Raw genomic sequence first — 57,671 nt, forward strand, 5'->3', positions numbered from 1 at the left:
ACCTTTTGTTGACGGATTGCGAGCGGCTGAAGCGCAGCTACGTTTGCTCAAGGAACACCAGGCCGCGGCACGCGACTTTGCCATCATCCATATGGATGGTCAGATCATTGCACCGGAGCGTTCAAAATCACCGCAACCATGGCTCATTCTGCTGCTAGGCAGTGTACTGGGGGGACTCCTAGGTGGGTTGCTAGCACTGTGGCGAGAAGGTGCTCTACAACGACTGCTGGACAACGATGACGGGGAGTGAATCGACCAGAGTTTTGTAGATAGTTCAAAGCCTCCTATTTCCGTTCCAATAGGAGTCCTTATGAGCAGTCAACGTTACCCCGAAGAATTCAGGATTGAAGCAGCCAAGCAAATCCTGGAACACGGCCACAGCGTGGCCGATGTCTCACGCCGCCTAGGCGTGAGTGCACATAGCCTGTACAAATGGGTTCGCCAGCAACAAATCCCAGCAGCGCAACGAGCCCAGCAAGTGAGCCAAAGCGAAGAGCTGCGTCGCCTGAAGTCCGAGCTCAAGCGGGTCACAGAGGAGCGTGACATCCTAAAAAAAGCGGCGGCGTACTTCGCTCGCCAGTCCGACTGAAGTACGCCTTTATCGCCAGGCATCAGAAGGTCTACAGCGTCTTGCGGATGTGTCGCATGCTGCGGCTGCACCCCAGCGGCTACTACACCTGGAAGGCCAAACCAGAAAGCAAACGTGCGGTTGATGACCGCAGGTTGCTGGGCTTGCTCAAACAGGCTTGGCTGGAGAGCGGCGGCGTTTATGGCTATCGCAAACTGACCCTGGATATGCGTGACTTGGGTGAAGGTTGCAGTAGGCATCGCGTTGCCAAGCTATTGCGTCATGAAGGATTGAAGGCACAAAGAGGCTATGGCAAGCGGCCACGTCCACGGGGCGGTGCTGCAGCCATAGTTGCGCCTAACCTGTTGGAGCAACAGTTCAAAGTCAGTGAACCCAATACCGCCTGGGTCACCGACATCACGTATATCGCTACGCACGAGGGCTGGCTGTACTTGGCTGCGGTGATCGACCTGTATTCCCGGCAAGTAGTTGGCTGGTCCACGGGCAGCCGCATTGACACCCAGTTGGCTCTTGATGCCTTGCACATGGCTGTCTGGCGGAGAAGGCCCCGCAATACGGTCGTTGTGCATTCCGATCAAGGCTGCCAATTCACCAGCCATGAATGGCAGCGCTTCCTCGCAGGCCACAACCTGCAGCCCAGCATGAGCAGGCGAGGCAATTGCCACGACAACGCCGTGGCGGAGAGTTTCTTCCAGTTGCTCAAGTGTGAGCGCATTCGCAAACACACCTATGCGACAAGGCAAGAAGCGCGCAGCGCAATCTTTGGCTACATCGAGATGTTCTATAACCCCATCCGCAGACATTCGTCTGCGGATGGCATGTCTCCCGTAGAGTTCGAGAGACGCAATTCCGTGAGGCCGGTAGCTATCTAGGAAAAGCTGGTCGATTCACTCACGTAAAATAGTGACACAGCCTTTGTCCCTGAACCTCATGCACCGAGACTGGGATACCGTAGAGCTGGCTCAACACCTCATCGCGCACCACGGCCTCGGGCGGGCCGGCATGGGCCATGCGGCCGGCCTGCATGGCCAGGATATGGTCGGCATAGCAGCTGGCAAAGTTGATGTCGTGCAGCACCACCACCACGGTCTTGCCACGCTCGTCCACCATGCGGCGCAGCAGCTTCATCATGGTCACAGCATGGGCCATGTCCAGGTTGTTCAGAGGCTCGTCCAGCAAGATGTAAGGCGTGTCCTGGCATAGCACCATGGCGATGTAGGCGCGCTGACGCTGGCCGCCGGAGAGCTCGTCCAGAAAGCGCCCTGCCAGCTCCTGCAGGTGCAGATATTCCAGCGCCTCGTCCACATGGCGCAGGTCTTCTTCCGTCATGCGGCCCTTGCTGTGCGGAAAGCGGCCAAAGCCCACCAGATCGCGCACCGTCAGGCGCAGCGTGCTCTGGTTTTCCTGGCGCAAAATGGCCATCACCCTGGCCAGCGCATCGCTGGCTGTGGTGGTCACATCCAGCCCGGCCACGCTGGCACTGCCGCTGGAAATCGGCATCAACCGGCTCACCAGCGACAGCAGCGTGCTCTTACCCGCGCCATTGGGGCCGATGATGGCCGTGAACTTTTGCTCCGGAATCTGCACCGTCACGCCATGCAACACCGTGGTGCTGCCGTGGCGCTTGACGATGTCACGCGTCTCAATCATTGCTTTCCCTTGCGCATCAGCAGCCAGATAAAGACCAGGCCACCCACAAACTCCACCACCACCGACAGCGCCGAGTTGAAGCCCAGCACCCGCTCCAGCGCCACCTGACCGCCCAGCAGCAAGATGGCACCCCACAGCACCACGGCGGGCAGCACCCAGGCATGGCGGCGCGTGCCCATCCACTGGTAGGCCATATTCGCCACCAGCAGGCCAAAGAAGGTCACCGGCCCCACCAGCGCGGTCGATATGGCCACCATGGTGCAGACCACCACCAGCAGCTGCAGCACCTGGCGGCGGTAGTTCAAACCCAGGTTGATGGCCGCCTCACGCCCCAGGGCCAGCACATCCAGCACATGGCGCTGTCGCCAGAAAAAAAGGCCGCCCAACAGCAGCAGAGCACCTGCTGGCAGCAGCAACGGTGTCTGTATGGTGTTGAAGTTGGCGAACATGCGGTCCTGCAGCGTGGCGAACTCATTGGGGTCGATCATGCGCATGGCAAAGCTGGTCAGGCTGCGAAACAAAATGCCCGCCACCATGCCCACCAACAGCATCAGATGCAGGCTGCTGGCATGGCCGGCAAACAGCCAGCGCACCAGCAGCACGCTCAGGCCTGCCATGCAGACAATCTCCAGCCCGAACTTGGGCACCATGCCCAGGGCCACCACGCCCACCGCTCCCAGCGTCAACACCAGCACGGCCTGCAGCAGCTGGTAAAGCGCATCCAGACCCATCACCGCTGGCGTGAGGATGGTGTTGTGTGTCACGGTCTGGAACACCACGGTGGACATGCCCAGGGCCGCAGCCACCACCACCATGGCCACCAGCTTGGTGCCCCGATGCTGCAGCACAAAGGCCCAGTCGGCCTCCACGCCCACGGTCATAAAGGCGGTAATCGCCAGCAGGGCCAGTAGCGCCAAAGCGCCCAGCCGCACACCCATGCGCTGCCAGCGGCCGGGCTGCATGCCCACGCGCTCGACGGCCACTGCAGCCCTCGCATTCACTGTCTGCATGGCTCAGCCCTCACGCTTTCTTTGGCGCAGCAAAATGACCAGGAACAACGCGCTGCCCACCACGCCCATCACCGTGCCCACGGGGATCTCATAGGGCGCAATCACCAGGCGCCCCACCAGATCGCAGGCCAGCGTCAGGCCGGCACCGGCCGCCGCCACCCACAGCACGCTGCGGCGCACGTTGTCGCCCACCAGCAGGCGCACCACATTCGGCACGATCAGGCCCACAAAGGGAATGCTGCCCACGGTGACCACAATGCAGGCCGTCACCACGGCCACCACGATCAGGCCCTGCCAGACCAAGGCCTTGTAGTTCAGACCCAGGTTGGTGGCAAAGGATTCGCCCAGGCCGGCCACGGTAAAGCGGTCCGCCGCCAGGCAGGCCACCACGGTGACGGCCAGCGACAAATACAGCATTTCATAGCGGCCATCGACAATGGCGGAAAAGTCACCATTCGACCAGGCACGCAGCGACTGGATCATGTCGTGCTGGTAGGCCAGGAACATGGTGCCGGCCTCGATCACCCCGGCCAGAATCAGGCCCACCAGGGGCACGATCCAGGCCGAACGCAGGCGTATGCGCGACAGCGCGCCAATGAACAACCCCGTGCCCGCCAGCGCAAACAGCGCCGCCACACCCATCTTGGCCATCACCGGCCAATCCGGCGCCCACAGCATGCACACCAGCATGCCCAGCGTGGCCGACTCCACCGTGCCCACGGTGGAGGGCTCCACAAAATGGTTGCGCGCCAGCATCTGCATCAGCAGCCCGGCCACGGCCATGGCCGAGCCCGCCAGCACCAGGGCCAGGGTGCGCGGCACGCGCGAATACATCAGCACCTGGGCCATCACATCATCTTCGCTGTGGCTCCACAGCGTGTCCCAGCGCACATCGCTGACACCCACGGCCAAGCTGCCCACGGCCAAAGCGGTCAACACGACCGCAGTGAGCATGAGCTGGACGCTGCCCTGCAGCCAGCGCTGCGGTGAACGCGCGCGGCTGCAGTGGACCGGGGAGACGGAAGGGTTACTGGCCGAAGGCATCGGACAGCTGCTTCAGGTTCTCCCTGAGCGCGCCCGGGCCAGCGTTGGACAGCAAATACCAGTTGGCCGCGTTCAGATAGACGATGTGCTGGTTGCGCCAGGCCTTGGTGGCGTGCACCAGCTTGTTGTCCAGCAGCTTGCGTGCCGAAGCGCCTTCGCGGCCGATGGCGGCATCACGGTCCAGCACCAGCAACCAATCGGGATTGGTCTTGAGCAGGTACTCAAAAGACACGGCCTGGCCATGCTTGGAGACCTCGATCTTGTCCTTGACCGGCTGCACACCAAACACCGCATACAGCATGTCAAAGCGCGATCCCGGGCCGTAGACGCTCATCTTGCCGCCATTGGTCATCAGCATCAGGGCGCTGCCCTGCTTTTGTGCCTTGGTCTTCAGTGCGGCGATTTCCGACGCGATGGTCTGGATCTGCTCCTCGCCCTTTTGCGGCATGCCGTAGATGGCGGAAATCGAGCGGATGTTGCGGTAGATCTGCGTCAGCTGGTCCCCGTCACCCACCGTCACATCCAGCACGGGCGCGAACTTGGAAAGCTCGGCAATCTTGGGCAGCGTGCGGTTGCCGGCAATGATGAGGTCGGGCTTGAGCGCCTTGAGTTTTTCGTAGTCAGGCTCGAACAGGCTGCCCACTTGCGGGTACTTGGCCTGGTCCTTGTACGCGGCCAGCAACGGCGGCAGTGCCTGGTTGGGCACGCCATGCACGGCGCCGCCCAGGCTCTGGATGATGTCCAGCGCGCCCAGGTCATACACCACCACGGTCTTGGGCTGCAGCGGCAGCGACACCTCACCCCGGTTGTCCTTCACCGTCACATTTGCGGCCTGCGCCGCCGACCACGACAGGCTCAACGCCAATCCCAAGCCCGCCAGCGTCTGGCGGCGTGTCCACAAACCTTGCATAGCTTCCATCCTTTGCATTGCACCGGGCCATGTAGCCCATTGAAACAATTTTATGAGAATCATTCTCAGTAAAAGTTCAATACCAATGCAGGATGTGCGATATCCACGCCGCCCGCTGCCAAGCGTGCGTGTTAGCTCCCCAAGCCCAGGGCCGGCTTCTCAGTAGCCGTGCTGTTCGCGGAAATGCTTGGCCGCGCTGAAATGGCCGTTGCCAATAAAAGGCACGGGTGGGCGCAGTGCAGACAGGGGCGAGGGGTGGTTGCTGGTCAGCACCAGATGGCCACGGTCCTGGGGAATCAGCACGCGCTTGGACTGGGCATGGTTGCCCCAGAGCATGAAGACCGTGGGCCGGCCCTGCTCGGCCACCTGGCGAATGATGGCATCGGTCAGCAGCTCCCAGCCACGCTTGCTGTGGCTGGCGGCCTGGCCCTCTTCCACCGTCAAACAGGTGTTGAGCAGCAGCACACCGTTTTGCGCCCACTTCACCAGGCTGCCACCCGGTTGCGGAAACGGCGGAAATGGCTGACCCAGATCGCGCTGGATTTCCTTGAATATGTTCTGCAGCGAGGGCGGCAGGCGCACGCCCGAGGCCACGGAAAACGCCAGCCCCTCGGCCTGGCCACGGCCGTGGTAGGGATCCTGGCCCAGGATGACCAGGCGCACATCTTCCGGCGCCGTCAGCTCCAACGCACGCAGCGGCTGGGGCGGAAAAATGGCAGCGCCCTCATCCAGGCGCTGCTGCAGATAGTCCAGCAATTGCTGGCCGGTGGGCGAGAAAAAAAACGCATCCACCGCAGCCTGCCAGCCCGGTGCCACCGCCCAATCGCTGGGGTTGGCACTCATCAATTGCGTAGCAGCTGGTGCGCTTGTATCGGTCATTTCAGGCCACATTCATACTCAAGAACAAGAAAGGCAAGCACAGACCGCTCACTTTTTTGGGAGCACTGTGCTTGCCTGCATCCTAGCGCGATCGCCGTGAACTGGCGAAGCAAGGCCGGGCTTTGGAATACCTGCCGGAGTGGGCCTGTGCAGCGTCACTGCAATCCAACCAGCCCCCACAACGGCCAGACGGCGCTTCAGGCGCGGCGCGGGCCCGCAGACAGTACGCCGGTACGGCAAGGGCGCGCAACAAAGCATGAAGCGCCGTATGGACGCCTTGCCACAGGGCAGCCACAAAGCCGCAAGGCTTTAACTTACTTCTTGGGGTGAGCGAACAGGGCGGCCAGAGCTTCACCCGGTTCATCCGCACGCATGAATGCCTCGCCCACCAAGAAGGCGTTGATGCCCGCGTCGCGCATGGTCTTCACATCGTCCTTGGTCTGGATGCCAGACTCGGTCACCAGCAGGCGATCGGCCGGCACATTCTTTTGCAGCGCCAGTGTGGTCTGGATGTCGACCTCAAAGCTGCGCAGATTGCGGTTGTTGATGCCCACCAGCGGCGTCTTGAGCTTGAGCGCCCGCTCCAGCTCGGCGCCGTCATGCACCTCCACCAGCACGGCCATATCCAGGCTGCGGGCGATCTGCTCCATCTCGGCCATCAGACCGTCTTCCAGGCAGGCGGCGATCAGTAGCACGCAGTCGGCCCCCATGGCGCGCGACTCATAGATTTGGTAGGGGTCGACCATGAAGTCCTTGCGCAGCACGGGCAGCAAGGTGCTGGCGCGGGCCTGCTTCAGAAAGTCGGGCTCGCCCTGAAAAAACTGGCGGTCGGTCAGCACCGACAGGCAGGCCGCCGTGGCATTGCCGTGGATCTTGGCCTTGGTGTTGCTATTGCCCACCATATAGCTTTGGGCGATGTCGGCCGGATCAAAATCCGCACGGATCACGCCTTTGCTGGGGCTGGCTTTTTTGATTTCGGCAATCACCGCGGCCTGGCCGTGGGCGATCTTGGCGCGCATGGCGCCCACAAAGTCGCGCGTGCTGACGCGGCTTTCGGCGTCGCGGCGCATGGCTTCCAGCGGCATGCGCTGCTTGGCAGCGGCCACTTCCTCGACCTTGACGTCGCAGATTTTTTTCAGAATGTCAGACATGGAAAATTCTTTCTCGGTAGCCCAGCTGGCGCCCAGCCGGGGAAATCAGGGGGGCACGGATGCCGCAGCAAGGGCCGCGCCCGAGCGACGTATGCCCAGGCGTGCAGCCATATGGTTCACCAGCGTATCGAGCGCATCCAGCTGCTGCACCGCGTGACCTTCATGCAGCACTGTACACAGGCGCAGCACCGGCCCACGGCGGACATGGCGTAATTCCACACGCCAGCCATAGCGCCTGCGGGGCCGGTCGGTGAAAGCCACACAGCCCACGCTCCAATCCTGAGCGTGCTCCAGCGTGCATTGCAGCGCCGGCTCCACACCCTGTGTAGACACCACCCGCTGCAACACCTCCACGCAGCAACCACGCCCCTGGTCGGCACGCAAGCTGCCTTCTCCCAGCAGCAGGCTGCGACGTCGGCCCAGTCGGACATGCGCCACACAACCCACTCCGAGCACGGCCGTCAGTACTGCCAACTCCATGGTGCCGGCCGACCCGGCAAAGGCCAGCCACAACAACACGGCCAAGGCCGGCACCAGCAGGCGCGGCAACGCCATCCAGGCGGGCGGCGTCAGCTGCACATATTCCGGCAACTGCCAACGGGTGTCGCACTCCACCATCTGCTGCAACGATGCCAGTGCTTCGCGCAACGAAGGTGTACCCATACGCTCAGGCAGTCAGCGCGCTGGTGTAAGCCGCCAGCTGCTGCAGCTTTTGCAGGGCGGCGCCGCTGTCCAGCGCCTGCTGGGCGCGCAGGAGGCCATCTTCAATGCTGCTGGCCACATTGGCCGCATAGAGCGCGGCGCCCGCATTCAGGCAGACGATGTCGCGCGCCGGGCCTTGCTCGCCCTGCAGCACGCCCAGCAGCATGGCCTTGGATTCCTCGGGATTCTCCACCTTCAGCGCCCGGGTGCCAGCCATGCGCAGGCCAAAGTCCTCGGGGTGGACCTCGTATTCGCGCACCACGCCGTCTTTGAGCTCGCCCACCAGGGTGCCCGCGCCCAGGCTGATTTCGTCCAGACCGTCGCGGCCATAGACCACCAGCGCATGCTCGGCGCCCAGGCGCTGCAGGGCACGCACCTGGATGCCGACCAGGTCTTCGTGGAACACGCCCATGAGGATGTTGGGCGCCCCGGCCGGGTTGGTCAGCGGACCCAGGATGTTGAAGATGGTGCGCACGCCCAGCTCCTTGCGCACCGGGGCCACATTCTTCATGGCCGGGTGGTGGTTGGGCGCGAACATGAATCCTATGCCCACATCGCGTATACAGTCGGCAATCTGGGCCGGCTGCAGCATGATGTTGATGCCCAGGGCTTCCATGGCGTCGGCGCTGCCGCTTTTGCTGCTGACGCTGCGCCCACCATGTTTGCTGACCTTGCCGCCGGCGGCCGCGATCACAAAGGTGGAGCAGGTGGAGATATTGAAGGTGTTGGCGCCGTCGCCGCCGGTGCCCACGATGTCCACCAGGCCGCTCTTGTCGTGTACGACCACCTTGTTGGAGAACTCGCGCATCACCTCGGCGGCGGCGGCGATTTCGCCAATGGTTTCCTTCTTCACACGCAGACCGGTGACGATGGCCGCCGTCATCACGGGCGAGAGCTCGCCGCGCATGATCATGCGCATCAGGTGCAGCATCTCGTCGTGAAAGATTTCGCGGTGCTCGATGGTGCGCTGCAGCGCTTCCTGGGGGGTGATGGTGTTGATGGTCGCCATGGCCCAATTCCTTTGCTATTGCTTGTGAAGCTGCAGATGCGCTCTGCGCCTGGTGTTGCGTTTGTTTTTGCTTGAAAACCCAGGCAGCACGCGCACCAGCAGCTCTCTCAAAATGAAAAGGCCGGCTGTGGTGCAGCGCGGCCCGGGGTCTTAGTTTTGTTCGAGGAAGTTTTTCAGCATGGCGTGGCCATGCTCGGTGAGTATGCTTTCCGGGTGGAACTGCACGCCCTCCACGGCCAGCGTTTTGTGGCGCACGCCCTGAATCTCGCCGTCCTCGCTGGTGGCGGTGATGGCCAGGCAGTCCGGAATCGTCTGGCGGTCAATCACCAGCGAGTGGTAGCGGTTCACAGTGAACTGCGCAGGCAGGCCGGCAAACACGCCTTGCTGGTCGGTGGTGATGACGCTGGTCTTGCCATGCATTTGCTGCTGTGCGCGGATGATGTCGCCGCCAAAGGCCGCGCCAATGGCCTGGTGGCCCAGGCACACGCCCAGCAGCGGCAGCTTGCCGGCAAAGTGCTGGATGGCGGCCACCGAGATGCCGGCCTCGGCCGGCGAGCAAGGGCCGGGCGAGACCACGATGCGCTCAATGCCTTTTTCAGCCACCAGCGTAATCACGGCGTCCAGCGTGGTTTCGTCGTTGCGCACCACGGTCACGTCAGCGCCCAGCTCGCCCAGGTACTGGACGATGTTGTAGGTAAAGCTGTCGTAGTTGTCGATCATCAAGAGCTTCATGCAGGCTCTCCTCTGGGCTTGAGGCCTTGGGCACGCAGACGCGCCAGCTCGTCATGCTCGTAGGCGATGTAGCACTCCATCATGGCGCGGTAGAGGCGCTCGATCAGGTCGGCATTGCCGCCCTGGGCTTCGGCCATGGGGCGCACGCGGTCGATGATGGTCTGGATGCGGGCTTCATCGCGCACCAGGCCTTCGTCGTTCTTCACCGTGGCGGCCTGGGTCATATAGCCGCTGCGCTCCACCAGCAGGGGCACCAGAATGTCGTCCAGCGCATTCACGCCGGCACGCACTTCGGTCATGGTGCTGCAGGTTTTCACTTTATCGATTGCGCGGGTCATTACTCGAGTCCTTCTTCCACCAGTTCTGCGGCGCGCAACACGGCGCGCGCCTTGTGTTCGGTTTCTTTCCACTCCATCTCGGGGACGGAGTCGGCCACCACGCCGGCAGCGGCCTGCACATACAGCACACCGTCCTTGATGACGCCGGTGCGGATGGCGATGGCCATGTCCATATGGCCGGCAAAGCTCAGATAGCCCACGGCGCCGCCGTAGATGCCACGCTTGGTGGGTTCGAGCTGGTCGATGATTTCCATGGCATGCACCTTGGGTGCGCCCGACAGCGTGCCGGCCGGGAAGGTGGCCTTGAGCACATCCATGCTGGTCATGCCGTCCTGCAAAATGCCTTCGACATTGCTGACGATGTGCATCACATGGCTGTAGCGCTCCACCGCAAAGGCTTCCGTCACCTTGACAGAGCCGGTCTTGGCGATGCGACCGATGTCGTTGCGCGCCAGGTCGATCAGCATCACATGCTCGGCGCGTTCCTTGGGGTCGTTCACCAGCTCCAGCTCGGCCGCCTTGTCTTTTTCGGGCGTGGCGCCGCGCGGGCGTGTGCCGGCCAGGGGGCGTATGGTGATCTTCTCGCCGCCGCCTTCCGAGTCCGCCACCTTCTCCTGGCGCACCAGAATCTCGGGGCTGGCGCCCACCACCTGGAAGTCTCCAAAGTGGTAGTAATACATATAGGGCGAGGGGTTGAGCGAGCGCAGCGCGCGGTACAGCGCCAGGGGCGACTCGGTATAGCGCTTGTGGATGCGCTGGCCCACCTGGACCTGCATGAAGTCGCCCGCGGCAATCAGCTCCTTGGCCTGGTCCACGGCCTTCAGGTAGTCCTGCTTGGCAAAGCTGCGCTGGGCCGGGTGGCTGTCGCCGCCCTTGATCTGCGGCGCGCTCACCGAGTAGCGCAGCTGGTCCTTGAGCTGGCGCATGCGGCGTTTGGCCTTGGCGTAAGCCTCGGCCTCGGCCGGGTTGGCATAGACGATGAAGTACAGCCGCCCCGACAGGTTGTCGATGACGGCCACTTCCTCACACTGCAGCAGCATGATGTCGGGCGTGCCCAGCGAGTCGGGAGGGCAACTGGCTTCGAGTTTTTTCTCGATATAGCGCACGGCGTCATAGCCGAAGTAGCCGGCCAGGCCACCACAAAAACGCGGCAGACCGGGCACCAGGGCCACCTTGAAGCGCTTTTGGTAGTCAGCAATAAAGTCCAGCGGGTTGCCGGCATGCGTCTCCACCACCACGCCGTCGCTCACCACCTCAGTTTTGGCTTCAGCACCAAAACCGCTGGCGCGCAAAAAGCTGCGTGCCGGCAGGCCGATAAAGCTGTAGCGCCCAAAGCGCTCGCCACCCACCACGGACTCCAGCAAAAAGCTGTATTTGCCGTCACCGCTGGCATGGGCCAGCTTGAGGTAGAGGGAGAGCGGGGTTTCGAGGTCGGCAAAGGCCTCGGTCACCAGGGGGATGCGGTTATAGCCTTCGCTGGCCAGGCTTTTGAATTCGAGTTCCGTGATCACAGGAGCAAGTTCCCATCGCGGGGCGGCGCTGTGTGCGTGGGCGGGTTCCGCCGGCGCAGCGCCGCAGGTTCATTCATGGCCCCTGTGGAGGTGCAGGGGCTGAGGGTGCACGCGCGGCATGGCACCCGCGGCGATTCAGGCGGTCATGAATGGCTTGCGCCAGGGCCAGGCTCCCCGGTCTGCGCAACCTGTGATGAACACGTAGTGAATGAACATAGCGCCAAAGTGTAGCAAACCTGGGCGCTGTGCGGCGGCAAGCCCCTGCCTGTCAGGCATGGGGGCTTGCCTTCACCATGCCGCAGAGCTTATGCCGTGGCCACTTCCGTAGCGTCTTCGACCTCCACCACGCCGTAGGCCGCAGGCCCCACCAGGGCGCGGTAGTAGTTGGGCAGGGCAAACAGGGCACCATGCACCTCGGGGTTGTAGTACTGCAGATCGCCCACACCCCGGGCCTGCAGGCGCTGGGCCGCAGCGGCAGGCGTCAGGCGCGAGGCATCCAGGCTGTCCGACACCACGGCCATGCCCCAGTACGCGCCATACAGCGGCACATACAGGCCGTAGCAGCGCACCTTGAGGAATTGCTGCTGCAGCTCGGCCACCAGGTCTTGCACCTGCTCGGGGTGAAATACCGGGCTGCCCAGGTGCAGCACCAGGGCCCCACCCGGCGCCATGGCCCGGCGTATGCGTTGCCAGGCGCTGCCGGTGTACAGGCATTCGGCCGGTGTGTCGGGGTCGGTCAGGTCCATGAACACCAGGTCAAAGCGCTCTTCCGTCTGGTCCAGGTAGAGCATGCCGTCGCCCTCCAGTACCTGCAGGCGCGGGTCGTCCCACACGCCGCGGTGCACAGCCTGCAACTCGGCCTTGGCCGTGGCAATCACCTCGCTGTCCAGCTCGGCCAGCACCACCTGCTCCAGCGTGTTGTGCTTGAGCAGCTCTTCGGCCGCGCCCCCGTCACCACCGCCAATGATCAAGGCCTTGCGCGGTTGTGGATGGGCCAGCGTGGCCGGGTGTATCAGGGCCTCGTGGTAGAAAAACTCCTCGCGCTCCGAGGTCATGAAGCGGCCATCCAGGCGCAGCACCTTGCCAAAGCGCGGCGTGTCCAGCAGCTCCAACTGCTGGTAGGCAGTCTGGCGTCGCTGCAGCAGCTCGGCCTGCAGGCCAAAGCTGGCATCCGGGGTCAGGGCTTCCATCACCTGGCTGCCCTCGCCTTCGCCCGCACCGCTGATGTCTCCGCGCCACAGTTGCTGGCGCACCACCCGGCGCGGCGCATAGGCCGCCACCACGCCCTCCATCAAGGCCTGGGCCTTGCCCGTGTTGTCGCCCGAGAAGTTGCACACATAAACGTCGACAGTGACGTTGCCGGTTTCCGGCCAAGTGTGAATCGCCAGGTGCGACTCGGCCAGCAAGACCGTTCCTGTCACCCCGCCGGGCTGGCCCTGGTAGGGCGGAAACTTCACCCACTGTGCCCCCACCTCGGTCAGCCCCGCACTCAGGGTCTGTGCGGTGCACAAGGCGGCGATCTGGGCGTCATCCAGCATCAAGTCATCGGAACAGCGGCAGTCGTAGAGGTCAGCGGTCAGGTGCAAGCCTTGCATGTCGGTGGGTTCTCCTTGTCTTGCGTCAAACGCAAAAAAAATTACAGAAAAGCGCAAGATCCTAACAACTTAGGAAAATATAGCCACCGATACACGCACACTGCCTGCCAGTACTCCGTCCCCAAAAGTACTGCCATTCCAGCCCGGCTCTCCAAGAACGTGTTCAAAGTCTCCTCGCGGCGCGCCAGTCCACATATCTGGCGCTATCCATGGCGGGGCACCGCGCCAGTGCCGCCGCGCCGGTGTCGTCCCCCTCCGGCGAAGCCAGAGAGAGGGAAGGCGCGCAGCGACTCAGGGGGTGATCACCGTCAACTCCATCAGGCTGTCCACATACCCGTCCGCATCCACGCCTTTAATGGGCTGGCCATGGTTGTAGCCATAGGACACCAGCACCACCGGACAACCTGCAGCGCGCGCGGCCTGGGCATCGTTGCTGGAGTCGCCCAGCATCAGCGTGCGCGCGGGTGCGCTGCCCAGGGCTTCACAGGTTTTGAGCAGCGGCAGCGGGTCGGGCTTCTTCACCGGGAAGGAGTCACCACCAAACACCTGCTCGAACAAGCCATCCAACCCCTTGGCCGCCAGCAGCGGCACGGTGAAGGCCATGGGCTTGTTGGTGACGCAAGCCAGGCGCAGGCCTGCGTCTTTCAAGGCCTGCAAGCCCTCTTTCACCCCGGCATACACGGCAGAGTGGTCGCCGTTGATGGCGATGTAGTGGTACTCGTAGCGCGCCAGCGCGGTGGGGAACAGAGCCTGTACCGCATCCGCCATATCGGCATCTGACTGCCCGCAGCGCGGCAGCACATAGGCCAGCACGCTGCGCAGCAAATGCTCGGTACCCTTGCCCACCATATGCTCCACCGCCGTGGCCGGCAGGCCGGGCAGCTTGAGGTCATCCAGCATGCGGCGTATGGCCTCGGCAAAGTCGCCGATGGTGTCGACCATGGTGCCATCCAGGTCGACGATGGCGGCGTCTACGTCAACGTGGGAAACATGAGAATGGGGAAAACGGATCAGGGTCACGGTACAGACAGAGCAGATGCAAAGCGGTCTATCGTAAGCCCCAGGCTGAACCGGCCCCAGAAATCGGGGCCATGGAGTTGCAAGGCAAGTCCCCAAACGGGGGCTTTTACTCTCTGCTGGAGCGGGCCTGGGAGACCCACCAAAGCCCCCCTTTCGGGGGAGGGTTGAGATGGGGCCTGCGTCCTCTGCGAATCCCTCGGCAAGGGTGCACGCTGCTGCCCCCATCCCTGCCTTCCCCCAACGTGGGAAGGATTCACACCCACCTCGCCTGCATCAAACGCTCTGGCGCAGCGTCTTGGCGGCGGCCACCATATGGGTCAGCGCAGCCACCACCTCGGGCCATTGGCGGGTCTTCAAACCGCAGTCGGGGTTGACCCAGAGACGCTGTGCCGGGATGCGCTCGGCGGCCTTTCGCATCAGGTTGACGATATGCGCCTCGGAAGGGATGTTGGGCGAGTGGATGTCGTACACACCGGGGCCGATTTCGTTGGGGTACTGGAAATGCTCGAAGGCAGCCAGCAGTTCCATGTCCGAGCGCGAGGTTTCGATGGTGATGACATCGGCGTCCATGTCGGCGATCGAGGCGATGATGTCGTTGAACTCCGAATAGCACATATGGGTGTGGATTTGCGTTGCATCCTGCACGCCGTTGGCGGTGATCCGGAAGGCCTCCACGGCCCAGTCCAGATAGGTCTTCCACTGCGACTTGCGCAGCGGCAGGCCTTCGCGCAGCGCGGCCTCGTCGATCTGGATCACCTGCACGCCGGCTTTTTCCAGGTCCAGCACCTCCTGCCGCATCGCCAGCGCCAGCTGGTAGCAGGACAGCGAACGCGGCTGGTCGTCACGCACAAACGACCAGTTCAGGATGGTGACCGGGCCGGTCAGCATGCCCTTCATGGGCTTGTCCGTCAGCGACTGGGCGTACGTGGTCCACTCCACCGTCATGGCCTTGGTGCCATGGTTCTGGCGGCTGATATCGCCAAACAGAATCGGCGGCTTCACGCAGCGCGAGCCATAGGACTGCACCCAGCCGAACTGGCTGAAGACATAGCCATCGAGCTGTTCGCCAAAGTACTCCACCATGTCGTTGCGCTCGGCCTCGCCATGCACCAATACATCCAGACCCAGGGCCTCCTGCTCACGCACGCTGCGTGCGATCTCGGCACGCATCGCGGCCTGGTAGCCGGCAGCGTCCAGGCGGCCGGCCTTGAAGGCACTGCGGGCCTGGCGGATTTCTGCGGTCTGCGGAAAGGAGCCGATGGTGGTGGTGGGAAAAGCGGGCAGCTTGAGTAGCGCGGCCTGCTTGGCGGCACGCACGCTATAGGGCTGCTGGCGCTGCCCCAGCTTGGCCGTGATCTGGGCCACCGCAGCGCGCACGGCGGGGTTGTGCACGCGCGGCGAGGCGCGGCGGGCCGCCAGGGCAGCGGCGTTGGCGGCCAGCTCATTGCGGACGGCATCGCGACCTTGCGTGAGCGCCTTGCCCAGCACGCGCAGCTCCTCCAGCTTTTGCAGCGCAAAGGCCAGCCAGGACTTCACTTCCGCATCCAGTTTTTGCTCGCTGTTCAGGTCCACCGGCACATGCAGCAGCGAGCACGACGGCGCAATCCACAAACGCTCGCCCAGGCGATCGGCCAGCGGCTCGATCCAGTCCAGCACGGCGACCAGATCGCTCTTCCAGATGTTGCGGCCGCTGATCACGCCCACCGACAGCACCTTGTGCCCGGGCAGCAGGCCGATGAGTTGCTGCACATCGTCGCGGCTGCCGTTAACGGCATCCACATGCAGACCGGCCACGGGCAGGTTGGCCGCCAGATGCTTGTTGTCCAGTAGCTGGCCGAAATAAGTGGCCACCAGAATCTTGATTTTGGCGCTCTTGAGCTGGTGATAGGCCAGGTTGAAGGCATGCTGCCAATCGGCATCCAGCTCGGTCACCAGAATGGGCTCGTCCATCTGCACCCACTCCACACCCTGGGCGGCCAGTTGCTCCAGCAGCTCGGCGTACACGGGCAATATGCGCTCCAGCAGCGCCAGCTTGTTGGAGTCGTCCTTGGCCTTGCCGATGGCCAGATAGGTCACGGGGCCGATGAGCACGGGCTTGGACTGCACGCCCTGGGCCTTGGCTTCGGCCAGTTGCGCCAGCAGGCGCGAGGCGTCCAGCTTGAACTGGGTGGCGGCGGTGAACTCGGGGACGATGTAGTGGTAGTTGGTGTCAAACCACTTGGTCATCTCACCTGCGGCCACGCCGCCACAGCAGCCGCTGTGCTCCTCCCCACCCTTGGCCGAACGACCACGGGCCACGCGGAAATAGTTGTCCAGCGCATCGCCGTGGAAGCCCTGCACACGCTCGGGCAGATGGCCCAGGGTGAAGCTGGTGTCCAGCACCTGGTCGTAAAAAGAAAAATCGCCCACGGGCACCAGGTCCAGGCCTTGCTGGTCGGCCCAGTGGCGGGCACGCAGTTCGGCACCCAACTGCTGCAGTGCGTCGCGGGAGGACTCGCCCTTCCAGTAGGACTCCAGCGCGAACTTCAGTTCACGCTGGGCGCCGATGCGGGGAAAGCCGAGGTTGTGGATGGTCGTCATGGCAATGCGGGCTCGAAAAAATACGGTTGCAGGGAAGGAATGCCCGGATGCTAAGAAAAGTACTCCATGAAGTAAAATGGTCTTATCTCACGAGTCCATGAGCATGATTCATAAGAAAAAACGCTCATATTCATATCCACATCGGATTCCCCATGCTCGAACGCATCCACCTGGCCATCGTCCAGGAAGTCGAAAAACAGGGCTCGCTGACCGCCGCCGCCGATGTGCTGTGCGTGACCCAATCGGCGCTGAGCCACAGCATGAAAAAGCTGGAAAACCAGCTGGGCACCGACATCTGGCTGCGCGAAGGCCGCAGCCTGCGCCTGACCCAGGCCGGCCAGTATTTGCTGGCCGTGGCGGGCCGCGTGCTGCCCCAACTGGACCTGGCCGAAACCCGGCTGCAGCAATACGCCCAGGGTGAGCGCGGCGCTTTGCGCATCGGCATGGAATGCCACCCCTGCTACCAGTGGCTGCTGAAAATCGTCTCGCCCTATCTGGCCGCCTGGCCCGATGTGGATGTGGACGTGAAGCAGAAATTTCAGTTCGGCGGCATCGGCGCGCTGTTTGGCTATGAGATCGATTTGCTGGTGACGCCCGACCCGCTGGACAAGCCCGGCATCGTGTTTCAGCCGGTGTTCGACTACGAACAGGTGCTGGCCGTGGCGCGCAATCACCCGCTGGCCCAGCGCGCCCAGGTGCGGCCCAAGGATTTGGCGGGCGAGGTACTGATCACCTACCCCGTGGCCACGGAGCGGCTGGACATCTTCAACCAGTTTCTGCTGCCCCAGAACATCACACCACGCCGCCACAAAACCATCGAAACCACGGACATCATGATGCAGATGGTGGCCAGTGGCCGCGGCGTCACGGCACTGCCGCGCTGGCTAGTGGAGGAATACGCCAGCAAGATGGATGTGGTGCCGGTGCGCCTGGGCGCCAAAGGCATACCCAAGCAGATCTACCTGGGCGCACGCGAGGCCGATTTGCAGACCGACTATGTGCAGGCTTTTATCGCGCTGGCCAAAAGCGCCACGCCTGCCGTCTCAGCAGACCGGTGAGCTGTCACGCCCGCTATGGAAGCGCTTTCGAATCCGTAGCACGCATAGCCCTACCGGCCTACACCAGGTGGCAAAAATACCTGCGTCGATGCCGGTTTGAAATTCAGTTGTGAAGTGATGTTCCGAGGCCGGGACTCGCCCCCCCATCCCAACCTTCCCCCGGCAGGGGAAGGAGACAAAAAGAAAAGCCTTCCAGCACCAGGCCTGGAAGGCTTTCCTCCGCCATCACAGCGGATCGCAAATCAACCGCGAGGGTTCAAGACAAGAGCGCAGCGCATAAAACTGGCGCGCCCCACGCCAGAGACACCGCGCAAGGGCCGCCCCGCCGCGCTGGTGTCGTCCCCCTGCCCGCGAGCGCAGCGACGCGAGAGCGGGGGGAAGGCACGCTAGTGCCTCAGGGGGGTGTTCATCAGAACGTGCTCAGCACGTTGATAAACCAACCTCGGCTGCGGTAGGACAGATCGGTCAAATCGTCCGAGTAGTTGGTGAAGTTATAGCCCACGCCTGCCTTCACATGCTTGCCCACATGCTTGTAGACAGCCACCAGCGCGCCGGCGCGGGAGTCCTGCGCTTCCTTGACGCGCAGATTGCGCAGCTCGGTCACGATGTCCCATTCGCGCACCCAGTGCCAGTCTGCACGCAGCACCACCAGGTCGGCACGGCTGGAGAACCATTCACCCTCGGTCTTGTTCATGCGCAGCTTGCCTGTGCGCAGGCCGTACTTGAAGCCCAGCGACACCCAGGGCTTGACGTCCCAGATGGTGTCGATGGAGAAGATCTGGCTTTTCTGCGCGTAGTCGGCGATCTGGCCATTGCTGTCCAGCTGACCTGCCGTGGGCACGTTGTGGTAGCTGGTCAGCTTGACCAGGGTGTTCCAGCGATCGTTGTCCACGGGGCGGTAGGCCGCACCCAGCACGGCTTCGTGGAAGTTGCCGTCATAGAAAGCACCTTCCGAATTGCTGCTGCGCGAGATGTTGAACTTGCCCAGCAAACGCCAGGCCTGGCTCAGCTGCTGGCCATAGCTGTTGCGCATCAACCAGGTGTTGCGGGTCTGGCCGTTGGTGTTTTTGTCACGGCGCAGTTCCACGGCACCAGCGTACTTCAGACCGTCGAACTTGTAGCTGGTCGAGAAGCCCACGGCCTTGCGGTCGTAGTCGCCACCCAGCTCATCGCTGATGGTGCCGAACTCCATCTTGGAGCCGAAGTTCCAGCGGTCGTTCGGCGCCAGGTCCACACCAAAGGCCTGTACCAGGCTTTGCGAGCCCGCACCATCGGTGGCGCGCACCTCGCCAAAGAGGCGTGTGCTGTCGTTGAGGCGGTAGTTGGAGCCCGTCACCCAGCTGCCGTAGCGGCCACGGTAGTTGCTGTCCGGGTTCTCGCTTTCCAGGCGGTAGTTCAAATAGGCATTGCTGCGGTCGCTGATGCGGTAGTCCGCGCCCAACATGCCGCCCGCGCCCAGGTTGCCACCCGAGGCTTCGGCATTCAGCGCCCAGCGATCGTTCAGGCGCAGCTGGCCGCCCACGCCGGCGCGGTTGTTGGCATCGCGCTCTTCGGTGCGCTCCACCGTGCCTTGCACAAAACCGTAGATGGACCAGTCTTCCTTCTCGCCAGGCTTGCCGCCTTCCTTCAGCGGCACGTAGTCGGCGCGCAGCTGCAGGTCGGTACGGGCACCGTTTTGCGACAGCGTAGGGCTGGCGTTGGCCATCTTCAGCTGGCGCTTGTCGTGGCGCATGCCGGCCGTGACGGCCCATTCCTCACCCAGCTGATGGCGCAGGCCCAGTTCAGCGTTATTGGAAGTTTGGTAGTCGCCCTCGCGGTCATCGGCCTTGGCCTGCAGCGTGGTGCGCTCGGTCAGCGGCAGCTGGGCCTTCAGGCCCATTTGCCGAATGGCCTCGCCGTTGTAGGCGATTTGGCCGGGGGCCGAATAGCCTTTTTCCCGGTCCTGCACATAGGCGCTGAGCTGGCCCTTGTGGTTGTCGGTGACTTCGGCCAGGTCCAGCGTGGCTTCCACGCGGTAGGCCTGGGCATTGGCCGAGCTGGCGCCGTTGATGGCGTTGAAGTCGTAGCCACCATCCACCGATGAGGTGCTGGTGATGTCGCTGACACCGCTGGAACGGGCCACCTCGGCCTTGACCTGCGTGCCGGCTGCCACACGCACTGTGGCATCCACGCCTTGCAGCGTCTGGCGGTATTCATGCTCGCCCTGGCGGTAGCCTGTTAGGCCCACACGCAAATGGTCATTCACCCAGTGGCTGACACGGCCACCATAGGCCATGGAGTCCACCGCGCTCACGCCCGGCACGTATTCGTAGGTCACCACCAGGTGCAGCGGATTGCCCGACAGCGCGCTGGTGTAGATGATGCCGCCCGCCGACGCAGTCGATGGCAGGGGTGCGCTCAGCATGATGCGGCCCTGCAGGTAGTTAACCTCGTAGTCCTGGCCGGGCGCCAGTTGGCGGCGCTCTATCACCATGCCCGAGTCACGGTCACGCACTTCCACCCACACGCGTTCCGAACCCACGGTCACATCCTGGTGGCGCATGTAGTAAAGCGAGCCACCCGTGCCACGGAATTCCTCGCGCGCACCCATGGTGCCGGGGTCGGCCGCAAAGGCGTCCAGGCCTGTGCGGCGCTCGCCGAAGCCGGTGGCATCTTCCGAGCGCAGCTTGAGACGCGCACCGTACAGACCACGCGAATACTGGATCAGCTCCGAGCCGCTCCACGAGGTCTGAAAGTTACCCCACATGACCTGGGATTCACCCTTTTCCAGGCGCACAAAAAACTTGCCCTGGGTGGGCGCATCGTCCACCGTGGTGCTGTCGTCGCCATAGACCGGGTAATACGCATCGGGATCAATGCGGCGCAGCAGATAGCGCGGGTCCTTGGCGGTGAAGTTGCTGAACAGGTCTTTCAAGGGCTGCTCGCGCGTGTCGGCAGCGGCCGTCAGCAGCCATTCGCCCTTGATCTTGCCCTTGAGATAAAAAGCTCCGCGCCCGTCCACATAGGTGTTGTCGCGGTAGTGCTGCAGGTCGTTGGTGACCAACTCGGCCGGACCGGTGGTCTTGTTCTGGCCTATGGTCAGATCGCCCACGGCCACATAGAACCAGTCGTTGTCAGGGATGGAGACGTTGCGGCGGAAGGTGGCTGTGCGGCCGTCCGTGCCCTTGACGCTCACATCCACACCATGCGGACCGGTGGCCAGAATCTGGCGCGCCACAAAGCGGCCGTTGTCGTCCACGGGAATCTGCTGGCCCAGCACGGTGACGGTTTCACCGGGCTTGATCTTGGTGCCACTGACGGTGATGGTGCCGCCGCGCACGGGGATGTTGCTGACATGCAGCGCGTTCTCGCCCCAGCCCACCAGTGCCTCGCGGCTGGGCTTGTCCAGATCGTTCAAAGGCCGTGCACGGGTGGCGATGTTCAGCGACTTGGTCGCCGTTTCATCGAAGCGGCCCTTGCGGTCGTAAACACGCAGCACATAGATGTATTCGTCCTGGCCTTCCACCGGCACGGTCCAGGCCGTGGTGGTTTCCCAGTGCAGCGGCAGCACGGCCAGCGCCTTGCCATCGGTGGGCTCGCCCTTGCGGAAGACGCGCACCTCGGCCTTGTCAATCCAGCTGGCGTAGTTGCTCCAACCGCGGAACTGCACGGCCTCGCCACGCAGCGTCACATCGGTGGCGGCCCACACGTTCAGCGCCGGCTTGGCAGCCAGGTCGTCGTACTTGATCTGGATGTCGGCACGCTCCAGGGCCACGTCCACGCAGCGCTGGCGGTCGGCCTCGTTCACGGCAGCGCCGGACATGTCCTCGCCATCCACGGTGATGCGGAAAGGCAGATCGGCCGTCTCCCGCGCCGGGGCGCAGGCATCGGCCGGGGCGGCCACGACAGGCGCAGGGGCCGCCACGGGCGCGGCGACCTCGTCCCACCACAGAGTGATGATGACGCGGCGGTTCTGCGCCATGCCCTGGGGGTTGGCATTGCTGGCCACGGGCTGGGCCTCGCCCTTGCCGCTCATGGCCACGGCCTCGGCCGGCAGGCCCAGACCACGGCGCAAATAGCTGGCCACGGCCAGGGCACGCGCTTCGGACAGGCCTTGGTTGTCACGGAACAAGCGCTTGGTCTGCGGTGCCAGACGCTGGCTGTCGGTGTGGCCCTCCACGGCAATGCGCACACCCTGCTTGCCTTGCAACTGCGCCACGACGGCGTCCAGCGCGGACAGCGATGCAGCCGTCAGATCGGCCTTGCCGGAGGCAAACAAGGCCCCCGAAGTATCGGACTCCGCCAAGGCCACGGCCTGCTGGGCCGGGGCCTGGGGCAACGTGGCATTGGCGGCGCGCATGGCCTCGGCATCGGCCCGCGTCACCCCGGAGGGCAGTGCGTAGCCAAAGCCTTGCGGCACCTGCTCGGACGGCGGCGGCATGGCCACCGTCATCTGGCGCGCGTTATCCACGCGCTTGCCTTGCTGGGTGTCAGCCTCTGGCTGGCTGGCCCAGGCGGCGCTGCTGCCCAGCAGCACCAGGGCAGCTGCGCAAGCGACAGACGAACGACTCCACTCGGGGCACACCGCAGCGTGCCCGCTTTGCTTCAACGGGTTCATTAACGGACTCCCTCTGCCTTGTTCTGTTCAAAGGATTCCGTCTCGATCACCAGCGGTGGTGTGTCGTCCTCCTGTTGCTTTTTCTGCTGTGCCTGTTGGGCATAGCCATCCTGGATGCGCTGGGTCAGTGCCTTCAGGCGCTGCTCGGCCACATCCTTGCTCTCACCCGTCATGCGATAGGCGATACGCAGCACCGTGGGGCGCTCGGCCAGCTGCGTGAGCAGCTGTGCAATCTGCTCGTTCCACTGCGTGGACAGCTGCTTGCCGTCTTCTGCAAAGGCACGACCATCGACTTCCAGACGCAGCACCTTGTGCACCGTGGCGCCAAAGTTCAGCTTCACCATCTTGCCGCGGGTCACGCGCACATCACGGGGGTTTTCCGTGGTCATGCGGTAGCCCGAAGGCAGGGTGCGCTCGTCCAGCTTCATCACAAAGTTGCTGCCGCGGTCCGCCTGCGGAATCGCTGCACAAGCCACGTGAAAGCGCCCATCGGCATCGGTGGTGACCAGCAGGCCACGCGCCGTCACCACGCGCACATTGGGAACACCGGGCTCGCCCTGGTCCTGGTAGCCGTTGGCGTTCTTGTCGTCAAACACCTTGCCAATCAGGTCGGAGCAGTCAAAGGTCGGATCTGGCACCACACGCACCAGCGCACTGGCCACGTTGGAGATGCGCTCGTTCACCTGGCTGTTCAGCGCCCAGGCCTGGTTCACGTATTCGCCTTCGCCCACACCGGCACCCACCACCAGCAGCAGCTTGAAGGTCTTTTTCTCGCCTGCCGCGAAAGTCTGACTCTTCCAGTCCAGCAAACGGCCTGCAACCACAGGCTCCATGGGCATGCCGTTGTAGGTGGCAGACCCCACGCGGTAGCGAAAGCCCGGCGGAATATGGTCTTGCACATTCACATTGCCCAGCGCTGCCTGCAACGTATTGGTCGCCGTGATGGTGTAGGGCACCAGATCACCCTTGGCCACATTCACCTTGGGCGTGGTCTTGCTCACCACGATGGCACCGCCCAGGATGGGGTCGATGGGGATGTGGTTGTTCAGCACGTTGTGCGACCTTTGCGCATCGATCACAAAGCTGAAGTAGTACTGCGTTGTCGCCGGTCCCACGCCGCCCACGCAAGCCGCAGACCCAGCGGGGGCATGCAGCGGCACGCCGGCCGCAGGAGCATTCGAACTCGCTTGGATCAGCTCGGGATTGTTGGTTCCTGCACTCACATCCAGCGTACTGGAAGTACATGCCGGAATCATGGCAGACGGTGCAGGCAAATATCCTGCAGGAACCGCCACGGTCAAGGTGTACGTGCCCACAGGGGCCGTACCGTTCAGCCAGAACTGGTAGAGGCCGTCCGCACCCGTAGTCTGGCTGGCAGAGTTCGCTCCAAAAAGATGCTGCACGGGATCAAATCCGCCAGGCCCGCTGATGGTCACCACCGCGCCCTTGACCGGCTGGCGCGTCACCGCGTCATAGACCACGCCACTGGGATCCAGCGGCAGACTTTGCTGTGTGATGTTGTCACCGGGCAGCAATGTTAGCCCCATCAGCACACCATTTTTGACGGAGGCACCGCCGGGGTTGCCGTTGTTGGTGCCCTGCTCGTTGGCCTCCTCTGTGTCACGTTGGCCATCTATGGTGTTGCGCCCGTCCTCGTTGGTCACGCCGCCCGCATAAATCACACCACCGTTGGCGGGATCGCGGAAGCGCAGCTCATAGCCAGAGCCTGGTGGCAAATCCTGGATCTGGTAAGCGCCATTGGCATCCGTCAGCGCAGTGGCAACCACCACGCCATTGCGCAGCAACTCCACCAACACACCCGCCACACGCGGCTTGCTGCCATCAAGCTTGCGGCTGTGGTCTGTATCGCGCCACACGGTTCCACTGATGCGAGCGCCCTTGGCCACAGGCACCGGGTCTTTCACGATGTTGTTGCCATCCAGCCCCGGAGGCTCGCCACCACCCTCCACTGTTGCTGTGTTGACGGCAATCGTGCCGTCCAGCGCATCGTCCGAGCGCACCTTGAGCGTGATGGGGTTGCCATCGCTGCCCGCCGCAATCGGCGTGGTGCTGGTACAGGTCACCACCGCTGCACCCACTGCGCTGGAACAGGTCCAGCCCATGCCATAGGCAGGTGCCGCCAGCGTCATGCCATGGGGCAAGGTGTCAACCACCGTGATCATGCCAACAGTGGGCTGTCCACCCACGTTATGGGCCGTGAGGGTGAAGACTCCGAAGATGTCCGAACCCGCAGCAAACGACTCACCTTGGTGCGTCTTTTTAATGGAGAGGTCTACGGCGTTGCCAGGCAACTCTGCGAAGTTGTTGTCCGCAGAGGCTTTGTTGTTTCCCTTCAGGTCGATATCGGCAATCGTGCTGCCTTGGCCTGTAGATGGATTTGCCGGAGTCACACTGCCAGTTGTGGTGCCTACTTTGATCTGACCTTCGGTTGTCCCTGCCGGCTGCACGGGTTGGGTCACGGTGTAGGTACCCTCTGGCAGATTCTCGAAGCGGTAATTGCCGCTGGCATCCGTATACACCTCACGGTTGACCGGGTTGTTCAACACATCCGTGCCAGTCAAGACGATTTTTTGCTTAGGCAGGCCATAGTCCTTGCCATTGAACAGACCGTCGTTTTCGAAGTCCAGGAACACCTTGCCGGAAATACTGCGCGAAGAAGGGATCTCCGCAAAATTATTGCTCTTCGACACGGTATTGGGCGGCAGGTCAATGCCCTCAATCCGGCTGGTGTTGCCCTCTACATTCGGGTTCGATGGTGTGCCTCCCGTGCTGCCCTTGGTAGTCTGACCATTGCTGGCGCCTGCGGGCTGCTCAGGCTGCACCACAGTGTATTTGCCTGGGGGCAAATCGTCGAAACGGTAGTCCCCATTCGCATCCGTGGTGGTCGTGCAGGGGTTCTTGCTGACTCCGCCCACCGAACACACCGCAGGCAGGCCCTGCTCGTTCAACAGCTTGATGGGGACGCCGGCAATGCCCTTGTCAGAGCCATTGAATTCGCCATCGTTGTTCTGGTCCAGAAATACCTTGCCGGTGATGCTGGAGTAGCCAATCTCAGGAAAGTCGTTGCCCGTGCTGCTCGCCACCTGGCCCGAGGTCTCCTCCAGCTTGATGCCTGCGATCTGGCTGCTGGTGGACGAGCCATTTGAAGGCGTGCCCTTGGTGCCTGTACCACCAGTAATAACACCCGCTTGCGGCGTTCCATTGCCCGTGCCAGCAGGTTGATTCGGCTGGCATACGGTGTATTCGCCTGCAGCCAAATCGGCAAACAGGTAATTGCCCAGGGGGTCGGTCTTCACCGTTTTCAACAGCGCGCCGGAGCAGCTTGTGCCTTGGTGCAGCTCAATGGTTTCCCCTGCAATCGGACTGTCCTTGACGGGATCAAAGAGACCTCCATCCACCAGGTTGTCCTTGAACACCTTCCCTGAAATCGCACCCTTGGCGCTGACACTCAAGATGGCATTGGCCGGCTCGGGGTTCTTGCCCACATTGGTGTCCAGCGCACCTGCGGGGATGGTGTTGTTGTAGTCACCGGCTACATTCCCGGCCTGCACCTGCACCGTGATGTAGCAGCCACCTGCGGGCACCGAAGCGCCACTCTTGTAGGTGATGGCGGTTTCGCCACCAGCGGCCTTCACCTGGGCCACCGCACAGGTTCCGCCAATGGCGGGAGTCGCTGCCACCTTCATCTGTGCGGGCATGACAGGCAATGTATCCACCATGTCCTTGCTCAGCGTGATCGCAGTCGCATTGTCATTGGCAATGCGAATGGTCAAGGTGGACTCGCCATTGGCGGCCACCACGGCCGGAGAGAACTGCTTGCTCACCGAAGGTGGCATGCTCACCACCAGCTCGGCGCTGGTGCGCTCCTCGTTGTGCACACCTTCCTTGGTCGTCACCGCGCCGCTGGGAATGGTGTTCACATAGTTGCCAGGTTGGTTGCTCAACACGTCAACCTTCACCGTGCAACTGGCTTTGGCGGCCAGGGTTGCACCGCTCAGACGAACCTCGCGCGCCGAGGCAGTCGCTGTCACCACACCCGCAGGGCAGGTGGTACTGGCATTCGGGGTTTGCGCCACCACCAGGCCATCCGGCAGCGCGTCAGTAAACGCCAGCTCCGTCAACACCAGATCGGGGTTTTTGTTTTCCAGAACAATGGTCAGCACCGCTGACTCACCCGCCTTGCGGGCGGCCGAGCCTTTGCTCCAGCCATTGGGCAACGCGCCGGAATCCAGCGTCTTGGTACCAATGGCTTTGTGCACCACCAGCGGCTGCACCGCATGCATGGTGTTTTCAGCAGGCGGATGCTTGACCGGCTTGTCCTGCACGGTCAGGCTATTTTCCAGAATTTTGTTGGCGTAAGAGCCGTCCTTGTCGGCCACCACATCCAGCTCCACATAGCACACCACCACGGACACGCCCGCACCGGCGCCTGCTAGGCTGGCATTGCTGATGACCACCTTTTTCGGATCACTCACATCCACCTTGGTGACATCACCACAGGTCTGAACAATGTTGGGGCCAGGTGCCACCGTCATCTGGCCTCCGCCCGATGCAGCAGCTGGTAGAGAGTCCACCAGGCCCACATTGCCCAGTGCCACTGGCGTGGGGTTGTAGAAGTTGATGCGCAGACGCGAACGCTCACCGGCCGTGACCACGGACGGCGTGAATTCCTTGCTCACCCCCACCTTGCTACCGGTCTGGAACGAGGCAGTAGCAGGCGCATTGGTGGTTTGACCTTCGCTGCTCACCAAGGCCTTGCTGGGAATGATGTTCTCGAACGCACCGGGCACGGTGGTCATCACATCGACACTGATGGTGCAGGTGTTCTTGCCTGGTTCATCGGCTCCGGTGCGCGCCTTCAGCGATGCACCGGTCATGGCCACCGACACACCGCCAGTTTCGGCCTGTACATGGCCACCAGGGCATGTCGTAGCCGCATTCGCTGGGCTCGCGACCTTCAAACCCGTCGCCACGCCGCTGGCCGTACCGTCCTTGGTAAACCAGTCCGTCAGCGCCATACCGGTCAAATCCTGCGCGCCATTTTTGATTTCAATGGTCAGGCGGTTGGGCTGACCCGGAGAGACATTGGCTGCCGCAAACGTCTTGGTAATGCTGGGCACTTGCGTGCCTGCACGCGTCAGTGTTGCCAACACATCCTGCTGGTTCTGCACGCCACCATCGGCCAGGATATCGCCCACCTTCAAGGTGTTCACCCAATTCCCGGAAGGCTTGCTGCCGTTGTCCACCACATCAAAAATAAAGTCGCAGGTCCCTGATGGCGGCAGCGTGGCTCCGCGCATCACGGCCTTGCCCGCGCCGGGTGCGCCTTCAAAGGTTTTGCTGCCACCGCAGGTGCTGTACATCTTGGCGGGATCCGCCAGCTTCAGGCCCGCAGCAGCCAGGTCATCGCTCACCGAAATACCGGCCAAGGGTGCTGCCGCATCGCTGTTCTTGAGCTGGATGGTGACCGTGGACTTGCCGTCAGCCGTCATCACATTCGGCGAAAACGCCTTGGCAGCTGTCAAAGAACCAATGACCGTCAGCTTCGGCGTATTGGTGTCCACCGATTCCACCGGGCCCGTGCTGCCATCGGCATAGGTCTGGGTCGCGGTCACCTGTGCTGTGTTCGGATAGACGCCTGCGGGGCCCACCACATCGACTTGAATTTCACACTGACCGGGCTTGTTGTTGCTGGCATTGCGTTTGACCACGGTGGCGCCATTCAAGGCCAGCGAGGTGCTGCCGGGGTCTGCCGTGATCGCGCCGCCGCAGGTGCTGCCGGGCTTGGCCGGAGAGGCAATGCGCAGTTGGCCCGTGCCACCAGTTGCAAGCTGCAGCGTGTCATTGAGGGTGACGCTGGCCAAATCCTTGTCGGTGTAGTTGGACAAGCGAATCTTCAGGGTCACCGGCGTGCCTTCGCGCACCGAGAAATCGGGAGTGCTGCCCGTGCCATAGTTACCGCTAAAGGTTTTTTCCGCCTTCAAAGGGGCGATCACATCCACGCTAGGGGAGTCGGATGCCCAGCCATTGCAAGCGCCACGAGCTTTGGCGGTGGCTTCATCGCCCGTAAACACGCCGCATGCTGCAATCTGATTGCTGACGTTCTTGCCAATGGACGCGATGTCCGTCGAGGTCTGCGCCCAGAAGGTGATCTTGCAAGCGCCCGGGGTATTGCCTGTGGCTTTGGGAATGCTGGCCAGGTCGAACAGCAAGTTGGTATCGCCCTGCGCATTGCTGGTCGTCAACCCACCGCAGCTGCTGACCGGGTCGTATGCACCGCCCTTGAGAAAGGTGCTGCCGTTCTTCAAGATGTCGCGCACATGCACATTGCTTGCGGACACCTGGTCGTAGTTCTGCACCGTCACCTGGTATTGCACTGGGCTGCCCGGGGCCGCATTCGCAGGCGACTGCGTCTTGCTGACCCAGAACTGATCGACCACGGTCACCGACGCGCTGTCTGGCTGGCTCACAATGGCGGAATCACCAACGTTCACCGCCTTCTCAGGGATGGTGTTGGTATAGGATCGCGGCTGGTTGGAGGCATCCAGCGACCCCTTGAAATCCACGGTAATCGTGCAGGAACCTGCGGTATTGCCAACGGCGGCGGGAATGACATAGCCCCCAGTTTGAAAGCCCTTGTCCCCACCTGTGAGAGTGGGAGCTCCTCCGCTGCAGCTGTTTTTCACATTGATGGCTTGCAAATACTTGCCGCCTGGGGTGACCTCACTGATGCTGGCTTCCGAAAAATCCGTCACATTCAACGGCGTGCTGCCATCGTTGAACAGCTGCACGGTGAACTGCCCCGTCTGGCCCGCACTCACCGTGGTGGGCGAGAAACTTTTGACAAGACGCAGCGGTGAACGCACATTGATGCTGGCTTGGGCGGGCGATGCCGGCACCAGACCTTGCTTGCTGCTGAAGTCTTTCACCAACAACTGATTTTGCTGAGCACTTAGCTGGTACTGGCCACCAGTGTGACGGGCTTTGACAGGCACGGTAATTGTGCAAGTCGCCCCCGGCGCCACGCTGACATTGCTGACGTTTACCGCTGCACCAGGGCCTGTGGTGAGGGCAGCCGTGCCAGCACCACAGCTGCTCAACGTGGCTGGCGTGCCCGTAGGCTCTATCACAGCGCCACCAGCACCGCTCACGGGGAAAGTATCCCTGAAGCTGACATTGCTCAGCGGCACGCCATCGACAGGATTGATGACCTGCAACACCAGGCTCACTGCGTCCCCACCAAGCACTGCCACAGAGGGGGAGGGGGAAAAGCTTTTACTCCATGTCGGACGGCCCGCCTTATCGACCACAAAGGTGTGGGTGCCGGGGCCGGAGTTGCTACCTTGGTCCGAGCCTACCGAGCCCGCAGGCAAGGCATAGGTCAGGCCGCTCTGCTGCTGGCCGCTGGGCGACTGTGCAATCAATGGAATATCGATATAGCAGCTGACCTTGTCCGCAGCTGATCCGCTTTTTTGGGGCACCTTAAAGCCAGAGACCTTGATGATTGTTGCATCGCTGAGGTCTACCGTGCTGCCGCTGTTCACGCTGCAGCCAGGGTCCCCCGAAATCACGGCAGACCCATTGACCTGTAGCGACCCATGGGTAGCGGATGGCAGCACCTTGGAGAAGTTCACCCCTGTCAAATCAGCCGAGCTGCTGTCATTTCCCAAGGTAATGCGCAGCGTGGTGGTTTCCCCGGGCCGCAGACTGGACTTGTCCGAGCCGGAAGCGACGCCCACGGATACGGAGAAATCGGCCAGTTCGCCCGCAGCCAACAAGCTCCCCGTACCCCACATGCCACCAGCGACCACACTTCCCCAAAGCACGCCATGGCGCACAACTCGCGCTGGAGAGGCGGCTTTGAGCGAGGCCGCTAAGCGGCGGGCTCGGTCACTCGATGGCAACAGCTTGCCCCAATCGACAAGGCGGGAATTCAACATGTAAAGCTTTCAGCAACCCGAAGTGATCACGCGCACGATCACTCAGGCAAGACAAAACGAAAAAAGGAACGGGATGGCCACACGTCAGGCGCAGACCATCAATCGACCAGCGGGCCGACAATTGACTCTAATTTTAGGAATTGTCTGATTTACATGTAGGACGATGTCTATAAAGTCACAATTTTTGACCTTTAGATACGAAATTTTCTACTGTTTAACAACATTTACCATGTTGACGAAAAGATAAGAACGCGTAAAAAAGAATATTTCGAATAAATACGAAAAATAAAGAACTACACACTGTGTGCATTCTTTGGACTGTCACAGGGTCTTGACAGGGCCTGAGGCTGCCCAGTCACGGGCTTCGGGGAGTGAGGTGCGAGATGTGCATGGCGAGCGGCATAAGCCATGTGCGCGGGAGTCCGGGGGCCTTTCAGCCCGGGCTCCAAGACCCATCTCGCCAAAGAGAAAAAGGGATAGCCTTGCACCATCCCATGGCCATGTTCTCAGCCTTGCTCCAGGCTGAGCCCGCGCACCCTTTGCCGGCGGGCGAAGAGCGTGCGGAGGCTGTGCTTGGCTTGTTAAGCCGCCAGGTTGGCGCGCATGGTGTCGATCACGGCCTTGTAGTCGGGCTTGCCGAAGATGGCACTGCCGGCCACAAAGGTATCGGCGCCGGCATTGGCCACGGCGCGGATATTGCTTTCCTTGATGCCGCCATCCACTTCCAGGCGGATGTCTTTACCAGAGGCTTCAATCAGCTTGCGAGCGGCTTCCACCTTGCGCAGCGTGCTATCAATAAAGCTTTGGCCGCCAAAACCGGGGTTCACGCTCATCAAGAGGATGAGGTCGATGTCCTCGATCACCCAGTCCAGCACCTCCAGGGAGGCCGCAGGGTTGAACACCAGGCCGGCCTTGCAGCCATGGCTTTTGATGTTCTGGATGCTGCGGTGGACATGCAGCGAGGCATCGGGGTGGAAGCTGATGAAATCAGCGCCGGCCTTGGCAAAGGCGCTGGCCAGCTCGTCCACGGGCTGGACCATCAGGTGCACGTCGATGGGCACGGGCTTGCCATCGGGCGTCACCGCGTGGGGCTTCACGGCCTGGCAGATCATGGGGCCGAAGGTGAGGTTCGGCACATAGTGGTTGTCCATCACGTCGAAGTGGACCCAGTCAGCGCCGGCAGCGATGACGTTGCGCACTTCTTCACCCAGGCGGGCGAAATCGGCAGACAAGATGGAAGGGGCAATGCGGTAGGTGGGGCTCATGGCCTGGCATTGTCGCAGTTACCATTGCGCCATGCCGACGTATGAGTTTCAAGTGGAAGTCGACACCCAATACCTGCCCATGCAATCCGATCCGGAGCAGGGGGTGTACCGCTTTGCCTACACCATCACCATCACCAACGCGGGCGACACGGCCGCGCAGTTGGTGGCGCGCGAATGGCACATCCATGATGCCCGTGGGGGCGAGCAACAGGTGCGCGGCCTGGGGGTGGTGGGGCGCCAGCCTTTGCTGCAGCCCGGCGAGTCGCACCGCTACACCAGTGGCTGCGAGTTGCCCACGCCCCAGGGCAGCATGCATGGCAGCTATCTGTGCGTGGCTGAAGACGCGGAAATCTTCCACACGCCCATTCCCTTGTTCGTGCTGGACGCAGAAGACGCCAGTGACGGGTCTGCGCCCCTCACTTCGCCGCCATCACGCGTGCTGCACTGACGCCACCATGCACTGGAACGCATGAAGCGCAACACTTACGACCTTCCCCGCCTGCTGGCGGAACTAGACCCCCATGCCGATCTGGCCCACCGCCATCTCTGGCTGATCCATGTGATTGACTGGGTGCGCGCCGCGCGCCCTTCCACCGAAGCTGCCGTGGAGCGGGTGCGCCTGCTGCTGGACGCCTTGGAGGCCGACCCCGACGCCGCCGCCCGGCTGCAGCTGTGGTGGCAGCACTGCATCAACACCGTGGACATCACCACGCTGCTGGCCGATTTTGGCTTTGCGCCCCGCACGGCCTTCTTCAGCGAAGTCACAGAGCGCCTGCGCTACAAGCTGCTGCCGCACACGCCGGAGACCATAGACGCCTCCGAGCTGTTCGTGCTGGCCCTGCACGATGATTTTGATGTGCGCTGGCTGCAGGCGCTGGACGAGCCTCTGCTGCTGCGCCTGTCCGCGCTGTTGCAGCCCGAGGGCAGCGCCGGCGCCGGCTTCTGGCAGCACGCGCTGCTGGGCGCCATCACCTATTGCGCAGGGCAGATTCTGTCCACCGGCTTTGCGCCCGAGCTGCGCTTGCGCATGAGCGAGGAGATTCGCGACGCCCAACCGTTTCACGCCCTGATCCACGACGTGGAGAGTCTGCGTGTGGAGGTGGTGCACGGCCTGCGCACACCGGACCGGCTGGAGCAGGCCGAGGCCCGCTTGCGCGAGCGTCTGGATGCCTGCCGCGCCGCCGTCGGCTCGGTGTATGCGCATTTCGCTTCCGAAGGCATTTCCGTGGGCCTGGTGTTCCGCCTGCGCCAGCTGCGCACCCGCATCGTGCGCGTGCGCCAGTTGCTGGACTGCTTGCTGTCCGAGCGCCCCCAACTGGAAGCCGCCCGCCTGCTGGCCGGCTTTGTCTCCGTGGGCCGCGACCGCCACAGCCTGCGGGCGCTGTATGACGCCAACTCCTCGCTGCTGGCCGCCAAGATCACCGAGCGCAGCGCGGAAACCGGCGACCACTACATCACCCGCACCCCGCGTGAATACCTGGGCATGGTGCGCCGCGCCGCCGGCGGTGGCCTGGTCATGTCCCTCACCACGCTGATCAAGCTGCTGCTGCATGCCCTGGCACTGTCGGCCTTCTGGGGCGGGTTTATTGCGGGCATCAACTACGCCCTCAGCTTTGTGCTGATCCAGCTGCTGCATTTCACCGTCGCTACCAAGCAGCCGGCCATGACGGCGCCCGCCATGGCAGCCAAGCTCAAGGACCTGGAAGCCAGCAACGCCGTCGAAGACTTCGTCGACGAGGTGGCCAACCTCACCCGCTCGCAGGTCGCCGCCATCCTGGGCAATGTGCTGGTGGTGGCACCGGCCGCCTTGGGCCTGTCGCTGCTGTACCTGCACCTGTGGGGCAAGACTCCGCTGGACGCCATCCACGCGGTGCAGACGCTGGACTCGCTCAGCCTGCTGGGCCCTTCGCTGCTGTTTGCCGCCTTCACCGGCGTGCTGCTGTATGCCAGCAGCATTCTGGGCGGCTGGGCCGAGAACTGGTTTGTGCTGCGGCGCATGGACTCGGCCATACGCTACAACCCCAGCATCACCCAATTGCTGGGCAGCCAGCGTGCACAGCGCTGGTCCGACTTCCTGCGCCAGAACATCTCGGGTTTTACCTCCAATATCTCGCTGGGCTTTATGCTGGGCCTCACGCCCGCGATTGCGGGGTTTTTCGGACTCGGCCTGGAAGTGCGCCATGTCACACTGTCTTCAGGCCAGATCGGCGTGGCTACTGCCTCGCTGGGCCTGGAAGTGCTGCACCTGCCTGCCTTCTGGTGGGCCGTGGCCATGCTGCCATTCAACGGCGCACTGAACGTGCTGGTCAGTTTCTCCCTGGCATTTCGCACCGCCTTGCGCGCACACAACGTCACAGGCAAGGAGCGTTCGCGCATTTATGCTGCCATCCGCCATCGGCTGCGTACCCGGCCGTTGAGCTTCTTCACTCCCTGACGTCGGCCATCGCCCTCTGCAGGAGGGCAGCGGCGGCCTTGCACCAGTGCGCTAGTTCATGGCGCCCACCGTGCTCCCTTGTGGGAGGGCGGCGGGCCCGGATACAACGACAACAAAGGAGGCGCCATGGGCGACATGCTGAGTTTTTGGTCCCAGTGGCTGCGCCCCTCGGCGGGCCTGCCCACCGTGCAATGGGCCTTGCTGCTGGCCCTGGCCTCCATCGGCGGTTACTGGTGCCAGCGCTTCACAGGCGTGCCCAAGGTGGTGGGCTATGCCGTGGTCGGCACACTGGCCGGCCTACTGGGCATGACCGAGGCGCAATGGCCGCTGCACGGCCCCGTGCAATTCCTGTTGGAGCTGGGCGTGGCCGTGGTGCTGTTTGAATGCGGGGCACGCATCACGCTGCGCTGGTTTCGCCACAACCCCATGGTGCTGGTGCAAAGCGTGCTGGAGTCGGTGCTGACCTATGCGGCGGTCTACAGCACGCTGCGCTGGCTGGACATGCCGGCGGCAATCGCGGCATCGCTGGGCCTGATTGCCATGGCCTCTTCACCGCTGCTGCTGCGCCGTGTCAGCGACGATATGCACGCCAGCGGACCGGTCACCGACCGCGCCATGGTGCTGGCCACGCTGTCCACGCTGTATGCGCTGACGCTGGGCAGCGCCAAGGCGGAAATCTTTGCCCGCCCCAGCAATTCGCTGTTGGACGACCTCTCTCCCGTGCTGGTGGTGCTGGGCGTTTCGGTGCTGATGGCCGCCGTGCTGGCAGGGCTGATACGCCTGTCGCTGCGGGTGATGAACCCCAGCAGCGAGAACACCTCCATCTTGATTCTGGCGCTGATTGCCGCCGCATCGGCCGTGGCCGCCCACCTGGGGGGCTCGGCACCGCTGGCGGCGCTGCTGGCAGGCATGGTGCTCAAACAGCTGCACCCGCGCCCCTGGGTCTGGCCACGCCAGTTGGGCACGGCCTCCAGTCTGCTGACCATGCTGAGCTTTGTGCTGGTGGCCAGCGTGTCCGCCAGCGCACCCTGGAACCTGTCGGTCACCGTGGCCGTTCTGGCCCTGGTGGCCGCACGGCTGCTGGCCAAGGCCGTGGGCGTGTCGCTGGGCAATATCGGCTCGGGCAGCAGCTGGCGCCAATCGGTCTGGGTGGCAGGTGCCATGGCCCCCATGTCCGCCGTGGCGCTGCTGCTGACCTCCCAATTCGCCCATGCCGCACCGGAGGCCGGGCAGCTGATTGCCAGCATCGCCCTGCCCGCCATCTTGCTGCTGGAGCTGGCCGGCGCCATGCTGGCCACGCTGTCCCTGTACCGCGCTGGCGAAGGCACGGGCTGGCGCGGTCTGCGGCGTACCCCGTCGCGGCCTCCGGCTGCCACCACCGAAGGAGAGCGCGATGCCACTTGAAGCCTTTCACCGCTCTGCGCCACTGACCCTGGGCGTGGAGCTGGAGTTGCAGCTGGTCAACACCCACGACTACGACCTGGCCCCCTACGCCGAAGACATGCTGCGCCTGATGCACAGGACACCGCTGCCCGGCTCCGTGGTGCCGGAGATGACCAGCAGCATGATCGAAATCTCCACCGACATCTGCCACAGCGCGGCCGAGGTGCTGAGCCAGCTCTCGCCGATACGCGACGCCCTGGTCAAGAGCGCGGACAAGCTCAACATCGCCGTGATTGGCGGCGGCACCCACCCCTTCCAGCTGTGGCACCAGCAGCGCATCTACGACAAGCCACGCTTTCAGGAGCTGTCGGCGCTGTATGGCTATCTCTCCAAGCAATTCACCATCTTTGGCCAGCATGTGCACATCGGCTGCCCCGGCCCGGACGAAGCCCTGCTGATGCTGCACCGCATGAGCCGCTACATCCCGCATTGCATTGCGCTGTCGGCCAGCAGCCCTTATGTGCAGGGCCAGGACACGGCCTTTGACTCGGCCCGACTGAACTCGGTGTTTGCCTTTCCGCTGTCGGGCCGCGCGCCCTGCCTGCTCACCTGGCAGGAATTCGAGCAGTACTTCGACAAGATGACCGCCACCGGCGTGGTCAAGAGCATGAAGGACTTCTACTGGGACATACGCCCCAAGCCCGAGTTCGGCACCATCGAAATCCGCGTCTTCGACACCCCGCTGACCATTGAACGCGCCGCCGCCCTGGCCGGCTATGTGCAATCGCTGGCAGCCTGGTTCATCGACACCCAGCCCTTCACGCCGCAGGAAGACGACTACCTGGTCTATACCTACAACCGCTTCCAGGCCTGCCGCTTTGGCCTGGATGCGGTCTATGTGGACCCCGCCACCGGCGGCCACCTGCCGCTGGCCGAGCATATTCTGCAGACCATGGACCTGATTGCCCCGCAGGCCGAACGCCTGGGCGCCATGCCCGCGCTGCAGATGCTGCGCACCGACATCCAGCGCCGCCACAACGACGCCCGCTGGCTGCGCGAGCGCCAGCAGGACGAGCAGTTGCTGGCCGAAGTGGTGCGGCAAGCGGGATTGAGGTTTAGAGGCTCCCCCTGAGTCGCCTACGGCGCCTTCCCCCTCTCTGGCGCTGCGCGCCGGAGGGAGAGGCAGCCTCGCTGCCCCAGGCCTGGGACACGCCAGTTTTTTGCGCGCAGCCCTGGCGAAAGGGGCATGGCATGCGGCAGGGGAGTGCGCGCCCCTGTCTTGGGTGCTGCCCCCTCCCCCGCCGGGGGGAGGCAGGGATGGGACTTGGCTCCGGTATTTCTCCCTCGCCCCTTCGGGGAGAGGGCTGGGGTGAGGGGGCTCCCGCAAAAAAGCACCTCCGGCCTGGGCCAGGATTTCAAGCCAAATCCCCTGATTAGCTACATGCCTCAGATGAAGCCTCACTCCGAATTGCGCTACTGCGCGGATATGACGTCCTGAGGCCGGGTCTCGCCCCGGCAGGCGAGGTACTTTTCTTGCTCGTGCAAGCAAAGTACCCAAAAGAACACGCCCCTACTGCCCATGTCCCTTCGCTTCGCTGCGGGCAAGCTCGGTGCTCGATCCCAGGGCGGTGCCGCAGAACTCGCGGCGCGGCTATGCCGCTCTGCTCAAACATGCTGCGGCAAGCTTGACCACGAAGCAGCTGTGTCCTGCGGCACAGCTGCCCGCCCCGCGCTCTGCGCGCCGAGCCATGGGCAGAAGGGGAAAACGGGAACCGAATACCCGCCCTGCGCGGGCTGCGCTGTAGACGAGCCTTATCTCCAAACCCTCGACGCCTGGTGCTTCGCCACACTGCTGGCGCCGCGGCTCTTCCCCTTCTATACACGCCTGCGGCGCACAGCACACAGGGCCGCATGGCTGCCGTAGGACAGCCATGCTTCGTAGACTGACTTGCCGCGGCTGTTCGAGCGGAGCGCTGCAAGCGCGCAGCGAGTTTTGCGGCAGGCCCTGTGTGTTGGGTGGCGCAGGTTGCCCCAGCGCGACAGCGCAGGGGTCGGGGATAGCAAGGGCGTGTTCTTTGGCTCCTTTCTTGCACGAGCAAGAAAGGAGCTCGCCCGCCGGGGCGAACTCCCGGCTTCGGAACATCACTTCACAACAGTGCCTGAGACAAGTATCCAATCAGGTCAAACCTTCTTGAAACCCTTTATACAAAAGCATGAGAAGCTCTTTTTTCAAGAGCATCAACGCACGGCCTCAATGGTCTTTTTCGGCCAGGTCGCCAACGCCAGCCCGGCCACCACCACCAAGGTGCCCCACACATCGCTGCCGCGCAAAGCGGTGCCAAACACCAGGGCCGACAGCACAATGCCAAAGACCGGATTGAGCAAATGAAAGCTGCTGGCCTGGGCCACGCCAATGCGGCGCAGCAGGGCCAGCCAGAGCAGGAAGTCGGCAATCGATACCAGCAGCACCAGATGGGCAAAGGCCAACAGGTAGTCGGGGTGCTGCAAGGCGGAAAACGCCTGCGGCAGATGTGGTGCAAAAGGCAGCATGGCCAAAGCCCCCACCAGGTTTTGCAGGCCGTTGAGCAGCAGCGGATCATGCTGCGCAGCACGGCGCCGGTACCACACGGTGCTGGCGGCAAATGACAGGGTGCCCAGCAGCACCAGCAACATGCCATAGGGCTCGGCGCCGCCCTGCATGCGTGCGGACAGCACCAGGTAGACGCCGCCAAAACCGGTGACCACGCCCGCCAGTTGCGGCCAGGTACAGCGGCTGCCGCTGATGACGGACAACGCAATGGCAAAGAACGGGGCGGTGGACACAATCAGTACCGTGGCCTCGGGCGACACCGTGCGCAGCCCAAGAAAAGACAGGCCCAGGTACAAGGCATTGTTGAAGACACCCAGCACCACCGCATTCGCCAACAGCGCCTGGCTGCGCCATGCAGCCGCAGGCCGCGTCCGCAATGCCCAGGCCAGCATCAGGCAACCGGCCACGGCAAAACGGGCGCACAGCAAGGACATGGGATCGATGTGGACCAAAGCCACTTTGCCGGCCACAAAGGCCGAGGCCCACAGCACACTGAACAGACTGCCCGCCCAAAAAATCGGCATCCGCTGCATAGGACGTACTCCCCGGTGCAAGCCAGGCTGCGCACCACCCGCAAGCTGCCCGCAACCCTTCATTGTGGGCAGCCAGGCGCGCAAAAGACAAGCGTGAAAAACCTGTGCCTGCGGCAAGCCCAGGTTGATGCCACCGCGCCGAAGCCGCCGCACAAAACCCCGACAATCCGGGGCTTGTGCTTGGAGGACATAGCCCGTGGGTGAATTCGATCTGATCCGCCGTTTTTTCCAGCGCCCCGTGCGCCGCGCCGCCTTGGGCGTGGGCGATGACTGCGCGCTGCTGGCGCCCGCGCCCGGCATGCAGCTGGCCGTGTCCTGCGACATGCTGGTAGAGGGCCGGCATTTTTTTGCCGATGTGGAGCCGCGCCTGCTGGGCCACAAGGCCCTGGCCGTCAACCTCAGCGATCTGGCCGCCAGCGGCACCGCGCCCCTGGCCTTTACGCTGGCCCTGTCGCTGCCCCGTGCCGATGAGGCATGGTGCGCCGCCTTTGCCCAGGGCCTGCTGGCCCTGGCCGACCAGCATGACTGCGAGCTCATAGGCGGCGACACCACGGCCGGGCCGCTGAATATCTGCATCACCGTCTTTGGGGAAGTGCCCAGCGGCCAGGCCCTGCTGCGCAGCGGCGCACGGGCGGGGGATGACATCTGGGTCAGCGGCCATCTGGGCGACGCCCGCCTCGCGCTGGAGGCACTGCTGGACCAACACCCGCTGCCCCCAGATTTGCTGGCCGCCACCCGCACGCGGCTGGAAGCGCCCACGCCCCGCGTGGCTCTGGGTCTGGCGCTGCGCGGCATTGCCAGCAGCGCGCTGGACGTGAGCGACGGCCTGCTGGGTGACCTGGGCCATATCCTGAAAGCCAGCGGCGTGGGCGCCTGCATAGACTGCAGCCTGACTACGCCTTTGATAGCGGCCTACGCAGACATACAGCGTTCCGACACCATTTTTGACCGTGATTTCCTGCGCCTGTGCACCCTGGCAGGTGGCGATGATTACGAGCTGTGCTTTACCGCCCCGGCAGCGGCCCGCGCAGCCGTGCTGCAGGCCGGCGCCAGCAGCGCCACCCCCGTGACGCGCATAGGCCGCATCGAGGCCGAACCCGGCCTGCGGGTGGTCGATGGCGAAGGCCTGCCGGTGACCACACGGTTCGCCTCCTTCGACCATTTCGCGGGTTGAAACCCTCTATGATGCGAATGGGTGGCTATGCAGATCCTTCCTTCTCACTCTTTTGAAATCTAGGGTCTGCGCTCTCCATCCTCTTGATATGGGCGCGTGCAGCAATGCAGGCGCTCTTTTTTTTGCCATGCCCATGAACAGCTCCATGTATTTGCGTCGCCGCCGCCTTGTGCTCCCTCTGCAAGAGGGCGGCAGCTTGCCGCTGGCCCAACTGGCCACGCTCTACCAGGAGCTGGAGCCCCTGGGCTTCACGCTGTCCGCCGCGCTGGATGCGCATCTGCGCAAGGTCGATGCGCAGGTTTTCACCACTTTCTACCGCGGCCTGATGGCTGACGTGCGAAAAATGCTGGGCGCCCACCACATATGGCGCCCGCTCTACCCTGGGTTTCCACAGCAGGTGATGCGAGCCAGCGAGGCCGAGCTCTACCTCAACGCCATCTTTCACTACGCCAGCTCCGGCCAGTGGCTGCCGGCGCTGGGCCGCAATGGCCAGGAGCCCGGGCGCAAAGCCCTGGCACAGGCCGAGCGCCGCGCCTGGCTCAAGCCCATAGACCTGGGATCGCAGCAAGACTTCGAGACCATCTTCACCCAGCTTGCGGGTGCCAAGTCCTCCCTCTCCGAGCAGGACGCCAAAGACCTCGCCTGGTTTGTGCAGCAGCACGGCCACCGCGTGTATGGGCTGATGCCGCCCGCCTTCCACTCCCGTGAGAACCTGGCGCTGCTGGGCGCGGCGCTGCTGAAGGTCAACCATGCGCGGGCCCAGGAGTTTCTGTCGCCCCTGCTCAAGACCGCCACCGACGTGCTGCGCCTGGCCGTGGCGCTGGGCGGTGGCGATGTCTCGCTGGCCACGCCTTCGCGTTGCGGCAAGCTGGCGCGGCCCCTGCGGCGCTGGCTGCTGTCGATGTTGGAGGGCTGCGGTCAGTTGGAAGAAGACATGTGGCGCCGCCCCGAAGTCTTCAAACGCCTGGGCGAGGTGCTGCACCCGGGCGAATATGGCCAACGCTTTCCGCGCACGCTGCAGGCCTTTGCCGGTGTGCGCAGCGGCCAGCGGCCAGCGTCCTTCAGCAGCCTGGTCGAGCAGCAATTGCGCGAAGGTGCTGTGCAGGATGCGGCGCAGACCCTGGCCCAGCGCCCGGGCGAGCTGGCCCGCAGGCTGGACCACCTGCTGCGCTGCAGCGCCACGCCCGAGGCGGTGCTGGCGGACTTTACCAAGGTGGCGGACCAGGTGTCCACCACCGTGTTGTTGCAGGCCATGGTGCATTTTCGCCGGCGTGACGCCGTGCAGCTGCGCAGCTTTTTCCCCAAGGGCAGCGTGGCCAAGGTGTTTGCCATTGCGGATGAGCGCCCTGCCATCCGCACGGAATTGGCGCAGCAGGCGGCCGACCTTTGCGAGCAAGCCCTGCTGGCGCGCTTTGCAGCCCTGCCACCGCTGGGGCGCTGCCATGTGGAAGCCGACCTGGCCAACTACCTGGTGCCCTTTTCCCAGCGCTCAGCCGCCAAGGCCTTGCGCACCCTGGTGCGTGGCAGCCGCATGCCGTTGCCAGGCAGTGACTTCATCCGCCTTTTTCTGTGGTGGAAGAACGGCCGCTCGCGCACCGATATCGACCTGTCCGCCGCCCTTTACGGGCCGGACTTCAACTACCTGGACGTGCTCTCCTACTACAACCTCAAAAGCTTTGGCGGCTGCCACAGCGGCGACGTGGTGGACGCCCCACAAGGGGCTGCGGAGTTCATCGATCTGGATGTGCAAAAACTCCAGGCCGCAGGTGTGCGCTTTGTCGTGGCCTCCATCAACGCCTACACCACGCAGGCCTTTTGCGACCTGCCCGAGTGCTTTGCGGGCTGGATGGCGCGCAGCGATTCGGACTCCGGCGAGATCTTCGAGCCCGCCACCGTGCAGGACCGGGTGGACATTGCCAGCGACACCACCATCTGCCTGCCCATGGTGTTCGACCTGCAGCAGCGTCAGGTGATCTGGGCCGATATCGCGCTGGAGCGCCATCCGCGTTGGAACAACAATGTGGCTGGCAATCTGTCCGGCGTATCGCTGATGCTGCGTGCGCTGACCGGCCTGGTCAAACCGGATCTGCACACGCTTTTCATGCTGCATGCACGCGCACGCGGGCAGCTGGTGGAGCATGCGCAAGAGGCCGACACCGTGTTTGGCGTCCACCAGGGCATCACCCCTTTTGCGCTGGACCGCATCCGCGCCGAATTTTTGTAAGACGACGGCCGCAACGATGCGGCCACGCTGCCCAGCACAGGGTCTGGGCTTTCTACAATGCCCCCCATGGACCAGCCCATTCCCGACATTTCCGACGTCGAACCCAAACGCATCATCGAAGCCGACGGCCCTGCCGCACAACCGCAGGGCACTGCCCCTCCGCGCCCTGTCCGGACCACGGTGGGCTTCATGATGGCCCACCCGGCCCACTTCATCGCCATGGGCCTGGGCAGCGGCCTCAGCCGCGTGGCCCCGGGCACCGTGGGCACGCTGTGGGGCTGGCTGTCGTTTCTGGTGCTGATGCAGTGGCTGGACCCGGCCCAGATCGGCCGCTTGCTGCTGGTGGGATTCTTTGTCGGTTGGTGGGCCTGCACGGTCACCGCCCGCCATATGCGCGTGGCCGACCCTGGGGCCGTGGTCTGGGATGAAATCCTGGCCATCTGGCTGGTGCTGTGGCTGACCATGCCCATGGGCTTTTGGGGGCAGCTTGCGGCCTTTGCGCTGTTCCGCTTCTTCGATGCCGTCAAACCCCAGCCCGTGAAGTGGGCCGACCGGCAGTTCAAGGGCTTTGGCTGGAAAGGCGGCTTCGGCATCATGTTTGACGATCTGGTCGCCGCCTTTTGCACGCTGCTGGTCATGGCCTTGTGGCGCCACTTCACCGTCTGAGGCACGACACGCTCACACCGCCACGGCGCGTTGGCGCGTGCCCAGCAGCGCCAGCGCAGCCAGCGCCATCAACATGCCGCCGTAGACATAGGTGGTGGCTTCCAGGCCAATGCGCTGCGTCATCAGTCCGGCGGCAATCGCCGGCAGGCTAAAGGCCAGGTAGCTCAGGATGTAGACCGCCGACAGCAGGCCCGCACGTTCATGGCCAGCAGCCAGCGGCATCACGCTGCGCAGCGCTCCCTGAAAGCCCACACCAAAGCCCACGCCCGCCACCACTGAGGCACTGAGCATCCACACCAGGCTGTGCTGGTGAACCCCCGCCAGCAGCAACGCCACACCCGCCAGCAAAGCCACACCACCCAGGCGCAACAGCCCGCGCGCCGGCCAGGCACGCAGGCACCAAATGCCCACAGCCGCGCTCACGGTGTTGATGCACACGGCCAGGCCGGCGGCCATTTCCGAGCCGGTCACCACGCGCAGCAACGTGGGGGCAAGCGACAGGTAAAAACCACCCAGTGCCCACACGGCCATGTCCATGGGTGCCATGCGCACAAAGGCGGCGCGCACCTGCTGCGGCAGCCGTACACGCGGGCGCAATGTGGCCCAGGCACCGGGCCGGCGCTGCCCACTTTCGGGCATGCACAGCACCGCACAGGCCGCCAGTGCGAACAACACCAACAGCAGCCAGAACACCAGCGTGCGGCCCAGGTCAGGCAGCAAGGCCACCAGCTCGTTGGCACCCAGCACACCTGCGGCCATGCCCAGCATGGGCGCCAGCGTGTTGATCAGGGCTCCGCGATCGCGGTCCACGTCCAGCAAAGCCGCACCCACCGCTGCGCCCGCTACGCCGGTGGCCACGCCCTGCAGCACGCGCGCCCACAGCAGGCCCTGCACATCATGGGCCGTGGCAAACACCGCCATGGACAGGGCTTCCAGCACCAACGCTCCCAGCAGCACCGGGCGACGGCCCAGGTGGTCAGACAGCGCGCCCATGGTCAGCAGCGCCAGCAGCAGGCTGAAGGCGTAGACCGCGAACACCAGAGTCAGCATGCCCGAGGAAAAGCCCCAGTCCTGCTGGTAGAGCCTGTACAGCGGCGTGGGCGCGCTGGAGGCTGCAAAAAAAGCGGCCAGCGTCAACGCCAGCACGGCCAGGCTACGGCCTGGGCGGGGAGCTACAGAGGAGGGAAACATGGTCAAGCAGCCTTGGAGTACCATAAAAGCAAAATATTTGCGTTTGTAGATTGTGCCGCTTTGCCACACTAACGCAAATAATTAGCTTTAATGACCATGATTGCCAAAGACCTACCCCAAAGCCGCCCTGGAGGCCGCAGTGCGCGGGTACAAGCCACCGTGCACCAGGCCGTGCAGCAACTGCTGGCGTGCATGCCGCGCGAGGCTCTGTCGTTTCCGCTGATTGCCGCCGAGGCTGGCGTGACGCCTTCCACCCTGTACCGCCGCTGGGGTGATATGCAGCAGTTGCTGGCCGATGTGGCGCTACAGAACATCCGCCCCACGAGCCCGCCTGCCGACACCGGCAGCCTGCGTGGCGATCTGCTGGCCTGGACCGAGCAGTACCTCGAGGAAATGGGCTCGCCCCTGGGCCGCACCATGTTGCGCGACATGCTGGTCAGCTCGCAGGACGACAAAGTCACTTCCTGCTGCGCAGACATCATCCGTGAACAGTTTCAGACCCTGTGCGCACGTGCCTCCGCGCGCGGTGAGCCCACGCCCGAGGTGGAGGTGCTGCTGGACCAACTGGTGGCGCCCATCGTCTACCGCATCCTCTACGGGTTGCAGCCCGACCAGGCCTATGGGCAGCGGTTGGTGCAGACATTGATGCCGCCCCCCTGAGCGACAGAACGGCCCATACCTTTGCTGTCGTGGGTTAGATGCCAGTTGCATCGCTACGCAGCGCCATGCTGTGTGGCAGAACACGCTGCCAGCAATGCCACAATGGGCCATCCATCGTCTTGCTTTGTGCCCATGCAAAAAACAGCTTTGCTCTGGCTGGCCGCTCTGGCCTGCTCCGCCCAGGCCCAGCCCGCTCCCGATACCTCCCGCATCACCCAGGTCACGCTCTACCCCGGCAGCGCCACCGTGGAGCGCACGCTGCAGCTACCTGCCGGCGCGCGCCAGGCCGTGCTGGCCTGTCTGCCCGCCGGCCTGGATATGCAGGCCTTGCAAGTCAGCGCCCCAGCCAGCGTGGCCGTGGGCGAGATTGCCGTGCGCCAGCAGCCCCGCGCCCAGGTGCCGGGCTGCGCCAGCCCGCAGGAAGCCCGTGTGCGTGCCTTGGAAGACCAGATTGCCACCTTACAAGCCGAGGCCCAGGGCCTGGAGCAGGCCAGCGGCTGGCTGAACCGCTACACCCAGCCCACGAGCGCGGCCCAGATTGCCGGCACGACCGATGCCCTGCGCCGTTCCGGCCAGACCGTGGCCCTGCGCCAGCACCAGCTGGCACGCGAGCAGCAGGCACTAGAGGCCCTGCTGAAACCACTGCAGGCCGAGCAACAGCGCACGGCCAACACCCAGGTCAGCCAGGTGCAGATCACCCTGTCCGCCCCGCAAGGTGGTGCGCTGCAGCTGCGCTACCAGGTACGCGGCCCGGGCTGGCAGCCCGGCTACCGCGCCACGCTGGACACCAGCAGCCAGCAGGTCAAGCTGGAGCGCACGGCCCTGGTCGCCCAAAGCAGTGGCGAAGACTGGCGCGATGTGCCGCTGACCCTGTCCACCGGCCAACCCACGGCCCACACCGTGGCCCCGCTGCCCCTCCCCTGGCGCATTGCCCAGGCCCAGCCCGAGCCACCGCGCCCGGCCCCTGCCCCCATGGCCCGCGCCGCAAAGTCCAGGGCCATGGTTGAAATGGCCGCCGACGCAGCCCCGGAGCCCTCGTTCGACGCCAGCGTCTTCGAAGGCAGCCATGCCACCTTGTTCAAGCTGCCCCAGCGCATCAATGTGCCATCGCATGGCGAGCAGCTCACCCTGTCGCTGGGCACGCAGCAGCTCGATACCCGCATGGTGGTGCGCACCGTGCCGGCACGTGACCTGGGCGCCTATCTGATCGCCAGTTTCACCCTGCCCGAAGGCGTGTGGCCCGACGGCGCAGTGACCCTCTACCGCGACAGCGCCTATGTGGGCCAGGGCCGCTTGCAGGCCGCCGATGTGGCCAAGAACGGCCTGGGCTTTGGCCGCGACGAGCGCGTGCAGGTGCAGGCCTTGCCCGCCAGCCAGCAGCAAGGCAGCAGCGGCCTGCTGGGCAGCCGCCAGCAACGTGAAGTGCGCACGGCCTGGGAAGTGCGCAACCAGCACCGCAACCCCATCACACTGCAGCTGCTGGACGCCGCCCCCGTGGCCGAGCAGCAGGACATCCGCGTGCAGTCGCGCTACCAGCCCTTGCCCACCACCACCTCGTGGAACGAGCAGCCCGGCAGCCTGCTGTGGGAGCAGACCCTGCCAGCCGGTGCCAGCACGCGCATCAGCGCCGAGCACCAGATCAGCTGGCCCGGCGATATGCAGCTGCGCGAGCGCCGCTGACCCACACAGCCAAGCAATGGAGTTGCCCATGGAACCCGTCCCCGCACTGGCCCAGGCGCTGTCGGCGCGCGGCTGGATGATGGCCACGGCCGAGAGCTGCACCGGCGGCCTGATCGCCGCCGCCTGCACCGATATGGCCGGCTCCAGCCGCTGGTTTGAGCGCGGCTTTGTCAGCTATTCCAACGCCGCAAAATCCGAGCTGCTGGGCGTGCCTTCGGAGCTCATTGCCCAACACGGCGCCGTCAGCGAAGCCGTGGCCCGCGCCATGGCTGCCGGTGCTGCGGCCCACGCCCCGGTGCAGGCCAGCGTGGCCGTGACCGGCATTGCCGGCCCCGATGGCGGCAGCCCTGACAAGCCCGTGGGCACGGTGTGGTTCGGCTGGTGGGTGCAAGGCCAGCTGCACAGCGAGCGCATGCTGTTTGCCGGTGACCGCGCCGCCGTGCGCCAGGCCACAGTGGCCCATGCCCTCACCAGGCTGCTGGCCCTGCTGCCCGCATAGCCGCGCTGCAAGCAAAGCGCTGAGAGTGGAGAGCGGCCATGCCAGCCGCCTCCCACAACATCTTGCAAGCATTGGGAGCGACGAACGGCCCATCCAGGGCTTATGCTGCACAGCTCGCAGCAGCCACCCAGGCTGCGGTCTTTTTCCCCTGAATTCCCACAATGCCCAGCCTCATCGTCCACGGCGGCACGCCCTTGCACGGCCGCATCATTCCTTCCGCCAACAAAAATGCCGTGCTGCCGGTGCTCTGCGCCACGCTGCTCACGGCCGAACCGTTGCGCCTGCATGGCGTGCCCGACATCACCGATGTGCGCAAGATCCTGGAGATCTTCCGTGCCCTGGGCAGCGAGGTGAAGCTGGACGAAACCACCCGGGTGCTGGAGCTGCACCACCGCGACACCCACTTTGATGCGGCGCTGCACCGGCTACCCGAGGAAATGCGCTCCTCCATCATGCTGGTGCCACCGCTGCTGGCCCGTTTTGGCGTGGCCAGGCTGGAGGACAACGTCAAGGGCTGCACCCTGGGCGTGCGCGAGATCGACCCCCATGTGGAGATCTTCCGCAGCTTTGGTGGCCAGGTCGAGCGCAGCAGCGGCTCGCTGCTGATCCGCAGCGCGGGCCCGCTCACGCCCAACCACCATTGGCTGGACTATGCCTCGGTGACCAGCACCGAGAATTTTGTGCTGTGCGCGGCCGCAGCCCCCGGCGAATCCACGCTGACCAATGCCGCGTCCGAGCCCCATGTGCAGGAGTTCTGCCGCTTCATGGCCATGATGGGAGCGGACATCGATGGCATTGGCACCTCCCGGCTCGCCGTGCGCGGAGGCAAACCTTTATCCGGCGGCGAGTTTCACTTCGAGGAAGACTTCCACGAAATCACCACCTTTTTGGCACTGGGCGCCATTACCGGCGGTGATATCCAGGTGCGCAACAGCACGCCCGCCAACTTCCCGCTGCTGGACCGCAGCTTCGCCAAGTTCGGCGTGCGCATCGTGCACGAAAACGGCTGGTCGCGGGCCGTGCGCTCCGGCCCGCTCCAGGTGCAGCAGCCCTTTACCAGCAATGTGCTGACCAAGATCGAAGCCGCGCCCTGGCCTTATTTTCCGGTCGACCTGCTCCCCATCTTCATAGCGCTGGGGGTCTGCGCCCAGGGCAACGCCATGTTCTGGAACAAGGTCTACGACGGCGCCCTGGGCTGGACCAGCGAGCTGTCCAAATTCGGCGCCCATGTGTTCTCTTCGGACCCCCATCGCGTGGTCACCTTTGGCGGTAACGCGCTGACGCCGGCCGTGGTCGACAGCCCCTACATCATCCGGGTGGCGATCTCGCTGTTCATGGTGGCCAGCAGCATCCAGGGCCGCTCCGAAATCCGCCACGCCACCCCCATACGCCGCGCCCACCCCAACTTTGTCGAAAACCTGCGCAGCCTGGGCGCACGCGTCGAATGGGCCGACGAGGAGTGATGGCCCCCAGGCCTTGAGCGGCCTGGCCTGCCCGCAGCCCTGTGCGCAATGGCAGGCCCGGCGCCCCTCTCGCATCCCTGGGTTGACGCAGCCCATCCCGGGCCCCACCATGGCCCGGTTGTCTTTTCCCACACCGCCATGTGCCAAGTCTTTGTCAGCGCCGATCCGCAGCTCTGGGCCCACCGGACCCGCTCCATCCGCCTGCATGGCGTGGCCACCAGCATCCGGCTGGAAAACCTGTTCTGGCAGGTGCTCCATGACATCGCCACCCGCGACGGCTACAGCGTGCCCCAGCTGTGTACCCGGCTGTACGACGAGCTGGTGGCCGAGCGTGGTGCGGTGGAAAACTTCACCTCGTTCCTGCGCGTGTGCTGCACCCGCTATCTGGCGCTGCAGCTGTCGGGCGAGATTCCGCAGGACGCCCGCATCCCGATTCGCTCGTTGACCGTGGGCTCAGGCCTAGAACGCCAGCCTGCACCTATAGCGCTGCGGCATTAGGGCACTACCTCTAAACACGTTAGGCTTGAGTAAACCACCATGCTGCTGTGCCATGACTTCCGAGCTCACAACCCCAACGTTTGAAACTGCATTATAAAATGCAGCCACCACACACGAATGGATGCGCAGGAATAATCAAACTACTATAGGTAGTAGATTTTCTATGGAAATAGCGCCGTCACCACAGCACTGCGACTATTCGATAGCAAAGAAGGTTTCAATGTCAAAACAAGCGCCAACGTTGTTCACTGGAACACTTTATGGAAGCGCGCAGCTCGAAGTTCTTTACTGTAATGGAAATATGCTCACCAGCAGCCCAGTTTGGGTGCGCTTGCAGTTAGAGAGACTGCAATGGCAGATTGCCATACCTCAAAGATATTTTTCCCATCAGCTTTATAACAATAGCTACCTAGGAAAGCTGTCAAATATCGTTTTTCCACCCAATGCAACAGATGCTGGACTGAACATACCAGAGCTGAATCTGGAAGAAATCCGTTCTCCGATGCCTGCCTGTATTAACGAGGAGCTCTTTGCAGATTGGCTACCATCAACCTATTTTGCTGGGGATTTTCCTTCGCAATATGAGTTACTCAACGTCCTAGCTACAAATGGAAGCAGTCTGTGCACTCATAGCCCTGAATCACCAGCCTTATATGCAAGCATATATCAGTTGGCTAACCGAATCACTCCCCAGTGCATAACACTCCCCAGCCAAGCCACCCTACACATTGCTTGTGAACCCTCTAACGAGCATTTCCTCGTATCGCTTTGGAGTGATAGTGATTGGAGTACATACCAAGATGCAACTTTGCTGGCCGTCGAGCTCTTGGCAAACTCGCCAGCCCAAAAAATACGCAGCATTAACAACACAGAACACACATTTTATCTAACTGCACGCCATGTCCCCAACGCACGGCAACTCACCCGACTTAAGCTCCCAGATTTTTGGTGTCTGGAGCAAATCGTTCACCGCTTGGCATCGCTGCCACCAGAAGATTTTCAGCGCTTCAAGATTTCAACCCTACATCACCTGCACGCCAAAGCCTTGAATGGCCCCATAGAAATCCGTTACATCATGGAAATGACATGGGTGGAAATACTGGATGGTGAAAATACACTTCAAGCGACCAGTACAGCGGCATTGCTCGGGATCGACGAAATCGGAGCACATTTCATAAACGTAGTCCGCCACAAACTCATCCATGAGACCGGAACATTAAGTGATGCAGTAACCGCAGCAAGAGTGAAAATTTTTCAGACAAACGCTATAAATAATAAAATAGAACAATTGGCCTACACACACCGAATTGAGCGTTCCCTGGACCTTGACCTAAAAAATGTGCCAGAAATAGAAATAGCGCTGGCCTTTCGACTGTGTGAGCGCATCGACACCGCAATATGGACATTTTTAGGCTTTGCGCCAAACAGCATTGAGCGCTCTAGACTTGTCCGCTGGCCTAATCATCAAAGCGCTCCCATTCCGGTTGAGCACCCAAAGCCCTTTGCCCATCTACCGATTTTCCCCCAATTAACCCATCAACAAAAAAGCAGCCCGGAGGCTGCTTCTAAAATAGCTGGCTGATAACGTCAATTGAGCGCCATGCTCAGCTTGCGTCGGTAGCTGTTGATCAAGGCCGTGGCTTCATCCTGCTCGGCCGCACCCTTGCCCAGCAGCTCGATGCCACCGGCGCTCTTGCCAGGTACGGCATCCTGCTTCTTGGGCTTGGGCGGGGTCAGCAACTCAAGGATGCCCACATACAGCTTGCGTGCGGCCTGTTCGTTCCAGACCTTGTCGCGCATGATGATTTCCAGCAGCTCGTCCAGACTGGCCGTCCACTGGCCTTCGGCGGCCAGCACGCGGGCCTTGGCAAAGCGGGTGTCGAAGTCGCGCTTGTTCTGAGCGATGGCGGCGTCAAACTGCTCCAGCGGCCAGTTGCCGCGATCGTCCTGTTCCACAAACACCATGGCCTGCAGCCACTGGTGCAGGGCTTCAAAGCGCTGGGACTGGGGAATGCGCTTGAGCGGCTCCACCAGCAGGCCGGCAGCCTCTTCGTAGCCGCCGGTGGCGATCAACAGGCGCACATAGTCAAAGCGGGCATCGTCATTGGCCGGGTCGGCCTCCAGGGCATCGGCCAGCTTTTGCAGCGCGGCCTGGGTGTCGCCGGACTCCAGCATTTGCTGGGCCTCGTCCACCTCGGCCTCGGCCACCAGCTCGCCTTCGGAGGGCAGGTGTTTGTTCAGAAACTCACGCACCTGGCCTTCGGTTTGCGCGCCCATGAAGCCGTCCACCGGGCGGCCACCGATCATCAAGATGCAGGTGGGCACGCTGCGGATGCCGAACATGCCGGCGATTTGCTGGTTGGCGTCCACATCCACCTTGGCCAGAGTGAAGCGACCGGCGTATTCGGCCTCCAGCTTCTCCAGCGTGGGCACCAGGGTCTTGCAGGGGCCGCACCAGGTGGCCCAGAAGTCCACCAGCACCGGGGTCTGCATCGAGGCGGCCACGACTTCGGTTTCAAAATTCTCGATGGTGACGTCAATCATGTAATTTCCCATGCTGTGCGCGGCGCTGTAAGGGCCGCGCGAAAAACTTCAGTGCTTCGGCATCCACCCCATGGCTGCCGCACGATGCGGGGATTCTCCCCGCAAATACCGGTCTGCCACCCATAGGCCGGCGCAGCCTGGGTGTTATGGCAGACACTCGCTGCGAAAATGGGAGCATGCAGTGCATATTTCAAGTGCGGTCCGTGGCAATACGATTGCACCGCCAGCAGCAGCCCGCAGTGCGGACACATTCCCCGGCCCTGTGGCGCACCCACCAAGGAGCAAAAGCTTGATCGAAGTTTCACAACTGGTGTTTGAATACCCAGGCCACCGCGCACTGGATGGCGTGAGTGTCTCCATCGCTGCCGGCAGCGTGACCGCGCTGGTGGGCCCCAATGGCGCCGGCAAGTCCACGCTGATGCGCTGCATCGCGGGGCTGGACCAGCCGCTGTCCGGCCATATCCGCGTCAAAGGTCTGTCCGTGGAAGACCAGCCGCGCGAGGTGCACCAGCATCTGGGTTATCTGTCGGATTTCTACGGCCTGTACAACCGACTGACCGTGGCCCGCTGCCTGCAGTATTCGGCCCTGTCCATGGGCGTGGCCGAAAACATGGTCGCCGCCCGCGTGCAGCAGGTGGCCGCGCAGCTAGGCCTGTCAGAGCTGCTGCAACGCTATCCCACAGAGCTGTCGCGCGGCCAGCGCCAGCGTGTGGCCATTGGCCAGGCCATCGTCCACCAGCCCAGTGTGCTGCTGCTCGACGAACCCGCCAGCGGCCTGGACCCCGAGGCGCGCAGCAGCCTGTCGCAGCTGTTTCGCCAGCTGCAAGCCCAGGGCATGACGCTGGTGGTGTCCAGCCACATCCTCAGCGAGCTGGACGAGTACTGCAGCCATATTCTGAGCATACGCAAGGGCCGCATCGAAAGCCACGAGGCCTTGCAAACCGGCCAGTTGCCAGCCACAGCTACGGCAGATGGGCTGGAGGCCGCAGAGTCGCAAGCCCTTTATGCGCTGGAGATTGCACCGCACCAGGCCGAAGGTTTTGAAGCCCTGCTGCGCCAGGCCCTGCAAGGCAGCGTCGTGCAAGACTTTGACGCCACGGGCAGCAGCCCCATTCAGCTGTGGTTGCCCGCCGAGGCCGCCGCCCGCGCGGCCTGGCTGGCCCGCCTGGTGCAGGCCGGCATTCCCGTGGCTGCGCTCTCCCCTCTGCGCGAACGGCTGCAAGACCGCTACACCCGCACCGCCCAGGCCCGCAACTCCAGCCATCAGGAGCAGCCATGAGCACGCGCAACCCCGAATTCCAGCGCCAGATTTGGCTGAACTGGCACCCTTCTTTGCTGGCATGGAGCCTGGGCCTGACCCTGCTGCTGCTGGCGCTTCCGCTGGCCCTGTCTTCTGCCGAAGAACTGCCCGACTCCCTGAAAAACACCGCCATCACCGGACTGTGGCTGGCGTCCTGCCTCTACGGCAGCATATTGGCAGGCCGCAGTCTGACCGAAGAGGCCACCCACAACACCTGGGACTGGCAGCGCCTGTCCGCCCTCTCCCCATGGCAGATGGCCTGGGGCAAGCTGCTGGGCGCCGCACTCCCCGCCTGGCTGTATGTGCTGTGGTTTGCCGCTGCCATCGCGGGCATCTATAGCATCTGGCATTTTGAGGGCCTGGGTCTGAACGCGGCCCATGTCATAGGCATGGCCATGCTCTGGGGCCTGGGCGCACAGGCCTGGGCCATGAATGCGGTGCTGATGAGCTGGGGCCAGCAAGACCTTCCCGCCAACCGCAAACGCGTGGTCTTTTTGCCGCTGCTGTTGCTGTCCTTTATGTCCGGCCCCATTTTCGACGGGACCTATGGCGCAGTTTTCAACCACGACGCGGACGCTGTGAACTGGTGGGGCATGGAGGTCGGCAGCCTGGGCGTTGTCTATCTCACAGGCGGCCTGGTACTGGGCCTGGGCCTGCTCGGCCTGTGGCGGCTGCTGTGCACGCGGCTGGATGTCCGCACCCTGCCCTGGGCCTGGCCTCTGGGCATTGTGCTCAGCGGTTTTGTCCTCAGCGGCGTACAGCACGCAGACGCGCTGACCCTGCTCACCAAAACGGGCTGGATTGCGGTGCTGGCCACGGTCTACATCGCCCTGCAACATATGGACCAACATCTGCGCGCCTGGCGCCAGGTGCAATGGTCGGCCAGCCAGGGCCGCTGGCGCGAGATGCTGGAAGCCCTGCCCCTGTGGCCGGTCAGTCTGCTGCTGGGCATGCTGATTTCCATCGCGGCGCTGTTAATACCGGCTTCGGACGAAATCTCCTCCTCCCAGGTTCTGGGCCGTTTCTCCATCTTGATCCACCTGCAGCTGCTGCGCGACTGCCTGCTGCTCACGGGCTTTGCCCTGCTCGCAGGCAAGCTCAAATCGCCCATGCTGTCCTTTGTGATTGCCTGGCTCATCCTCAACATCGTGGCGCCGCTGCTGGCTTATGGCATAGCCGACTTCAGCGGCGCCATGTTGCTACAGCCCGTGCTGGCCGTGCGCTTTTTCATTGATGCCATTGAGCCACTGAGCCCGTGGCAGCAGTACGCACCCTGGGCCTCGCTGGGCCTGCAAACCCTGCTGGTGCTGGGCTGGGTCCTCCACATCTTCAAGGACCGCGTACTGGGCTTTGCCCAGGACCACAGCGCCGCGAAGGTCTGATACGGCTTTGCATTCAATGGGATAACTAGGCGGGGAGGCGCAAACAGGGGGCCAAGACCCGAAACCACCCACAGCTATGGCGAAACCGTAAAATCAGGGGTTCCACTAGGCCGGGCCGCAGCCGCCCTCACAAGACAACATGAACCCCATCCAAGTTGGCGTAGTCATGGGTTCCAGCAGCGACTGGGACACCATGCAGCACGCAGTTGCCATCCTCCAGCAATTCGGTATCGCCTTCGAGGCCCAGGTCGTTTCGGCCCACCGCATGCCGGACGACATGTTCCGTTTTGCCGAGGCTGCCGCAGGCCGTGGTCTGAAAGCCATCATCGCCGGTGCCGGGGGCGCCGCCCACCTGCCGGGCATGATTGCCGCCAAGACCACCGTGCCCGTGCTGGGCGTGCCCGTGGCCAGCCGCCATCTGCAGGGCGTGGATTCGCTGCACTCCATCGTGCAAATGCCCAAGGGCGTGCCCGTGGCCACCTTTGCCATCGGCAATGCCGGCGCCGCCAACGCCGCCCTGTTTGCCGTGGCAATGCTGGCGGGTGAAGACCCGGCCCTGCGCGCCAAGCTTGACGCCTTCCGCGCCGAGCAGACCGAGGCCGCCCGCAATATGACGCTGCCGGTGAACGAATGAGCACCGCCGACGTGATCCTGCCCGGGGCCACCCTGGGCGTTCTGGGTGGCGGCCAGCTGGGCCGCATGTTTGTGCATGCCGCCCAGTCCATGGGCTATTTCACCGCCGTGCTGGACCAGGACGCCACCAGCCCTGCCGGCCTGGTCAGCCACCGCCATGTGCGCACCGGCTATGAAGACCCGCAAGGCCTGGCCGAGCTGGCCCAAACCTGCGCCGCGGTGACCACCGAATTCGAAAACGTGCCCGCTGGCGCCCTGAACCAGCTGGCACAAAGCCTGCCGGTCTCGCCCGCAGGCAGCGCCGTGGCCATTGCCCAGGACCGCGCTGCCGAAAAGGCCCACTTTGTGAAATGCGGCGTGCCCTGCGCGCCCTATGCCGTGATCGAAACGCCCGCGCAACTGGCGGCCGTGAGCGACGGCTTGCTGCCCGGCATTTTGAAAACGGCCCGCATGGGCTATGACGGCAAGGGCCAAATCCGCGTCAAGACCCGCGAAGAGCTGGTCAAAGCGTGGGACGAGCTGAAGAACGTGGCCTGCGTGCTGGAAAAGATGCTGCCTCTGGCCCATGAATGCTCGGTCATCGTGGCCCGTGGCCGCAGCGGCGCCATCGTCAATCTGCCCGTGCAGCGCAATTTGCACCGCGACGGCATTCTGGCCGTGACCGAGGTGTATGAAGGAAATCTGCCTGCAGCCCAGGTGGAGCAAGCGATTACCGCTGCAAAGTCCGTAGCAGAAGGCCTGAACTATGTGGGCGTTCTGTGCGTGGAATTTTTTGTGCTCGAAGGCGGCCAACTGGTGGTCAACGAGATCGCCCCGCGCCCGCACAACAGCGGCCACTACAGCCAGAACGCCATGGATGTGTCGCAGTTCGAGCTGCAGGTGCGCTGCATGACCAATCTGCCCCTGGTGCAACCGCGCCAGCACAGTGCCACCATCATGCTGAATCTGCTGGGTGATCTGTGGTTCCAGCACAGTGACACCGCCCAGGCCCCGGCCTGGGACCAGATCCTGGCCCTGCCCGGCGCCCATCTGCACCTGTATGGCAAGACGGACGCCAAACGCGCCCGCAAGATGGGCCACCTCAACATCACCGCTGCCACGCCCGAGCAGGCCCGCGCCACCGCCCTCAAGGCGGCAGAAATCCTCGGCATCGAGCCGTTCTAAGGAAGCCACGTGATTCTGGATGGAAAGCTGGACGCCTCGGTCCAGGCCGCTGCCGCAGCCCTGCAAGCAGGCCAGTTGCTGGGCCTGCCCACCGAAACCGTGTACGGCCTGGCCGCCGGCAGCGACAACGATGCTGCCGTGGCGCAGATTTTTGCGGCCAAGGGCCGGCCAGCCAACCATCCCCTGATCGTGCATGTGGCCGACAGCACGGCCATCACCCGCTATGCCAAGGAGGTGCCGCTGTTTGCCCAGCAACTGATCGACGCCTTCTGGCCCGGCCCGCTGACCCTCATCCTGCCGCGCCTACCCCATGCGGCCAAGGCCTCCACCGGCGGCCAGGACAGCGTGGGCCTGCGCTGCCCTTCCCATCCCGTGGCCCATGCCGTGCTCAAGGCCTGCCAGAGTTTGAACCCGCCGGTGTGGGGCGTGTCCGCGCCCAGCGCCAACAAGTTCGGCCGCGTCAGCCCCACCACGGCAGCCCATGTGGCCAGCGAGTTTGGCGACGATCTGTTGGTGCTGGACGGTGGCGCCTGCGAGGTGGGCATTGAATCAACCATAGTGGACTGCACACGCGGCGTACCCGTGCTGCTGCGCCCCGGCGCCATCACGCGTGACGACATAGAGCGCGCCTGCGGCCTGCGCCCGCTCTCGAAAGAAGAGCTACCTGCGCATACCCCACGCGCCTCCGGCACGCTTTTGGCCCATTACGCGCCAAACGCCAAGGTCAGGCTGATGGATGCAGCCCAGCTGCAAGCCGCCCTGAACACCCTGACGGCAGACAGCCCACGCCTTGCCCTCTACCACCGCAGCCCGCTGGCTGTGCCGGCATCGGCCTCCAGCGCCAGCCTGCATGCCATGCCATCGGACGCGCTGGCCACGGCCCGCGTGCTGTTTGGCCAGCTGCGCGATTTTGACGAGCTGGGCGCCCAGCAGATCTGGATCGAAACCCCACCCGCCAGCGCCGACTGGGAAGGCGTGTGCGACCGCCTACAACGCGCCGCAGCGGCGGGCTGAGCCGCACCATTCCCCTGCCCTGTGCAGGCCAGGCTCTGCATGGTTTTCCCCAGGCTCTTAGACTCTCTCACCATGCAAGTTTCTGACAGCGGACGCGGCACACGCGCCCTTTCCTGGGCCGGCGCTGCCATGCTGGCCCTTGCCCCCTTCTGGGCCCAGGCCCAACCCACGACCAAAACCAGCGCCGTCACCATGCCGGCACCCGTGCAGCGCGTGGCCCTGCCCGCCAACGTGGATGCCGCCCTGCAGCGGGCCAAGATTCCGCGCGAAGCCGTGGCCTTTTACGTGGCCGAGGCCGAAGGCCGCAGCAACCCGCGCCTGGCCTGGCGCGAGCGCGAGGGCATGAACCCGGCCTCGGTGATGAAGCTGGTCACCACCTATGCCGCACTCGACCTGCTGGGCCCCGCCTATGTCTGGCGCACACCGGTCTATCTGGGTGGCCCCGTGGACAACGGCAACCTGCAAGGCAATCTCTATCTGCAGGGCCGGGGTGACCCCAAGCTGGTGATGGAACGCCTGTGGCTGCTGCTGCGCCGCCTGCAGGGCATGGGGGTGAAGACGATTGCCGGCGACATCATCCTGGACCGCACGGCCTTTGCCCTGCCCGCCCACGATGCCGCCGCCTTTGATGGCGAGCCCTTCCGCCCCTATAACGTGGCGCCCGATGCCCTGCTGCTGAACTACAAGTCCGCCGTCATGACCCTGGTGCCGGACGAGCGCGCCGGCGTGGCCCGCGTGCAGTGGGAGCCGCCGCTGGCCGGCGTGCGCCAGCAGGCCACGGTGCCGCTGGCCCCGGCCGGCTCGGACTGCGGCGACTGGCGCACCACGCTGCAGGGCGAATGGGCCGACCCCACGCGCATGGGCTTTTCCGGCCAGTACCCGGCCAGCTGCGGCGACAAGGCCTGGTCCATCGCCCCGGCCGATCCCCAGCAATTCGCGGCCCGGGCCGTGGAAGGCATGTGGCGCGAGCTGGGTGGCAAGCTGGGCGGCAGCGTGCGCGAAGGCCGCGTGCCCGCCGGCCTCAAGCCCGCTTTTGCG

At 63.6% G+C, this 57,671-nt stretch carries 42 protein-coding genes (2 of these 42 only partly in view); 22 read left to right on the forward strand and 20 right to left on the reverse strand.

All coding sequences use genetic code 11. The annotated features are described in order from the left end of the window. Together ACA027_RS20825 and ACA027_RS20830 are read left to right on the forward strand one after the other, a co-directional pair. Positions 1-250, forward strand: partial view of a hypothetical protein gene (locus tag ACA027_RS20825; RefSeq protein WP_370680088.1) — the end only. The gene continues 800 nt to the left of window position 1, outside the view; only the last 250 of its 1,050 coding nucleotides appear in the window; its start codon lies off the left edge, out of view; the stop codon is at positions 248-250. Between the two features lie 60 nt (positions 251-310). Beyond that, positions 311-1,461, forward strand: a protein-coding gene (locus tag ACA027_RS20830; RefSeq protein ID WP_370680089.1) for an IS3 family transposase whose coding sequence is annotated in 2 segments (ribosomal slippage) — positions 311-560 and positions 560-1,461 — 1,152 coding nt in all. Because the reading frame shifts where the segments join, the coding sequence is not laid out codon by codon here. A gap of 19 nt (positions 1,462-1,480) precedes the next feature. Here ACA027_RS20830 and ACA027_RS20835 read toward each other — a convergent pair. The 14 genes from ACA027_RS20835 to metE form a co-directional block, all read right to left on the reverse strand. Next, positions 1,481-2,239, reverse strand: a complete 759-nt coding sequence (locus ACA027_RS20835; RefSeq protein WP_370680090.1) for an ABC transporter ATP-binding protein — start codon at positions 2,237-2,239, stop codon at positions 1,481-1,483. Next, the gene (locus tag ACA027_RS20840) at positions 2,236-3,201 is read right to left on the reverse strand and encodes an iron chelate uptake ABC transporter family permease subunit (protein WP_370682645.1); all 966 of its coding nucleotides are present in this window, start codon (positions 3,199-3,201) and stop codon (positions 2,236-2,238) included. The genes ACA027_RS20835 and ACA027_RS20840 overlap by 4 nt, the downstream gene beginning before the upstream one ends. Before the next feature lie 51 nt (positions 3,202-3,252). Continuing rightward, complete coding sequence (locus tag ACA027_RS20845) at positions 3,253-4,203, reverse strand: ABC transporter permease (protein ID WP_370682646.1); 951 nt, start codon at positions 4,201-4,203, stop codon at positions 3,253-3,255. A gap of 73 nt (positions 4,204-4,276) precedes the next feature. Further along, on the reverse strand, positions 4,277-5,203 hold the full coding sequence (locus ACA027_RS20850) for a siderophore ABC transporter substrate-binding protein (RefSeq protein WP_370680091.1): 927 nt from the start codon (positions 5,201-5,203) through the stop codon (positions 4,277-4,279). Positions 5,204-5,362: 159 nt separating this feature from the next. Next, a complete protein-coding gene (locus ACA027_RS20855) occupies positions 5,363-6,082 on the reverse strand; it encodes a uracil-DNA glycosylase (RefSeq protein WP_370680092.1) in 720 nt (239 codons plus the stop codon). A 314-nt stretch (positions 6,083-6,396) separates the two neighbouring features. Further along, the gene (trpC, locus tag ACA027_RS20860; RefSeq protein ID WP_370680093.1) at positions 6,397-7,233 is read right to left on the reverse strand and encodes an indole-3-glycerol phosphate synthase TrpC; all 837 of its coding nucleotides are present in this window, start codon (positions 7,231-7,233) and stop codon (positions 6,397-6,399) included. Positions 7,234-7,278: 45 nt separating this feature from the next. After that, positions 7,279-7,896 (reverse strand): hypothetical protein, encoded by a 618-nt coding sequence (locus tag ACA027_RS20865; RefSeq protein WP_370680094.1) that lies wholly within the window; start codon positions 7,894-7,896, stop codon positions 7,279-7,281. Between the two features lie 4 nt (positions 7,897-7,900). Next, positions 7,901-8,935, reverse strand: coding sequence for an anthranilate phosphoribosyltransferase (trpD, locus tag ACA027_RS20870; RefSeq protein WP_370682647.1), 1,035 nt, complete (start codon positions 8,933-8,935; stop codon positions 7,901-7,903). A gap of 159 nt (positions 8,936-9,094) precedes the next feature. After that, positions 9,095-9,676, reverse strand: coding sequence for an aminodeoxychorismate/anthranilate synthase component II (locus tag ACA027_RS20875; protein WP_370680095.1), 582 nt, complete (start codon positions 9,674-9,676; stop codon positions 9,095-9,097). After that, positions 9,673-10,014: a chorismate mutase gene (locus tag ACA027_RS20880; protein ID WP_370680096.1), complete on the reverse strand. Its 342-nt coding sequence runs from the start codon at positions 10,012-10,014 to the stop codon at positions 9,673-9,675. Before ACA027_RS20880 ends, ACA027_RS20875 begins: the two co-directional genes overlap by 4 nt. Further along, positions 10,014-11,525, reverse strand: coding sequence for an anthranilate synthase component I (gene trpE, locus ACA027_RS20885; RefSeq protein WP_370680097.1), 1,512 nt, complete (start codon positions 11,523-11,525; stop codon positions 10,014-10,016). The genes ACA027_RS20880 and trpE overlap by 1 nt, the downstream gene beginning before the upstream one ends. A gap of 305 nt (positions 11,526-11,830) precedes the next feature. Beyond that, positions 11,831-13,120 (reverse strand): polyamine aminopropyltransferase, encoded by a 1,290-nt coding sequence (gene speE / locus ACA027_RS20890; protein ID WP_370680098.1) that lies wholly within the window; start codon positions 13,118-13,120, stop codon positions 11,831-11,833. Between the two features lie 291 nt (positions 13,121-13,411). Then, entirely contained in the window at positions 13,412-14,131 is a 720-nt protein-coding gene (locus ACA027_RS20895; protein WP_370682648.1) for a phosphoglycolate phosphatase, read from the reverse strand. A gap of 282 nt (positions 14,132-14,413) precedes the next feature. Then, positions 14,414-16,720: a 5-methyltetrahydropteroyltriglutamate--homocysteine S-methyltransferase gene (metE, locus tag ACA027_RS20900; protein ID WP_370680099.1), complete on the reverse strand. Its 2,307-nt coding sequence runs from the start codon at positions 16,718-16,720 to the stop codon at positions 14,414-14,416. A 152-nt stretch (positions 16,721-16,872) separates the two neighbouring features. Between metE and ACA027_RS20905 the strand changes: the two genes are divergently transcribed. Continuing rightward, the gene (locus ACA027_RS20905; RefSeq protein ID WP_370680100.1) at positions 16,873-17,778 is read left to right on the forward strand and encodes a LysR family transcriptional regulator; all 906 of its coding nucleotides are present in this window, start codon (positions 16,873-16,875) and stop codon (positions 17,776-17,778) included. 409 nt (positions 17,779-18,187) lie between these two features. Here ACA027_RS20905 and ACA027_RS20910 read toward each other — a convergent pair whose 3' ends face one another. From ACA027_RS20910 to rpe, 3 genes are all read right to left on the reverse strand, one after another. After that, on the reverse strand, positions 18,188-22,375 hold the full coding sequence (locus ACA027_RS20910; protein WP_370680101.1) for an OmpA family protein: 4,188 nt from the start codon (positions 22,373-22,375) through the stop codon (positions 18,188-18,190). Next, positions 22,375-30,336, reverse strand: a complete 7,962-nt coding sequence (locus ACA027_RS20915) for an SdrD B-like domain-containing protein (protein ID WP_370680102.1) — start codon at positions 30,334-30,336, stop codon at positions 22,375-22,377. The genes ACA027_RS20910 and ACA027_RS20915 overlap by 1 nt, the downstream gene beginning before the upstream one ends. A gap of 581 nt (positions 30,337-30,917) precedes the next feature. Then, positions 30,918-31,601: a ribulose-phosphate 3-epimerase gene (rpe, locus tag ACA027_RS20920; protein ID WP_370680103.1), complete on the reverse strand. Its 684-nt coding sequence runs from the start codon at positions 31,599-31,601 to the stop codon at positions 30,918-30,920. 31 nt (positions 31,602-31,632) lie between these two features. Here rpe and apaG point away from each other — a divergent pair, with 31 nt between their 5' ends. From apaG to ACA027_RS20940, 4 genes are all read left to right on the forward strand, one after another. Further along, positions 31,633-32,049, forward strand: a complete 417-nt coding sequence (gene apaG, locus ACA027_RS20925) for a Co2+/Mg2+ efflux protein ApaG (RefSeq protein WP_370680104.1) — start codon at positions 31,633-31,635, stop codon at positions 32,047-32,049. Between the two features lie 21 nt (positions 32,050-32,070). Continuing rightward, positions 32,071-34,035 carry a site-specific recombinase gene (locus ACA027_RS20930; protein WP_370680105.1) on the forward strand — a complete coding sequence of 655 codons (1,965 nt, stop codon included), beginning with the start codon at positions 32,071-32,073 and terminating at the stop codon, positions 34,033-34,035. A 126-nt stretch (positions 34,036-34,161) separates the two neighbouring features. Next, entirely contained in the window at positions 34,162-35,439 is a 1,278-nt protein-coding gene (locus ACA027_RS20935) for a cation:proton antiporter (protein WP_370680106.1), read from the forward strand. Beyond that, the gene (locus ACA027_RS20940) at positions 35,429-36,550 is read left to right on the forward strand and encodes a YbdK family carboxylate-amine ligase (protein ID WP_370680107.1); all 1,122 of its coding nucleotides are present in this window, start codon (positions 35,429-35,431) and stop codon (positions 36,548-36,550) included. The genes ACA027_RS20935 and ACA027_RS20940 overlap by 11 nt, the downstream gene beginning before the upstream one ends. 1,106 nt (positions 36,551-37,656) lie before the next feature. On the opposite strand, the gene ACA027_RS20945 is transcribed toward ACA027_RS20940, so the two are convergent. Next, the gene (locus ACA027_RS20945) at positions 37,657-38,541 is read right to left on the reverse strand and encodes a DMT family transporter (protein ID WP_370680108.1); all 885 of its coding nucleotides are present in this window, start codon (positions 38,539-38,541) and stop codon (positions 37,657-37,659) included. Between the two features lie 196 nt (positions 38,542-38,737). Here ACA027_RS20945 and thiL point away from each other — a divergent pair, with 196 nt between their 5' ends. From thiL to ACA027_RS20960, 3 genes are all read left to right on the forward strand, one after another. Then, on the forward strand, positions 38,738-39,715 hold the full coding sequence (thiL, locus tag ACA027_RS20950; RefSeq protein ID WP_370680109.1) for a thiamine-phosphate kinase: 978 nt from the start codon (positions 38,738-38,740) through the stop codon (positions 39,713-39,715). A gap of 133 nt (positions 39,716-39,848) precedes the next feature. Beyond that, entirely contained in the window at positions 39,849-41,939 is a 2,091-nt protein-coding gene (locus ACA027_RS20955; RefSeq protein ID WP_370680110.1) for a TerD family protein, read from the forward strand. Between the two features lie 189 nt (positions 41,940-42,128). Continuing rightward, entirely contained in the window at positions 42,129-42,605 is a 477-nt protein-coding gene (locus tag ACA027_RS20960; protein ID WP_370682649.1) for a phosphatidylglycerophosphatase A, read from the forward strand. A gap of 12 nt (positions 42,606-42,617) precedes the next feature. On the opposite strand, the gene ACA027_RS20965 is transcribed toward ACA027_RS20960, so the two are convergent. Further along, the gene (locus tag ACA027_RS20965; protein ID WP_370680111.1) at positions 42,618-43,796 is read right to left on the reverse strand and encodes an MFS transporter; all 1,179 of its coding nucleotides are present in this window, start codon (positions 43,794-43,796) and stop codon (positions 42,618-42,620) included. Positions 43,797-43,892: 96 nt separating this feature from the next. On the opposite strand from ACA027_RS20965, the gene ACA027_RS20970 reads away from it, so the two are divergent. The 6 genes from ACA027_RS20970 to ACA027_RS20995 all read left to right on the forward strand — a co-directional run bounded on the left by ACA027_RS20970 (position 43,893) and on the right by ACA027_RS20995 (position 50,178). Next, a complete protein-coding gene (locus ACA027_RS20970) occupies positions 43,893-44,456 on the forward strand; it encodes a TetR/AcrR family transcriptional regulator (RefSeq protein ID WP_370680112.1) in 564 nt (187 codons plus the stop codon). A gap of 132 nt (positions 44,457-44,588) precedes the next feature. Beyond that, positions 44,589-46,136, forward strand: coding sequence for a DUF4139 domain-containing protein (locus ACA027_RS20975; protein ID WP_370680113.1), 1,548 nt, complete (start codon positions 44,589-44,591; stop codon positions 46,134-46,136). A 28-nt stretch (positions 46,137-46,164) separates the two neighbouring features. Further along, complete coding sequence (locus ACA027_RS20980; RefSeq protein WP_370680114.1) at positions 46,165-46,635, forward strand: CinA family protein; 471 nt, start codon at positions 46,165-46,167, stop codon at positions 46,633-46,635. A 161-nt stretch (positions 46,636-46,796) separates the two neighbouring features. Further along, the gene (locus ACA027_RS20985; protein WP_370680115.1) at positions 46,797-48,098 is read left to right on the forward strand and encodes a UDP-N-acetylglucosamine 1-carboxyvinyltransferase; all 1,302 of its coding nucleotides are present in this window, start codon (positions 46,797-46,799) and stop codon (positions 48,096-48,098) included. Between the two features lie 138 nt (positions 48,099-48,236). Then, positions 48,237-48,596, forward strand: coding sequence for a ribbon-helix-helix domain-containing protein (locus ACA027_RS20990; protein ID WP_370680116.1), 360 nt, complete (start codon positions 48,237-48,239; stop codon positions 48,594-48,596). Positions 48,597-48,759: 163 nt separating this feature from the next. Then, positions 48,760-50,178 carry a hypothetical protein gene (locus tag ACA027_RS20995; protein ID WP_370680117.1) on the forward strand — a complete coding sequence of 473 codons (1,419 nt, stop codon included), beginning with the start codon at positions 48,760-48,762 and terminating at the stop codon, positions 50,176-50,178. Between the two features lie 5 nt (positions 50,179-50,183). Here ACA027_RS20995 and trxA read toward each other — a convergent pair whose 3' ends face one another. Next, positions 50,184-51,140 carry a thioredoxin gene (gene trxA, locus ACA027_RS21000; protein ID WP_370680119.1) on the reverse strand — a complete coding sequence of 319 codons (957 nt, stop codon included), beginning with the start codon at positions 51,138-51,140 and terminating at the stop codon, positions 50,184-50,186. 289 nt (positions 51,141-51,429) lie between these two features. Between trxA and ACA027_RS21005 the strand changes: the two genes are divergently transcribed. The 6 genes from ACA027_RS21005 to dacB all read left to right on the forward strand — a co-directional run. Next, positions 51,430-52,419 (forward strand): ABC transporter ATP-binding protein, encoded by a 990-nt coding sequence (locus ACA027_RS21005; protein WP_370680120.1) that lies wholly within the window; start codon positions 51,430-51,432, stop codon positions 52,417-52,419. Then, positions 52,416-53,822, forward strand: a complete 1,407-nt coding sequence (locus ACA027_RS21010) for a hypothetical protein (protein WP_370680121.1) — start codon at positions 52,416-52,418, stop codon at positions 53,820-53,822. Before ACA027_RS21005 ends, ACA027_RS21010 begins: the two co-directional genes overlap by 4 nt. Before the next feature lie 139 nt (positions 53,823-53,961). After that, entirely contained in the window at positions 53,962-54,456 is a 495-nt protein-coding gene (purE, locus tag ACA027_RS21015) for a 5-(carboxyamino)imidazole ribonucleotide mutase (RefSeq protein ID WP_370680122.1), read from the forward strand. Beyond that, positions 54,453-55,619 carry a 5-(carboxyamino)imidazole ribonucleotide synthase gene (locus ACA027_RS21020; RefSeq protein ID WP_370680123.1) on the forward strand — a complete coding sequence of 389 codons (1,167 nt, stop codon included), beginning with the start codon at positions 54,453-54,455 and terminating at the stop codon, positions 55,617-55,619. The genes purE and ACA027_RS21020 overlap by 4 nt, the downstream gene beginning before the upstream one ends. Positions 55,620-55,628: 9 nt before the next feature. Then, entirely contained in the window at positions 55,629-56,633 is a 1,005-nt protein-coding gene (locus tag ACA027_RS21025; RefSeq protein ID WP_370680124.1) for an L-threonylcarbamoyladenylate synthase, read from the forward strand. Between the two features lie 72 nt (positions 56,634-56,705). Continuing rightward, positions 56,706-57,671 carry the 5' portion of a D-alanyl-D-alanine carboxypeptidase/D-alanyl-D-alanine-endopeptidase gene (gene dacB / locus ACA027_RS21030; protein ID WP_370680125.1) on the forward strand. Its footprint extends 543 nt past the window's final position, so 966 of the gene's 1,509 nt are visible here — the first part of the coding sequence; it begins with the start codon at positions 56,706-56,708; the stop codon falls past the right edge of the window.

Origin of the sequence: Comamonas sp. GB3 AK4-5, from assembly GCF_041320665.1 — a bacterium.
In the GTDB taxonomy this organism is placed as follows: domain Bacteria; phylum Pseudomonadota; class Gammaproteobacteria; order Burkholderiales; family Burkholderiaceae_C; genus Comamonas.

Coding starts and splice junctions, on each gene's coding strand:
- speE (WP_370680098.1), bottom strand. CDS start 13,120: ATGCAAGGCTTGCACCTGACCGCTGACCTCTACGACTGCCGCTGTTCC.
- ACA027_RS20995 (WP_370680117.1), top strand. CDS start 48,760: ATGGAAATAGCGCCGTCACCACAGCACTGCGACTATTCGATAGCAAAG.
- ACA027_RS20975 (WP_370680113.1), top strand. CDS start 44,589: ATGCAAAAAACAGCTTTGCTCTGGCTGGCCGCTCTGGCCTGCTCCGCC.
- ACA027_RS20875 (WP_370680095.1), bottom strand. CDS start 9,676: ATGAAGCTCTTGATGATCGACAACTACGACAGCTTTACCTACAACATC.
- metE (WP_370680099.1), bottom strand. CDS start 16,720: ATGACGACCATCCACAACCTCGGCTTTCCCCGCATCGGCGCCCAGCGT.
- ACA027_RS20880 (WP_370680096.1), bottom strand. CDS start 10,014: ATGACCCGCGCAATCGATAAAGTGAAAACCTGCAGCACCATGACCGAA.
- trxA (WP_370680119.1), bottom strand. CDS start 51,140: ATGATTGACGTCACCATCGAGAATTTTGAAACCGAAGTCGTGGCCGCC.
- ACA027_RS20935 (WP_370680106.1), top strand. CDS start 34,162: ATGGGCGACATGCTGAGTTTTTGGTCCCAGTGGCTGCGCCCCTCGGCG.
- ACA027_RS20840 (WP_370682645.1), bottom strand. CDS start 3,201: ATGCAGCCCGGCCGCTGGCAGCGCATGGGTGTGCGGCTGGGCGCTTTG.
- ACA027_RS20955 (WP_370680110.1), top strand. CDS start 39,849: ATGAACAGCTCCATGTATTTGCGTCGCCGCCGCCTTGTGCTCCCTCTG.
- ACA027_RS21010 (WP_370680121.1), top strand. CDS start 52,416: ATGAGCACGCGCAACCCCGAATTCCAGCGCCAGATTTGGCTGAACTGG.
- ACA027_RS20960 (WP_370682649.1), top strand. CDS start 42,129: ATGATGGCCCACCCGGCCCACTTCATCGCCATGGGCCTGGGCAGCGGC.
- ACA027_RS20930 (WP_370680105.1), top strand. CDS start 32,071: ATGAAGCGCAACACTTACGACCTTCCCCGCCTGCTGGCGGAACTAGAC.
- ACA027_RS20940 (WP_370680107.1), top strand. CDS start 35,429: ATGCCACTTGAAGCCTTTCACCGCTCTGCGCCACTGACCCTGGGCGTG.
- trpC (WP_370680093.1), bottom strand. CDS start 7,233: ATGTCTGACATTCTGAAAAAAATCTGCGACGTCAAGGTCGAGGAAGTG.
- ACA027_RS20980 (WP_370680114.1), top strand. CDS start 46,165: ATGGAACCCGTCCCCGCACTGGCCCAGGCGCTGTCGGCGCGCGGCTGG.
- ACA027_RS20905 (WP_370680100.1), top strand. CDS start 16,873: ATGCTCGAACGCATCCACCTGGCCATCGTCCAGGAAGTCGAAAAACAG.
- ACA027_RS20965 (WP_370680111.1), bottom strand. CDS start 43,796: ATGTTTCCCTCCTCTGTAGCTCCCCGCCCAGGCCGTAGCCTGGCCGTG.
- ACA027_RS20915 (WP_370680102.1), bottom strand. CDS start 30,336: ATGTTGAATTCCCGCCTTGTCGATTGGGGCAAGCTGTTGCCATCGAGT.
- ACA027_RS20985 (WP_370680115.1), top strand. CDS start 46,797: ATGCCCAGCCTCATCGTCCACGGCGGCACGCCCTTGCACGGCCGCATC.
- ACA027_RS20835 (WP_370680090.1), bottom strand. CDS start 2,239: ATGATTGAGACGCGTGACATCGTCAAGCGCCACGGCAGCACCACGGTG.
- apaG (WP_370680104.1), top strand. CDS start 31,633: ATGCCGACGTATGAGTTTCAAGTGGAAGTCGACACCCAATACCTGCCC.
- ACA027_RS20970 (WP_370680112.1), top strand. CDS start 43,893: ATGATTGCCAAAGACCTACCCCAAAGCCGCCCTGGAGGCCGCAGTGCG.
- ACA027_RS20990 (WP_370680116.1), top strand. CDS start 48,237: ATGTGCCAAGTCTTTGTCAGCGCCGATCCGCAGCTCTGGGCCCACCGG.
- rpe (WP_370680103.1), bottom strand. CDS start 31,601: ATGAGCCCCACCTACCGCATTGCCCCTTCCATCTTGTCTGCCGATTTC.
- ACA027_RS20945 (WP_370680108.1), bottom strand. CDS start 38,541: ATGCAGCGGATGCCGATTTTTTGGGCGGGCAGTCTGTTCAGTGTGCTG.
- ACA027_RS21020 (WP_370680123.1), top strand. CDS start 54,453: ATGAGCACCGCCGACGTGATCCTGCCCGGGGCCACCCTGGGCGTTCTG.
- ACA027_RS20865 (WP_370680094.1), bottom strand. CDS start 7,896: ATGGGTACACCTTCGTTGCGCGAAGCACTGGCATCGTTGCAGCAGATG.
- ACA027_RS20910 (WP_370680101.1), bottom strand. CDS start 22,375: ATGAACCCGTTGAAGCAAAGCGGGCACGCTGCGGTGTGCCCCGAGTGG.
- ACA027_RS20845 (WP_370682646.1), bottom strand. CDS start 4,203: ATGCTCACTGCGGTCGTGTTGACCGCTTTGGCCGTGGGCAGCTTGGCC.
- ACA027_RS20855 (WP_370680092.1), bottom strand. CDS start 6,082: ATGACCGATACAAGCGCACCAGCTGCTACGCAATTGATGAGTGCCAAC.
- purE (WP_370680122.1), top strand. CDS start 53,962: ATGAACCCCATCCAAGTTGGCGTAGTCATGGGTTCCAGCAGCGACTGG.
- ACA027_RS20850 (WP_370680091.1), bottom strand. CDS start 5,203: ATGCAAGGTTTGTGGACACGCCGCCAGACGCTGGCGGGCTTGGGATTG.